Genomic DNA, 55,700 nt, shown 5'->3' with positions numbered 1-55,700 from the left:
CACATGCGGGAGGTGCTGCGGAACCTGGCCGAGGAGACCAGGGAGACCGCCGGCTTCGACGTGCTGCTGCCGCCGAAGGTGATGGTCGTCGCCCAGGTGCCGGGGCCGTCGCTGATTGGGCAGACGCTCAAGCCGGTACCCCGTACCCAGCCGGTCTGGGCGACCTCCACCGGGAAGGTGCTGCTGGCGGCACTGAGCGCCGACTCGGTACGGGCCGACTTCACCGAGGAGTTCGCCCTGCACGCTCCGTCGGAGGTGGGGGACCTGGAGTCCTTCATGAGCACGCTGGAGTCGGTGCGGAACCGGGGGTTCGCCTTCGTCTACGACGAGCTGGAGGTCGGCGCGGCGTCGGTCGCCGCGCCGGTGCGGATACGCGGGAACACGCCGTACGCGGTCTGGATCGGCGGGCCGACCTACCGGATCACCCGCGAGCGCATCGACAGCGTCGCGGAGTCGGTCATCAAGGCGGCCCGGCAACTCAGCGACGTGCTCAGCAACGCTGACATCGACATACCGAGTGCCTTCGCCAAACGCTAGGGCACCACCGACCGTACCGGCCCTTCCGTGGCGGGGCCTGCGGTGAAGGAGGAAGCAATGGCCGTACCCGACGAGCTGTTGGCGGCGGCGATGACCGTGGTCGACAAGACTCCCAAGGGCCTGTACGTCGACGGCGAGTGGCGCGCGGGCCGGGACGCTGCCGTCCTGGCCGTGGAGGATCCGGCGACCGGTGTGACGATCGCCGAGGTCGCGGACGCCTCGGTCGCCGACGGGCGCGACGCCCTGGCCGCCGCCGCCCGGGCCCAGGCCGGCTGGGCCGCCACCGCGCCTCGGGAGCGCGCTGAGGTGCTGCGTCGGGCGTTCGATCTGATCACCGAGCGCCGCGACGACCTGGCCCGGGTGATGACCCTGGAGATGGGCAAGGCGTTCGCCGAGTCCCAGGCCGAGGTGAGCTACGCCGCCGAGTTCTTCCGCTGGTTCGCCGAGGAGGCGGTCCGGATCGACGGTGGTTACCTGACTGCGCCGGCCGGCGGCTCGCGGGTCGTGGTGCTGCGGCAGCCGGTCGGGCCCTGCCTGCTCGTCACCCCGTGGAACTTCCCGATGGCGATGGGTACCCGAAAGATCGGTCCTGCCCTGGCGGCCGGCTGCACCGTCGTGGTCAAGCCGGCCAAGCAGACCCCGCTGTCGATGCTGGCGCTTGTGGAGATCCTGGAGCAGGCGGGTCTGCCGCGCGGCGTGGTGAACGTGCTCACCACCTCGCAGTCCGGCCGGGTCACCTCGGCGCTGCTCGCCGACGAACGGCTGCGCAAGCTGTCCTTCACCGGCTCGACCCCGGTCGGCCGGACGCTGCTCGCGCAGTCCGCCGAGCGGGTGCTGCGGACCTCGATGGAGCTGGGCGGGAACGCGCCGTTCGTCGTCTTCGCCGACGCGGACCTCGACCTCGCGGTCGAGGGGGCCGTGCAGGCGAAGATGCGCAACGTCGGTGAGGCGTGCACCGCCGCGAACCGCTTCTACGTGCAACGGTCGGTGGCGGGACGCTTCGTCGAGGCGTTGGCCGAACGCCTTTCCGGACTGCGGGTCGGGCACGGGCTGGACCCGTCGACCGACGTGGGGCCGCTTATCGACCGGGCCGCGGTGACGTCGGTCGCCGGGCTGGTCGCCGAGGCGAGGGAATCGGGGGCGGCGGTCGTCACAGGTGGCGGGCCGATCGACGGTGCCGGCCACTTCTTCGCGCCGACCGTGCTGTCCGGGGTACCCGACGGCGCCCGGTGCGTCCGGGAGGAGATCTTCGGCCCGGTCGCCCCGGTCGTGGCCTTCGACGACGAGGACGAGGCGGTGGCGATGGCCAACGCCTCGGAGTACGGCCTCGCCGCCTATGTCTTCACCGAGAACCTCGGCCGTGGCCTGCGGGTGACCGAGCGCTTGGAGAGCGGGATGGTGGGCCTCAACCAGGGAGTCATCTCGAACCCGGCGGCACCGTTCGGCGGTGTCAAGCAGTCAGGTCTCGGGCGCGAGGGCGGCAAGGTCGGCATCGACGAGTACCTCAACATCAAGTACGCCGCGGTGGGGGTGTCGTGGTGACCAGGTTCCTGCTCGCCGGGGTCCAGTTGGAGCCGGTCTTCGGTGACATCCCGGCGAACATCGCCAAGACGTCGTACTGGATCCGGGCGGCGGCGGAGCGCGGCGCCCGGCTCGTGGTGCTGCCCGAGGCGGCCTCGGCGGGTTACGTCTTCGCCGACCGGGCGGAGGCCGCGCGGCACGCCCAACCGGTGCCGGACGGTCCCACGGTGACCGCCTGGGCGGGGCTCGCCGCCGAGCTGGACGTGTGGATCGTGGCTGGGTTGACCGAGCGGGACGGCGACCGGATCTACAACGCGGCGGTCCTGATCGGCCCCACCGGCCATCTCGGCACCTTCCGCAAGGCCCATCTGTGGAACGACGAGAAGGAGATCTACGACCGTAACGAGGACGGGTTCCCGGTGTTCGGCACCCCGCTGGGGCGGATCGGGCTCGCCATCTGTTACGACGCGTGGTTTCCCGAGACGTTCCGCAGTGCGGCCGTGCAGGGCGCCGACCTGGTGGTGTTGCCGTCGAACTGGGTCCCCGTGCCGGGGCAGCCCGGCGCCGTACCGGCGATGGCGAATCTGATGTGTATGACCGGGGCGCACTCCAACCAGTGTTACGTCGCCGGGGTCAGCCGGGTCGGGGTCGAGAACGGGCAGCCCTTCATCGGCTGGTCCGTCCTGGTCGGACCCGATGGCTGGCCGGTCGCCGGCCCGGCGAGCCCGGATCGGGAGGAGCTCGTGATCGCCGAGGTGGACCTGATCGGCTCGCGGGCCGAGCGGTTGCACAACCCGTTCAACCAGCCGCTGGCCGACCGGCGGACCGACCTCTACGTGACCGGCGGGCCGGCCACACGGCAGGCGGTGTCCCCGCTGTCCTGACCCCGGGGCGGGCCCGGCGCGAGATCGGCCGGCGGCTGGCGCCACCTGGCCGTTGAGCAGCGGGATCCCTCTTCGGAGGCTATTGACTCGCCCCATCCACAACGCCAAGATATGAACCGATGGTTCATCCAATGAACCGCAAAAGGAGTGGTCGTGAGCATCCGGGTTCGTAAGCTGATCCGCCATCTCGAAGAGACCCGGCTGGAGAACGGCAGGACGGTGCAGCCGGTGCACCGGGTCGCCTTCGCCGGCGTGGTCATCGAGAATCCCTACCCCAGCGAGTACGTCCAGGATCTGGTCACCCTGGCCGACGAGATCGGCCAGGAGATCGGCGAGCTGATCGGGCCCGCCTGTGTGGAGCTGCTCGGCGAGGAGGTCGAGGCGTTCGGCAAGGCGGCGCTCGTCGGCATCGACGGCGAGGTCGAGCACGGCTCGGCGCTGATCCACAATCTCCGCTTCGGCAACGTCTTCCGCACCGCGGCCGGCGGCACCGAACTGCTGCCCGCCGCCGAGAAGGTCGGCCTGCCCGGCAGCCCCATCGACATCCCGCTCAAGCACAAGCTGGACGCCAAGACCCGGTCACACCACCAGACGGTGACCCTCCAGGTGGCCGACGTACCCCGGCCCCGGGAGATCCTGGTGGTCTGCGCCGCGTCGAACGCCGGACGCCCGCTGGCCCGCCTCGCCGCCTTCGGCGCCGAGCTGAAGAGCAACTGACCAGCTCTCGACGGGACGGAGCCAGCCGATGACCATCGCCGACACCACCACCTGGACCAGCCAGCGGCTCAAGGAGATCGACAAGGAGTACGTCATCCACTCCTGGTCGGTGCAGGGCGCGCTCGACCCCATCCCCGTGGCCGGCGGATCCGGCTCGTGGTTCTGGGACTACGACGGCCGCCGGTACCTCGACTTCCAGTCGCAACTGGTCAACCTGAACCTGGGCCACCAGCACCCCCGGCTGGTCGAGGCGATCCGCGCCCAGGCCGAGCAGCTCTGCTACATCGGACCCGGCTTCGCCGAGCGTTCCCGCGCGGAACTGGCCGAGTTGATGGCCGGACTCACTCCCGGTGACCTGAAGATGAGCTTCTTCACCACCGGCGGGGCGGCGGCAAACGAGAACGCCGTCCGGCTGGCCCGGCACGTCACCGGCCGGCAGAAGGTCGTCGCCCGGTACCGCTCGTACCACGGCGCCACGGCGGGGGCGATGTCGCTTACCGGTGACCCGCGCCGGTGGGCGGCCGAGCCGGGCATGACCGGCGTGGTACGGATGCTGGACCCCTACACCTACCGGTGTCCCGCCGGACATCCCGACCCGTGCCCGGTCTGCTCCGGCGGCCCGCACCTGGAGGAGATCCTCCAGTACGAGAACCCGGAGACCGTCGCCGCGGTGATCGTCGAGCCGGTCACCGGTACCAACGGCCTGCTCTACCCGCCGGACGGCTACCTGCGGTCACTGCGCGAGGTCTGCGACAGGTACGGCATCCTGCTCATCTTCGACGAGGTGATGTCCGGCTTCGGCCGTACCGGCGAATGGTTCGCCTGCGACCACTGGGGCGTCGTACCCGACATCCTCACCACCGCCAAGGGACTGAACTCCGGTTACGTCCCGCTCGGCGCCATGACGGTCTCCGCCCGGATCTCCGAGTGGCTGCGGGACCACATGTTCTGGGGTGGCCTGACCTATGCCGGGCACCCGCTCGCCTGCGCATCCGGGGTGGCCTCGCTGCGGATCATGCAGGACGAGGGCGTGGTGGAGAACGCGCGGGCGATGGGGGAGCGGCTCGGATCCGGCCTGGCCGAACTGGCCGAGCGCCACCCGAGCATCGGCGACATCCGTGGCCGGGGGCTGTTCTACGGCGTGGAACTGGTGCGCGACCGGCACACCCGGGAACCGCTCGTCCCGTTCAACGCGAAGGGTCCGGCGTCGGCCCCGGTCAGCCGGCTGCTCAAGGCCGCGCTGCGGCAGGGCCTCTACCTGACCGCCAACTTCAACGTCCTGCGGCTGACCCCGCCGCTGGTCGTCAACGCCGAGGAGATCGACATCGCGCTCGGCGTACTCGACGAGGTGCTCTCCCTCGCCGACGAGGGCTACCAGGGCTGACCAACGCCCGTGACCGGTGGGAACCCCGCCGGGAAGGAGGTACCGATGCCGACGACCCTGATCACCAACGGCACCGTCGTCAACGCCGACGCCGCGGTCCGTGCCGACGTGCTGGTGCGTGACGGCCGGATCGTCGCCCTCGGCGCCGGGACGGACTGGACCGCCGACCACGTCGTCGACGCGACCGGGAAGCTCGTCATGCCCGGCGGCATCGACGCGCACACCCACCTGGAGTACCCGGTCGACGGGTTCAGCACCCACACCGCCGACGACTTCCACACCGGGACCGTGGCGGCGGCGTACGGCGGCACCACCACCGTCATCGACTTCGTCAAGAAGGAGCCGGACCGGTCGCTGTACGACACCTACCTGCGGCGGCGTGACCTGGCCTCGGCCAAGGCCGTGGTCGACGTGGGACTGCACGCCATCGTGCCGCCCCGGGCCGCCCAGCCGGACGTCCTCGACGACCTGCGCAGGCTGGTCGCCGAGGGCGCCACCAGCTGGAAGTTCTTCATGGCGTACCCGGGTCAGATGGTCGGCGACGACGAACTGCTCGACGGCTTCGACCTGGCCCGGGAACTCGGCGTCCTGCCGATGGTGCACGCCGAGAACGGGCACATGGTGGCCCGGGAGGTACGCCGCCTGGTGGAGAGCGGTCGCACCGCCGAGAGCTTCCACCTGCGGGCGCACGGGCACGACTCCGAGGCCGAGGCGGTGCACCGGGCGGTGGTGCTCGCCGACACCATCGGCACCCCGCTGTACGTGGTGCACGTCTCCAGCGCGGCGGCGGCCGACGAGATCAGCCGGGCCCGGGCCGCCGGGTCACCGGTCTGGGGCGAGACCTGCCCGCAGTACCTGGTGGTGGCCTACGAGGACTACGCCGACCTCGGCGAGCGGGCCGCCGCGTACGTCTGCTCGCCGCCGATCCGGGAACGCCGCAACCAGGACGGCCTGTGGCGGTCGCTCGCCACCGGCGCCCTCTCCGTCGTCGCCACCGACCACGCCGGATTCTGTCTGCACCAGCCCGACGACCTGCCGCCGCAGAAGATGCGCAGCCCCGGCTACTTCCCGAAGGTGCCCAACGGGGTGCCGGGCATCGAGGACCGGTTGATGGTCCTCTGGCAGGCCGGGGTGGTGGGCGGGGTGCTCGACCCGTGTCGCTTCGTGGAACTGGTCGCCGCCCGGCCGGCGAAGCTGTTCGGCCTCTTCCCGCGCAAGGGAGTCGTCGCCGTCGGGGCGGACGCCGACCTGGTGGTCTGGGATCCGGCGGCCGACCACGTCATCACGGCGGCGGGCTCGCACACGCGCACCGACTACAACGTCTACGAGGGCATGCGGGTGACCGGCAGGCCGGTGCACGTCTTCTCCCGGGGCGAGCAGCTGGTCGACCCGGACGGCCTGCGCGCCGACACCCCCGGCCGGGGCACCTTCCTGACCCGCGCCGCCCCGCGCCAACCCTGACCCATTTCCACCCTGCACCACGCACCGAGCGGAGCCATAGATGAAACTTCCCCTGGGTATCCACGTCGGCGAGCGACTGAGCCTGGAACAGACCTACTGGCAGGCCGAGTTCGCCGACCAGAACGGGTTCGAGTCCGTGTGGGTCGCCGAGGGGCGACTCGCCCGCGACGGCATCGTCCCGGCCGCGATCATCGCGAGCAGGACGAGGAACGTGAAGATCGGCACCGGGGTCGTCAACAACAAGAGCCGCAACGCGGCCCTGATGGCGGTGACCTTCAAGACCCTCGACGAGGTCGCGCCGGGTCGGGCGATCCTGGGCATCGGCGCCTGGTGGGAACCGCTGGCGAGCAAGGTCGGCCAGCCGCTGTCCAAGCCGGTCAAGTCGATGCGCGAGTACATCACCGTGTTGCAGGCGTTCTTCCGCAACGAGGTCGTCACCTTCGACGGCGAGTTCGTGCAGATGAAGGACGTGCGCTTCGACAGCATGTACCGGGAGAACAAGCCGGTCGACATCCCGATCTACATCGGCGCGGTCGGTCCCCGGATGCTCGAACTCGCCGGCGAGATCAGCGACGGCGTGCACATGGACTTCCTGCTCCCGCCGTCGTACCTGGTCGGTGCCCGGGCGGCGATCGAGCGGGGGGTCGCCAAGCGCACCGACGGCCGGGACGGCATCGACCTGACCCAGATCGTCTCGTGCAGCGTCAACGACGACGACCCGCAGGAGGCCATCGACGCCTGCAAGGCGTTCCTCACCCTCTATCTCTGCCAGCAGCCGCACATCGCCGAGCACTGCGGCGTGGAGCGCGAACTCGTCGACCGGCTCCAGGAGATCGCCGGCTGGCCCGCCACCCCGGAGGACATCAAGCGGGCGATGCAACTGGTCCCCAACAGCCTGGTGCAGAACGTCACCGCCTGTGGCTCCACCGACGACGCCTTCCAGAAGCTCCAGGCGTACCAGGAGGCCGGGGTGCGTTGCCCGATCATCTCCACCCTCGGGGACAAGGAGCAGACCCTCACCCGGCTCGCCCAGGCCGCGAAGGGGTGACCTCGATGACCGAGCGACTTCCCCGGCGGATCGCCGTGATCGGGGGCACCGGCCCGCAGGGCCGCGGCCTGGGCTACCGCCTGGCCCGCGCCGGACACGAGATCGTCCTCGGTTCCCGGGACGCCAGGCGGGCCACCGCCGCGGCCGAGGAACTGTCCCAGCAGGTCGGCGGTGCCCGGATCACCGGTACGGCGAACCTGGCGGCGGCGCAGAGTGCCGACGTCGTACTGCTCGCCGTGCCGTACGACGGACACGCCCAACTGGTGACGAGCCTGGCACCGGCGTTGGCCGGCAAGCTCGTGGTCAGCTGCGTCAACCCGCTCAGCTTCGACAGGTACGGGCCGTACGGCCGTGCCGTGCCGGCCGGCAGTGCCGCCGAGGAGGCGGCCGAACTCGTCACCTCGGCCACCGTGGTCGGCGCGTTCCACCACCTGTCCGCGCCGCTGCTGCTCGATCCGGAGGCGGACCTGAGTCACGAGGACGTGCTGGTCTGCGGTGACGACCCCGCCGCCAAGGAGCAGGTGCTCAGCCTCGCCGTCGACGTGACCGGCGGTCGCGCCGTCGACGCCGGCCGGCTGCGGCTGGCCCGCCAACTGGAACCCATGACAGCCGTCCTGATCAGCGTCAACAAGCGGTACAAGACCCGTTCCGGACTGGCCCTGACCGGTCTGGCCCGGACGGTCGGAAAGGTCCCCGCGTGAAACTCGCCGCCGTGCAACTCCGCGCCACCGACGACCGGGCCGAGACGATCGGCCGGGCTGCCGACCTGATCGACGAGGCAGCCACCCAGGGCACCCGGATCCTGCTGCTGCCGGAGCTGTTCGCGGTGCCGTTCGTCCAGCCCGAGCCCGACCTCGAGTACTTCCGGTACGCCGAGCCGCTCGACGGCCCGTCGAACCGGATGGCGGCACAGCGGTCGAAGCAGCACCGGATGACAGTCGTATCCTCGATCTTCGAGGCGGGGCAGGTGCCGGGGGTGTACCACAACACCGCCTGCACCTATGTCGACGGCGAACTCAGGTCGGTGTACCGCAAGTCGCACCTGCCGTTCTCCAACGGCTTCCCGGAGAAGTTCTACTTCCGACCGGGCGGCGTCGAGCCGGAGGTGGTCCAGACCGGGGAGACCGGGGTGGGCACCATCATCTGTTACGAGCGGCACTTCCCCGAGCTCAGCCGGATCGTCGCGCTGCGCGGCGGATCGGTGCTCTGCGTTCCCGTCGCCTCGGCGAGCGCACCGATGCGCGAGGTGTTCCAACTGGAGTTGCGGGCCCACGCCGTGTTCAACGGGCTCTTCGTGATCTGCGCCAACCGGGTCGGCACCGAGGGGGTTAAGGACTACTTCGGGCTCAGCGCGGTCTACGGCCCCGACGGTGACGTACTCGCCCAGGCCGCCGACGACCGTGACGACGTGGCGGTCGCCGAGGTGGACCTCGACCTGGTGGACCTTTCCCGCCGGCGTCGCCCGTTCCTGCGCGACAGGCGTCCCGAGCTCTACGGGCGGCTGACCAGGATGGAACCCGACGCGTGACCGACGGCTCGTGGGTGGTGGTCGTACCCGCCAAGTCCTTCGCGGCGGCCAAGACCAGGTGCGCCGGCCTCGATCCGGCCGACCGGGGCGCGTTGGCCCGGGCGATGCTGCTCGACGTCGTCGGCGGGCTGACCCGGGCCCGTCAGGTGCGTGCCGTGATCGTCGCCACGACCGATCCGGCGGTGGCCGCCGCAGCGTTGTCCGGCGGCGCCGCGGTGGCCGGCAGTTCGCGCGGGCCGGACCTGAACCGGGAGGTCCTCGACGCGCTCACCGGCGCCGGTGAGGCGTTTCCGCAGGCGCGGCTGGCGGTCGCGATGGCGGACCTGGCCGGTGCGCGGCCGGAGCACTTCGACGCGGTACTGGCGGCGGCCGGATCCCACCCACGAGCCATCGTCTCGGACTCCGACGGCACCGGGACCACGATGCTGACGCTCACCGTGCCGGACGAGTTCCGGCCCTTCCTCGGCCCCGACTCGCGCCGCCGGTTCCTCGCCGCCGGATATCAGGATCTGCCGGCCGTCGCCCCGCAGTTGCGGCGGGACGTGGACACCGTTGCCCACCTGCGCACGCTCGGGCTCGGTCGGCTCGGCCCGGCGACCCGCTCGTGGGCCGGATCACCCATGGCGGAACCGGACCCGCCGACCCTGATCCTCGCCCGATACTGATCAGCGCGACCTCGCAGAGGTCGGCACCCACCGCACCGTCTCGGGGAAGGACAGGACCATTCCTCTCGCCAGCCGTGGGGCCGGCGACCGCACCTGGCTGGTCGCCGTCGCCGCCAGCCTCTGGGGTTTCTCCGGCCTGCTGCGGGAGCCGCTCACCCGGCAGCTTCCGGCACTGACCGTCGTGCTGGCCGAACACGCCGTGCTGGTGCTGCTGGTGGCGCCCTGGCTGGTTCCGGCCGTCCGGTCCCTCGCCCGCTGCTCCGCCCGGACGAAACTGGCCGTACTGATGATCGGGGCCGGCTCGTCGGCGCTGGCCACGACGCTGTTCACCGCCGCGTTCCGGCTCGGTGACCCGATCACGCCGCAGGTGTTGCAGAAGCTGCAACCGGCGCTGGCGATCGTCCTGGCGGCCGTGGTGCTCGGCGAACGGGTGACCCGGCGGTTTCCCCTCTTCGCGGTGCCGGCGGTGGGCGGTGCCTGGCTGCTGGCCTTCCCCGATCCGCTGGGGGTGCAACCCGGCAACCTGGCGGCGGCCGGGCTGGCCACCGGTGCCGCGGCGCTCTGGGCGGCCGGCACGGTCCTCGGCCGCGTGGTCAGCGGCGAACTGTCGTTCCTGCACCTGACCACGCTGCGCTTCACAGTCGGCCTGGTCACCCTCGCCACCTTCGCCGCGGCGACCCGGACACCGGTCGCGGTACCCGTCGAGCTGATCCCCCGGCTGGTGCTGCTCGCGGCCGTACCCGGGCTGCTCGCGCTCTCGCTGTACTACCACGCTCTTCGGCGTACGCCCGCGTCGAACGCGACCCTGGCGGAACTGGCCTTCCCGTTGACCGCCGCCGTCGTCGGACTCGCCCTGCTCGACGGGCGCCTCGACCGGAGCCAGTGGATCGGGCTGGTGCTGGTCCTGGCCTCGGTGGTTCTGCTCGCCCTGCACGAGAACCGCAGTTCGCGCCCGGCCGTGGGGCAGCGCCCCGACAACCGCGACGGTGCCGGACCCGGTCCCCGACGACGGCAACCCCCGTATCCTCCCGGGCCCGGCCTGGCGGTCGGCGGGTCGACGGGCCGGCGCGCCGACGGTTAGCGGTCCCGCGGGTCCTCGGAGTACCGCTCACCGCTGGACGGCATGCCCACCGCGTCACGCGGCGGCGACCGGCGCGGGTCGTCGAGCGACCTCGCCTTGGCCGCCTCGTCCGCCCATTCGCTCCGGTCGGGATTCTGCTGCCCTGACTCGTCTGTACGGGCCGGGCCGGACTTCGCCTTGTTGGACTTATGGCGGGCCATGACGTCCCCCACGATCGTCTGCCGAGCGACGCGACGGCCGTCCCGGTACCTGGTCGGACGTTCCGGCCTACCCCGGCGCCGCACCGGCAAACCCGGCGACCGCGGCGGGAGCGAACGGTTGGCTCCGGCGGTGCCGGGTAACACCGACACAAAGGCGGCGTCGCGGCACGACCGGGCGAAGTCGACGGGCACCGGACCGCCGCGTTGGAAAGAAGCATGGGAGGCGGTCGGATGGACGCCCGGACCACTGATACCACGATTCCGGTCGGAGACGTACGACTCACCGGCGACCTGGTCGTTCCGGCCGACGCGCGCGGGATCGTGCTGTTCGCGCACGGCAGCGGCAGTTCCCGGCACAGCCCGCGCAACCGGATGGTGGCCGGGACGCTCAACCGGTACGCCCTGGCCACCGTGCTTGTCGACCTGCTGACCCGGGACGAGGAGGCGGTCGACGACCGTACCGGCGCGCTGCGCTTCGACATCGGTCTGCTCACCGGCCGGCTCGTCGGCATCGTCGACTGGCTGGCGACCGGTGAACCGGCAGGGCGGCTGCCGATCGGCCTCTTCGGGGCGAGCACCGGCGCCGCCGCCGCGCTCTCCGCCGCCGCGCAGCGCCCCGATTGGGTGTACGCGGTCGTCTCCCGGGGTGGCCGCCCCGACCTGGCCGGAGCCGACCTGCCACGGGTACGCGCCGACACCCTGCTGCTGGTCGGCGGGCTCGACGACGAGGTACTCCGGCTCAACAACCTGGCGCTCACCGGACTCGACGCCTCGGAACTGCGGGTGGTGCCCGGTGCCAGCCACCTCTTCGAGGAGCCCGGCACGCTGGACCAGGTGGCCCGGGAGGCGGCGGAGTGGTTCGTCGGCCACCTGCCGCCCGACTGACCGACTGACCGACCGAGCCGACTGACCGGCCGGGCCAACCACCGTCCGGGGTGGCCCGGAACGGGCGTGCGCGGGTTTTCCATACTCGAGGGATGACGGCGGTACCCCGCGACCTGAGTACGACGGATCTCGGCTACCTCAACGGTGGTGCCTGGGGTGCCGTCCGGGCCGGACTGGTGATGCTGCACGCCCGGGGCGGCGTGACGGCTGCCCGACCTGGCGGGCTCAGCCGGACCGGCACGGTGCCGCCGCACGCGGAGCCGTTGGAACGGGCCATCTTCGCCGCGCTGTACGGCTCGATGTCACCCCGCGAGGTGGCCAGCCGGCGGCGGGTCCGGCAGGCCCTGGCCGAGCAGCGGGAGGGCCTGATCGGGTTGGGACTGCTCCGCCCGGCGTGGCGCCGGATGCTGTTGCCGGCCACCCTGGTGCTCGTGCTGCCGATGCTTGTCGCCCGGCTGGTCGCGGCCGACCTGCTCGGCGTCGGCGCCGGCCTGCTGGTGGTGGTGGCGCTCGTCGGGGTGGCCGGCTGGTTCCTGCCCCGGCGCACCCTCACCGGCGGACGCACGCTGCGCGACGCCCGGCGCCGGCATCCGATGCCGACCGACCCCGACGGCGTACCGGCCGGGCTCGACCCGGGGCTGGCCGTGGCGTTGTACGGCAGCGCCGGGGTGCTGCCGGAGGTGCGGCAGTTCGTCAGGGACGCCGGGCTGCTCGACGGCGGCAGATGGTCCCGGTTCCTCGGCGACTCCACACTGGACGGCTCGATGCCGGCCGACGGGGCGACCGGGCCCGCCTGAGCCCCGACCGGTCAGCCGAGCCGGGGCGCGGGCTGACTCGACAGTTCGGAACGGGTCGAGGCGGGCCGCTGTGCCGGCTCGGTTGGCAGCACCGGGAAACCGTCGGTGCGGTAGCACAGCTCGTCGGAGGTGATGATGCCTACCTCGTGCTCCGGCAACTCGGCGAGCCAGCGCAGCCCGGCCTGCCCCATCGCCACCCCGGCGGTCGCGTACGCGTCGGTGCGGCCGAGGTCGGTGCCGACCACCGTGACCGAGGTCAGCGCGGTGGCCGGGGCACCCCGGTACGGGTCGATCACGTGGAAACCGCGCTCGTACGTACCCGAGGTGGCGATCGCGAAGTCGTTCCCGCCGAGCACCCAGCAGATCTTGTCCTCCTGCCACGGGTGCCGGATGCCGATCCGCCACGGCTCACCGGGTCGGGGGCCGCCCCGGGCCCGGATGTCCCCACCCGCGTTGATCCAGTGCGAGTGGCAGCCGGCCGCCAGCAGCCGGTCCGAGGCCACCTGCACCGACCAGCCCTTGACGTAGCCGGACGGATCGAACCGGCCGGTCGCGTACGCGTCGAAGTAGCCGTCGGTTTCCCGCCACAGGTCGGCGCAGGTCTCGACCACCAACCGCAGGTCGGCGGAACACTCCGCTATGGAGAGTTCGCCCCGGTCGAAGCGGTTGACCTCGCTGTGCTCCTTGTAGGTGCTGAACCGCTCGTCCACCTCCCGGAACCAGTCGAAGGTCTGCTCGGCGAGCGCCTCCAGGCGTCGGGAAGGCAGCGGATCGGTGAGCTGCACGCTGATCGGCGTACCCATGATCTGCTCGACCCGGCGCAGCCCGGTGGTGCCCATGCTCAGGCCTTCGCCTTGTCGAGCGCCGACTGGAGGGACGCCTTGTAGGCCGCGCTGGTCAGACTCGCCCCGGAGACCGTGTTCACCTTGCTGGCGCTGGTGGCGGCGAGCGACTGCTGGCGCAGCTTCGGGATCGCGCCCTCGTTGATGCTGGCGCTGGTCGGGTCCTCGTCGGGGTAGGTCGCGTCGGCGGCGGTGACCTTGCCACCGGCGACCTTGATGGTCACCTTGATCGCCCCGTAGTCGTAGTTGGCTGTCGCACCGACGAAGGTGCCGTCCTTCAACCCGCCGGCCGGTGGTTTGGCGGCCGGCTTCTTGGCCGGCGGTGCGGTGGTCTTCTTCCCGGCCGGAGCCTTGACGCTCGGCGTCGGGCTGGCCGTGGCGCCGCCGGTCTCCTCCTCCAGCGCCACCTGGGCGGGGTCGTCGGTCGAGGTGCCGAGCTTGGCGCCGATCAGCAGGGTGGCGCCGATGGCGGTGCCGAGGACGGCGAAAGCGGCGCGACGCACGGGATGTACCTCCGTAGGGGATGGATGCTCCGGGGGATCGGAAGTCGTCCGGGGGATCAGAATTCGAACGGGTCGAGGTGGATCTGCCGGCGCGGTACCCGGAGCTTGCGCATCGTCCGCATCGACACGTCGACCAGCCCGGGTGGCCCGCAGAGGTAGACGTCCCGGCGGCGTACGTCCGGTACCAGCTCGCGCATGCCCTTGGCGGTGAACAGGTGTCGGGGCGCCGGGTCCTCGCGGGAACCGATTACGTACCAGACCTGGGCGTTGCGGGACCGGGCCAGGAAGTCCAGCTCGTCGCGGAAGAGCAACTCCTCCTCGCTGCGCGAGCGGTAGATCACCACCGTCTGCTCGGGCAGGTCCTCCAGCAGCGCCCGGATCGGCGCGATGCCACTGCCACCGGCGATGAGCAGCGCCCGGGGCCGGATCGCCCGGTCGGCGGTGAAGACCCCGGACGGCCCCTCGGCGAAGATCCGGGTACCCGGTTCCAGGTACTGCAACGACTCGGTGTGGTCGCCGACCACCTTGACGGTCAGCCGCAGCCACTGCTCGTTCGGCGCCGCCGAGAGCGAGAACGGGTGCGCCTGCCACCAGCAGCCCTTGGTGAGGAACCGCCACCGGAAGTACTGGCCGGCCCGGGCGTCCAGCTCGTCGAGCCGGTTGCCGGAGATGTAGATGGAGACCATCTCGAACGCCTCCGGCACCACGTCCTCGACCCGCAGCCGGTGCCGCAGGTTGAACGCGATCGGCGAGATGATCCGTCCCCAGAGGACACAGGCGATGACGAAGACGTAGAGCCCGGCCCAGAAGTACTGCCCGAAGCCGGGCTTGGACAGCTCCTGCCCGGCGGCGAACTGGTGGCCGTAGCTGAACAGCAGCACCAGATAGGTGCTCAGGTGCAGGTAGTACCAGAGTTCGTAGTTCATCATCCGGCGGATCGCTCGGATGGCCAGCAGCGCGATCCCGACCAGGATTCCGGTGGCCACCGTCGCGCTGATCATGTCCTCGTACGTGCTCAGCAGCGACCAGGTGCCCTCGACGATCGGGGTGTTGGTGAGCTTGCTGTAGCCGACCGCGATCAGCCCGGCGTGCGCCAGGATGGCGAGCAGCAGGAAGGCGCCCAGCTCCCGGTGCCAGATCAGCAGCGAGTGCGCCCCGATCCAGCGTTCCAGCCAGCGCACCCGGCTCATCAGCAGCACCTGGGCGAGCAGCAGGAACCCGCCGACCATGCCGGTGAGCCGGCCACCGGCGATCAGGATGTCGGCGGTGGTCCGGATCGACCCGGCCGGGGTGTTCAGCCACCACAACTCGACGCTGGTGGCCAGTGCCGACCAGAAGACGATGTGGAAGAAGAGCCGGCCACTGCGGTCGTAGGGCTCGACCTCGGCGGTCTCCCGGTGCCGGGCCGCCTCCGGTGCCCCGCTGATCGGGCTGGGCCGGTACGCCGGTGCCTCCTCGGCGTACGACCAGGGCTCCCGGCCACGGGAAGCGGCCGGTTCCCGGCCACGGGCCGGAGCGGGTTCCCGGCCACGGGTCGGCGCTGCCCAACCGCCCTCGGAACGCGTCGGCTCCGCCGGGGCGTACCGCTCGAACTCGTCGTACGGTTCGGGGTCGCGCCCCCGGGGTGGCCGGTCGTAGGGGTCCTCGGACGGCACCCGGGGCAGCAGGCCGGTCACCCATTCGGTGAGCGGCTCGGCCGTTTCGACATCCCGACGACGAGTCACGAAGAATATGTACCGGTTGACAGTGTCGGAAACCAGTCCGAGCGGCCCGCTTAGTCCAGTCTTAAGAATCGCTTGGCTGGCGGCTAAGGAAGTGGCCGTGCGGTGGCCCGGACGCTCCCCGCCCCGGACCACCGCACCCCCCGTTGGTCGACTTCCGTCGATCCACCGCGTATGGGCGAACGCCCCCTGCCCGATCAGCCCTGCCGGCCCGCCCCCTCCCGGGCGGCGTCAGGGGCCGATCACCCGACGGTCACCGTCAGCGGGCCGGGGCGACGCACAGGATGAAGTCTTCGAGCGTGCCGATCGCGCCGTCCTGGTAGAGGTACTGCGTGTAGTCGGTGGACTCGCAGGCGGATTCCTTGATGGTGCCGTCCTTGCGCAGCAGCACCTTGAGGGCGTCCTTGGCGGAGCAGCTCGCCTCGTCGACCTTGTCCGTCGCCTCGTCGATGGTGAGGCAGTCGCCCTTCTTGAACTGGTCGAGGTTGCCCTCGATCGACTCCTCGTCCGGGGTCGGCGAGGGCTTGCCCTTCGGCGGGGTCGTCTTGCCGCTCGCCGCCGGGGTCGGGGTCTCGTCGCTGGTGGCCACGTTGGACGGTTCGTCGTCACCGGCCCAGAGGAACGCCGCCGTGCCCCCGCCGCAGCAGAGCAGCACGACGCCGAGGACGATGCCGATGACGAGCGGCGCCTTGCTCTTCTTCGGCGGAACCGGTGCGTCGAACTGTGCCGGCCCGGCCGGTGACGAGGGCGCCGACGGGTAACCGCCCGACTGCGGGTAGCCACCGGACTGCGGGTAGGACTCCGACGACTGCTGGTACGGGTTGCCGGACGACGGGGACTGCGGGTAGCCGCCCGGGGAGGGTGGCGGGTAGCCGGAGCCTCCGCCCGCCGGAGCGCCGTACCCACCGGGCTGGCCGGTCTGGCGCGGGTCGTGGGGCGGCTCTCCGGGCCCGTAGCCCGGAGGTGGATATGTGGACATCATTGCCTTTCGCGATGAACTGGAAGGTCGCGCCCCTGCGAGACCCGTTGGCCGGGCCGCCGAGGAACAGCGTTCGGAGCAGCATTATGTGCCCACCCGGTTCGCCCGGCGCGCCCGGACCGGGGCCGGACGGTGGCGGTACTTCGGAAGGTCGGGTGCCCGGCGCTCGATCCGGTGTCAGGGACATCCCCCGCACCCGAGTCCCCCCGAACGCCGACCCCCGTGACCGGCCCGCCCCCCGCGGGCCTCTAGCAGCTTGAAGATGCCCGCCACACAACTGCCACACGATTGGCACACGCCACGCGGCCGCAGCCCCGGCACACCACCCCGGGCTGGGCAGACACCGTAGTACGGTTTCATGTCCGTGATTTGCCTGCGGCTCAGGGAGACGGCGCGTGAAGTTCGGGGTGCTCGGGCCGCTGCGGGTCTGCACCGACTCCGGAGCCGAGCTGGTGCTGCGCAGCCGGCACCAGCGCACCGTGCTCGGCGCACTGCTGGTCGGCGCCGGCCAACTCGTCACCGTCGACCGGCTGGTGGAGACGCTCTGGGGTGACAACCCGCCGGCCTCGTACGCCTCCAACCTCCAGACCTACGTCTCCCGGCTGCGCGAGCGGCTGCCCGGCCTGAGCATCGCGCACCGCAGCGACGGCTACCTGCTGCGGGTACCGACCGACGACCTCGACGTACTGGTGTTCCGGCGGGAGGTCGCCACCGGCCGGGCCGCGCTGGCCGCGGGTGATCCGGCGCTGGCCGCCGACCGGTTCCGGCGTGGACTGCGCCAGTGGCGGGGACGGCCGCTGGCCGACCTGACGGTGCCGACGCTGGAACCCGAACTGGCGCAGTGGGAACTCGAACGGGTCGGCGCGCAGGAGGACTGTGTCGACGCCGACCTGCGCGCCGACGGCGACCTCGCGACCGTCCTGTCCGAACTGCACCAACTGGTGACCGAGCACCCGATGCGGGAGCGGCCGTACGGCCAGCTGATGGTGGCGCTGTACCGGGCCGGGCGGCGGGCCGACGCGCTCGCCGCGTACCAGCGGGCCCGGGAGATCTTCGTCACCGAACTGGGTGTCGAGCCCGGACCCGAACTGCGCCGGTTGCACCAGGCGATCCTGCGTGGCGAGGAGCCGTCGGTCGGCCGGACCGGTAACCGGCCCGAGGCGGCGCCCCGGTCGCCGTTTCCGGTCTGCCAGTTGCCGCCGGCCCTGTCCGGCTTCGTCGGCCGGGCCGGCAGCATCGAGCGGATCGAGCGGCTGCTCACCTCGGCGGAGGGCGCGGTGCCGGTGGTGGCGGTCTCCGGGCAGCCCGGCGTCGGCAAGAGCGCCCTGGCGGTGACGGTGGCGCACCGGATCCGGGACCGGTTCCCGGACGGGCAGCTCTTCGTACACCTGGCCGGGGCCTCGGCCGCTCCCCGGGATCCGGCCGCGGTCCTGGCCGACCTGCTCCGGGTGCTGGGCGTGCCCGGTTCGGCGTTGCCGCAGAACCTCTCCGCGCTGGCCGCCGCCTACCGGGCGCGGCTCGCGGACCGCCGGGTCCTGGTCGTCCTCGACGACGCCGCCACCGCCGCGCAGGTCCGGCCGCTGCTTCCGGGTACCCCCGGCAGCGCCGTGCTGACCACCAGCCGGCGCCGGCTCAGCGGGCTGATCGACGCCCGGCACCTGCCGGTCGGCCCGCTGACCGACGACGAGGCCCGGGCGCTGCTGGCCGACGTGGTGGGCCCGGAGCGGGTCGCCGAGGAGCCTGGCCAGGCGGCCCGGATCGCCGCCGCCTGCGGCAACCTGCCGCTGGCGGTCCGGATCGCGGGTACCCGGCTCGCCACCCGGTCGTGGCCGCTGGCGATCCTCGCCGACCGGCTCGACGACGAGCGGCAGCGCCTCGACGAACTGGCCGCCGGAGACCTCCAGGTCCGGGCCAGCCTGGCGCTGAGCGTGCAGGCCCTCTCCGCGGCGACCCGGGAGGCCTTCGGCCTGCTCGGCTCGCTCGGCCCGGTCAGCTTCGCGGCCTGGGCGGTCGCCGAGCTGCTGGAGCGCGCCGACGCCGACCGGGTGCTCGACGAACTGGTCGAGGCGAGCCTGCTGGAGGTGACCCGGCCGGCGGACGGTGGCGAGCCGCGCTACCGCCTGCACGACCTGCTCCGGGTCTACGCCGAGGAACTCGCCGCCACCGACGACGGTCCCGCACCGGCGCCAGGCCAGAGTGATTCCACTGTGGAGGCGCCGGGGCGGCGGGCCGGAGCGCAGCGCCGGCTGGTGACCGCCGCCGCCGCGATCGCCGACAGCGCCGCTCGCCGACTGCCCCGGACCCTGACCTGGGCCCGCCTCGCGGAGCCGCCCGCAGGGGTACGCCCGCCGCGCGCCGCCGAACGAGCCGCCGCCGATCCGCTGGGCTGGTTCGGTGCCGAACTCGACCTCCTCACCGGCCTGCTCGGACTCGCGCCGGAGTGCGGTGCCGAACGGGCCGCGATCGACCTCGCGGAGCGGCTCGCCCCGTACTGCTGGGTGCACGGACACTGGACGGCGCTCCAGACGGTGCAGCGGCTGGCCCGGCAGGCCGCCGAGCGGATCGGCGACGACCGGACGATCGCCCGCGCCGACTTCGTCACCGGCCTGCTGCAATTGGCCCGGGGCGACCTGGCGGGCGCGGCCGAGCGGCTGCGCGACGGTCGGGACCGGTACGAGCGGCTCGCCGACCGGCACGGCCTGGCCTGCCTGCTCAGCGACGAGGCGGTGCTCTACGACTACCAGAACCGCGCCGAGGACGCCGCGTCGACGGCCGAGCGGGCGGTGGCACTGTTCCGGGCCGAGGGGGACCCGCTCGGCGCCCTGCTTGCCGCGCCGGTGCTCTCGGCCGCGTACCGGGGGCTGGGGCGGCTGGACGAGGCGCTGGCCGTGGACGAGGCGGCGGTGGTCGAAGCAGGTGAACTGGACGCGGCCGAGATCGTCACCGCCCGCTGCCTGAACGCGCTCGCGGTGACCCGGCTGCTCCGCGACGAGCCCGCGCTGGCGTACGCCGCAGCGGAGCGGGCCGTGGCGCTGCTGCGTACGGTGAACGACCGGTACGTGCTGCTGGCCGCCCTGCGTCACCTCGCCTCGGCGGCGATCTGTCTGGGCCGGCGTGCCGAGGCGGTGCACCGGCTCCAGCAGAGTCACGACCTGGCGGTGCGGTTGGGTGACCGCCCCTGGGCCACCGGCCTGGAACGGGACCTGGCGGTGAGCTGGATCGGCGACGGGCGGGCGACGGCGGCGGTCGGCGTACTGCGCCGGTGTGCGCGCACCTTCGAGGAGATGAGCATGCCGTCGGCTCAGGCGGCCACGCTGAACATGTTGGCCAGGGCGTACGACGAGACCGGTGACCGGGAGGCGGCCCGCGACGCCCGGTTCTGGGCCGGAATCCTCAGCGATCCCCGGGACACCCGAACCCCGGCGCTGGCCGGCATCGTGCTGCGCCTGGCCGACGCACTTCCGGTGTAAGGAGGGGCCCCCGCTTATCGTTTTCTGTTGTAGCGGGGGCCCTTCCTTACACCCGGGAACGTCGTACCCGATGGGTAGTTTTGGCAGGTGAACCGTACCGATCGGCTTTATGCCCTGGTGGAGGAGTTGCGCGCGGTCGCACCCCGACCGCGCAGCGCACGCTGGCTCGCCGACCGATTCGAGGTCGACGCGCGCACGATCAGGCGGGACATCGGCGCTCTACAGGAGTCCGGCGTGCCCATCTACCCCGAGCTGGGCCGGGGTGGCGGCTACGTGCTGGACCGGGCCTACACGCTGCCGCCGGTGAACATCACCCCACGCGAGGCGATCGCCGCCGCCGTCGCGCTGGAGACGATGGCCGACACCCCGTTCCTCGACGCGGCACGGTCGGTGCTGCACAAGATCCTGGCGGTGATGCCACCGTCCGACGTGGAGGCGGTGGCCGAGCTGGCCGGCCGGATCAGGTTGACAGGGCCGGGGCCGGAGCCGGCGGCGGCGCCCGCCCGGCAGGTGCTCCGGACCGCCGGTGACGCGCTGCTCAGCCGTACCGTGCTGGCGATCGAGTACGTCGACCGCAACGGCGCCGCCTCACAGCGGCTGATCGAGCCGGTGGAACTGCTCGGTGCCGGCCGGCTCTGGTATCTGGTCGGCTGGTGCCGGCTCCGGCAGGAGGTACGCGGCTTCCGGCTCGACCGGATGCGCCGCGCCGCGCCGACGAGCGAGACCGCTCCGCCCCGGTCGATCGAGCCCGCCTGGCGGGGTGGGCTGGAGGTGCCGGCGACCCCGCTGCAACTGCCCGGACGAGCGGATTCGTCGAGAAAAGCGGACAGGATGCTGTCCTGACCGGCATCGAGAATGGTGGGTGACGAGACCGGCGCGGTGCCGCCGACGCGATCGGCGGACCGGGCCGGATCACCGCCCACGGGAGGACTCTCGCGATGACCATCAACACCAACCACAGCTCGGTCGTGGCCCCCGTCGACTCCCGGCCGATGCTCTGGCAGAACTGGATGGCGCTGCGCAACGGCGACCGCTCGCTCGTCGAGGAGATCCTCGCGCCCACGGTTCTCGCCCACCTGCCGGTGCCGGGTGGGTCGCCGGAGCGGGTCCGGGGCCGCCAGGCGCTGGTCGCCTGGGTCGCCGCGCGGCACGCCGGCTGCCCGGACGCGCAACTCGACGTCGAGGTCGGCCCGATCATCGGGCCCGATCTGATCGCCGGTCGGTGGAAACTCACCCGGGCCGGCGACGACCCGGGCAGCCTTTGTCCACACAGGATCGTGGTGGCCTGCTCCGGGGTCGACATCCTGCGGGTCGACGGCGACCGGATCGTCGAGTACTGGAGCCACGACGACAGCGTCCGACTGGACCGCTGCCTGACCTACAGCGCCGCCTGACAACGGCCCGGGTGCGGGGCGGGACGAGTCGACCGCCGCCCCGCACCCGGCCCTCCCACCGGCCGGGCCGGAGCCCCGCCACCCGTCACGGGTGCGGGGTCCGGCCCGCCTCCGTGCCGGTCAGGAGGGCCGGCGGCTCAGGAGGGCCCGGCCGCTGCACGGTGTCGATCGACTCGGCGAACGCTCAGGAGGCCCGGCCGATCAGGAGGCCCGGCCGATCAGGAGGGCCCGGCCGCTCAGGAGGGGCCGGCCTCGCCCCGGTAACTGCCGAACGACCAGTGGTTGCCCTCCGGGTCACGGAGCAGGATCTCGCGGCCGCCGTAACCCGTGTCCCTTCGGTCCTGGAGCACCTCGGCACCGGCGGCGACCGCCCGGTCATAGAGCGCGTCCACGTCGTCGGTCACCGCGTACGCCCCGAAGGTGCCCGGACGCAGCGGCCACGGGTCGGTCGAGTCGTCCCGGACCGAGCCGAGCATGATGCCGCCGCCGGGCGGCCAGCGCAACTGGGCGTGATGCACCATGTCACCGTCGGCGCTGACCATGACCTCCTCGAACCCGAACGCGTCGACCAGGAACCGGATCAGCCCCCGGGCGTCCCGGGCCCGCAACGTGGGCCAGACCTGCGGCGGCGGAAGCGAGTTGTCTGTCATGCCGCCGAGTCTGCCGGCACCGACCCCGCCCCTGCTTGGACGTTTCGGAACCCGTCGCCGGCCTCGTCGGCCAGCCATCGGCTCGGCGGGCAGCCGGCGAAGGCCCGGAAGTCCCGGTCCAGGTGTGCCTGGTCGTAGTAGCCCGCCGCCACGGCCACCTCGGCCAGTGCACCGGACCAGCCCGGCGAGGGTGGGCGCTGGAGCAGCCGGCGAGCCCGGTCGAACCGCACCACCCGGGCGGCCCGCTTCGGGCTCAGGCCGATCTCGACCCCGAACGCCCGGCTCAGATAGCGGGTACTCCAGCCGGTCTCCCGGGCCAGTTCGGCCACCGGCACGGTGCCACCGCTGGAGAGCAGGCGCCGCCAGGCGTGCACGAGTTCGGCCGGGGGTCGGGTGTCCGGGGCGAGCCGGTCGAGCAGCAGCCGGTCGAGCAGCGCGAACCGCTCGGCCCAGCCGTCGGCGCTGTGCAGCCGCTCCCGGAGTTCGGCGGCGAAGGGCCCGAGCACGGCACCGGCGTCGAGATCGGCGTGCGCGAGTTCTCCGGCCGGCAGACCGAGCAGCGCCCGGGCACCGAGCGGGCTGAGCGCCAGTTGGATCCCGGACTGCCGACCCGGGTGCACGATCAACGCGGGCGAGGTGTGCAGGCCGCCGAGCAGCGTGTCGTACCGGCCCGGCGGGGTGGCCGGGTCCGGGTGGACGGCTACCACCAGCGGATCGTCGAAGGTGACGATAAGTGTCAGGTACGGCGACGGCAGTCCCCGGTGCCGCCCCGGCGGATGGCCGCTCGCCCGGTAGCCGACGTACCCGGAAAGGTACGGCCGCAGGGCCGGCGCCGGATGCCGCTCGACGAACTCCGACCTCGGCTCGATCGTCACCGTCACCCTGACACCTCCTTCCCGGCTGACCTACCGGCTCTGACCAGCCTATGTCCGCCGGCCGGGGCATGCCGGCGGGGGCGTTGCCGGGTGGCCGGCCGGGGTGCGGCGGCGGGCGTTTGCCGTAGGGCGGGCCGGGTAGCCCCGCCCAGGCGGTGGAGGGGGAGGATCATGCGGATCGGCATTGTCGGCACCGGGCACGTCGGTGGCACGCTGGCCCGGTTGTTCAACAAGGCGGGCCACGAACTGGCGGTGGCCAACTCGCGCGGGCCGGAGACACTCCGTGGGCTCGCCGACGAACTGGGCGAACGGGTACGGCCGGCGACCGTCGAGGAGGCGGCCCGGTTCGGCGAGGTGGTGGTGGTCTCGGTACCGGTCGGCCGGTACGCCGAACTGCCCGCCGAGCCGATGCGGGGCAAGACGGTGATCGACACCGGGAACTACTACCCGGAGCGGGACGGCCACGATCCAGCGCTTGACCAGGATCGCACCACCTCCAGCGAGCTGCTCCAACGGCATCTGCCGGAGGCACACGTGGTGAAGGCGTTCAACGCGATGCGCTGGGACCACCTGCGGGAGTACGGCCGCCAGTCCTCGGCGCAGCGCCGTTACGGCATCCCGGTCTCCGGCGACGACGCCCGCGCGAAACGGCAGGTCGCCGACCTGATCGAGCAGATCGGGTACGAGCCGGTCGACGCCGGTCCGCTGACGCAGGGGCGCCGGCACCAGCCCGGTACCCCGGTCTATCTCGCCGACCTGGACGGCGCCGAACTGCACAGCGTGCTCGGCGCGCCGTAACCGCCCGTCCGGGCGCGCCCGGGTCTCCGGTCTCCCCGGCCGACCTCGCGGTTCATCCGCCGACTTCGGGGTTCACCCCCCGGACGGTTCCCGGCCTGCCGCGCCCGGCCCCCGATCCGCCCGTCCCTCGCCGGCCGGCCCCTCCCGGTCGACCGGTCCCTCCTGTTCGACCGGTCCCTCCTGTTCGACCGGTCCCTCCTGTTCGACCGGTCCCTCCTGATCGGCCGGTCCCTCCTGATCGGCGCCGCTCCGGCTGCCGTCACCGAGTCGGGCGCCGCCCCCAGGTTGGCCGCCGTCACCGAGTTGGCCGCCGCCACCGAGTTGAGCGCCACCGTCGAGTTGGGCGCGCCGGTCGGCCGCCACCGTGTCGAGCACCCGGTAGAGGACCGCGGCGATCGGCACCGCGACGAAGGCGCCGACGATCCCGCCGAGCAGGGTGCCGGCGGTGACCACCAGCAACACCACCACCGGATGCAGCCGGACCTGGCGTTTCATGATCAGCGGTTCGAGCAGGTTCCCCTCGGTCTGCTGCACCGCGATCACCGCCGCCAGCACCAGCAGCGCCGTGGTCGGCCCGTTCGCGGCCAGCGCGACGAGTACCGCGATGCTCCCGGCGACGGTGGCCCCAATGATCGGCACGAACCCGCCGAGGAACGTGATCACCGCCAGCGGCAACGCCAGCGGGACCCGGAGCAGCAGCAGGGCGGTACCGATGCCTACCGCGTCGATCGCGGCGATCATCATCGTGCCTCGGGTGTACGCGCCCAAGGTGCGCCAGCCGGCCCGACCGGCCGCCGCCGCCCGCGACCGGGAGCGCTGCGGGACCCGCTCCAGCACCCACCGCCACATCGGGCGCCCGTCCTTCAACAGGAAGAACAGCAGCACCAGGATCAGCAGCAGGGCGCCGGCCGCCTCCGCCGCCGTTGCCGCGCCACTGACCGGGTCCGGAGCCGACTTCTGCACCCCGGTCACGGCCTGCTGGGTCAACTTGTCGAGCTGCGCCTCGCTGATCGGCAGCGCGCCGATCAGGAAGTCCCGGGTACGCTCCAACCCCTGGTCCAGCTGTTCGACCAGTTCGGAGAACTGGTCGGCGGTAAGCCGCCAGACCAGCAGTACGGCGCCGCCGAGCAGCGCCAGCAGCAGCAGTACGGTGGTCAGCGCGGCGAGCGCGGGCGGGAAGCGCCACCGGCGCAGCCGACTGGCCACCGGATCGAGCAGCCCGGCCAGGAACAGGGTGGCCGCGAGCGCGATGCTCAGCGGGGCGAGCCGGGTGGCGATCTGCGCCAGCACGTACGCCCCGGCCGTGATGACGAGCAGACAGGCACTGGCCAGCACCGCCCAGCGCACCAACCAGGGGAGACGGTCCAGTAACTGGGTGGAGCGCCCGCCGTACCCGTCCGACCGGTCGGCCGCGTTGCCCATGTCCGCCTCCTGTCGACTCCGGCGTCACGGGTACCCGCCCGACGCCCGGGCGACACCTGCCGCTGTCGGCCGATCTGTGCGGTTCCGCCCGTGGCGGGCAACCCGCGCGACCCGACCCGGGTCAGGAGGCGGAGCCGGGCTGCCGCTCCGGCCAGCGGACAGGCGTCCCGCCCGGCGTCCGGCCCGGTGCCGACGAGTTGTGCCCCGACGGCGACAGGTTCCGGCCGGACGACTGCGAGCCACCGCCCGGCACCGTCGAGTTGCCGGTCGCCGGGGCGGAACTCCGGCTCGGCGTCGGCGCGTTCCGGCGGCGCAGCGCGCGACGGTAGTAGTCGTCCCGGTGCGCGAACTCGACCGGCAGCGAGCCGGGCAGGTCGACACCGCGCCGGGGATCGGCGAGAGCGTCGGCGTGCAGGGCCAGGCCGGCACGGCTGAGCAGCGCGTCCCACTCCGGCGGGGCCAGCTCCACCATGGCCGGATTGGCCAACCGGAAGCCGGCGACGGCCCGCCGGATCACCGTGGCCAACCGGCGTACGCTCTGCGGCGAGTCGAGCGCGCCACCGGAGAGCGCGAGCGCCGGCCGGCCGATGGCGCGTACCGCGTCGCAGACCACGAGCAGGCGTTCACCCGTCGCCGCCGTACCGGTGTCCGGGCCGGTGCCGGGGGCGAGGATGCGCAACCCGGCCGGCCACTGCCAGCGGATCTGCCCGGTCACCACCCGGGTGGCGGCCGGCCCGGTGCGGCGCCGGTGCCGTGGATCGGCCCGGAGCCCGGGCGCCGGTCCGATGTGGCAGTCCACACAGACGTACGTCAGCCGTCGGTCGGTGACGATCACCTCGGCCGGGCGCGGCAGCGACCAGGACAACTCGTCCGAGCCGGCGTGCGGGGCGAGCAGGTATCCGGCGACCATGACCCGGTCACGCCACAGCACCCGTTCGTCGGCGTCCAGCACGAGCCGGCGGTGCCAGTCGAGCCGGGGGAAGTAGGTGTCGTCCTGGTCCGGGTCGTCGAAACGGTGGGGCCGGATGAAGAACGGGGACGCGTTCTCGGTCATGGGGGAGGGCCTCCCGGGTACGGGACGTCGTACCTTCTAGGCTGGCGGACTTCTGATCCGCTGTCACGACGGTTGTTGGGGGGTCGGACGCTCGGCTGACCCGCCCACGGCCGTTGGGTGACGGATACTGGATCTACGGCCGCGTCGACGCGTCACCGGGCGTCCCGGAAGGCGATGCCGGCGCTTCGGCTCGCCGGGGCGGCTCCGCGCCGGCCGGTGCCCTAGTTGCCGATCTCGTCGGCCCGGACGAGCCCGTCCTCGATGGCCCGGGCCAGCAGCGCGGCCTTGGTGGCGGCGGGCCGGCCGGCTCGGGCGTACTTGATCCGGGCCCGGTCGATGTACTGCTTGACGGTGTGCTCGCTGATGTTCATCCGGCGCGCCACCGAGGCCTTCGACATCGACTGGAACCAGAGCAGCAGCGCCTCGCGTTCCTTGTCGGAGAGGACGGGCCGGCCGGTACGCCGGTCACCGACGATCGCACCCGCCAGCGCCGGTGGCACGTACGGCCGGTCGCTCGCCGCCGCCAGTACGGTGTCCACGCAGTGCTCCCGTCCCTCCTGCTTGGCCAGGAAGGCGACCGCGCCCGCGTCCAGTACTGCCAGGATGGTGTCCGGGTCGCTGTGTTCGGAGTAGACCACCACCCGCCGGCCGGCACTGCTCAGCTCGGTCACCTTGTCGATCACCATCCGGCCGTGCAGTCGCAGGTCGAGCAGGATCACGTCGGCCGGTGGCTGGCCGGCGGCGAGTACCGTGTCCGGGTTCTCGCCGGTGGCCACCACCGCCAGCCGAGGCTCGGCGGCCAGCCACGAGCGGATCCCCTCGATGACCACCGGGTGGTCGTCGACGATCGCGACCGTGATCCGCGATCCTTCCGGGGTCATGCCGCCCGCCACCGGGTCTGCACCCATACCAGTTCCTCGTTCTCCTCGTAGACGTACTCCACCTCGCCGCCGGTCGCGCCGAGGTGGTCGTCGCCGGCCCCTCCGATGGTGTCACCGGGGGTGGCCGGCTCGGACGTGATGATCGACGTGCCGGGTGTGGTCAGACTCACCACGACCTCGTCGGGTTGGCCGACCACGGTCAGCCGGGCCCACCGGGTTGCGGCGGCCAGGGTCGTGGTCAGCGGTTCGGCGAGCTGGCGACGGATCTCCACCGGCAGTGGTGGCAGCGTGCCGACGGCCACGAAGTCGATCGGCAGGCCGTTGCGTTCCACCACGTCGACGCAGGCGCGCAGCTCGTGCAGCAGCGGATCCGGCACGTCGTCCGACTCGGCGATCAGGCGGCGCAGCCGGGACGCCTCCAGGGCGCAGCGGCGCTGCACCGCCGGGTCCGCCGGGTCGGCCCGGCCCTGTGCGAGTTCGGTCAGGATGGCCCCGGCGGTCCGGTCCAGCGCGGCGAGCCGGTCCCGGCGGGTCTGGTGGGTCCGGCCGGCGGCGGCCCGCTCGGTCTCGATCGCCGTGCGGGCCGCCGCCGCCTGGGCCGTGGTGCCGGCGAGAGTGATGAGCAGGTTGATCGCGATCATCATCGCGATGGGCAGGGTCGCGTTGCCGTAGACGGCCATCCCGTACCGGCTCAGGTCCGCGGCGCCCGCGCCGCGTAGTGCCAGTACCCCGACCAGGGCGATCACCGCGCCGACCGCCAGCACCGCGACCAGGGCCGGGATCCGGCGACCCCAGAGCAGGAGTACGACGAACCAGCCGAGGGTCGGCCAGCCGAAGTTGGCGAAGTCGAAGACGAGCGACCCGGGTACGCAGGCGAAGACCACCACGTCGACCAGGAGCAGTACCCCGACGAGTGGCCAGGTCGGCGAGGGGGTGCCCCGCAGCAGGTGGACCGCGGCGACCACGCCGACAGCGGCGAAGACCAGCCAGCCGGTGCCGACGAGCCAGGGCAGCCGGTACTGCTGCCAGTGGCCGACCATCGCCGGCAGGTTGATGGCGAAGTGCCAGCCGAAGGCGATCAGCACGGCCGCGATCCGGGGACCCCGCTCGACGGTGGCGGTGACGGTGCCCGCCGCACCGCCGGCCAGATCAGTGGACATCCGGCCACTCCAGCCGGATCCGGGTGCCCTGCCCGGGGGCGGAGGTCACCTCGGCCCGGCCGCCGACGGTCGCCATCCGGCCGTGTACGGACTCCCGCAGGCCGTACCGGTGCCTGGGGACCGTGGTCGGGTCGAAGCCGGGACCGTCGTCGAGCACCTCGACCGCGACGGTGTCGCCGCTGCGGTGCAGTCGCACCGAGGCGGTGGCTCCCGGCGCGTGCCGGAGCACGTTGGACAGTGCCTCGCCGGTGCTGTGGGTGACCGCCTCGGCGACCCGGGCCGGCACCGCGCACGGTTCCAGCGCGGCGCTGGCCCGCAACTCCGGCAGCCGGCCGAGCAGGGTGCGCAGCCGTTCGTCGAGCGCGACGAGCTGGACCTCGCCCTCCGGTTCGACGCCGGAGGACGACCGGTTGGCGGCCAGATCGGCCAGGGTACGCAGGTCGGCGGCGGCCCGTTCGCGCAGCAGTGACGAGGGCCCGGCGACCGCGCCGAGACCGACCACGGTGAGGGTGGAGAGGACGGTGTCGTGCAGGTCGCGGTTCTGCTGCCACTCGGCGGCCCGAGCGGCCCGGGCGGTCACGGCGGCCCGGGCGGTCTCCTGGTAGGCCGCGAAGGCGGCGTCGGCGAGCCGGCTGCTGCGCCGGGCCACCCCGGCGAGTGCGGCGGCGCTGCCGGTCTGCACGACGAGGGTGACGGCGTGCCCGATCGCCTCGGTGTCGTCGCCGGCCAGGTGCGCGCCGAACCCGTACGCGGCGGCCACCAGCAGCCCGGCAGGCACCGAGCGGGCGGGCGAGAGGATGAACTGGGCGACGATCACCGAGGTGCTGGACTGGATCGCCACCCAACTCACCTCGCCGGGCAGTACCTCGGCGGCGACCACGTCCCGGATCAGCAGGCAGGTGCCGACGGTGAGCAGGATGTCGACGGCGATCGCGGGCATCGGCCGCCGCCACCGGACCACCAGGGTGGCGAAGAGCACCGACCAGGCGGTCAGCAGGCTCACCACGACGACGAGCAGCGGGGTGGAGACCGGCGGGGTACGCACCGCGAGCGCCGCCGCCGCACAGGCGAGCCCGCAGGTGAGCCGGAGCAGAGCCGGAAAGATCGTGTAGACCCAGCCGAGCGCGCTCGCGGCCGGCGACTCGCTGATGACCGGCGACGACCCGGTGATGACGGGCGGCGTCGACTCGCTGATGACCGGTGGCGACCCGGTGGTGACCGGCGGCGTCGACCCGGGGGTGACCGGTGGCTTGTCGCCCTCTCCGGGGTGCCCGTCCCCAGCGGAGCGGGCGGCGGTGCGGGAGACAGTCACGTGCCAGACCCTCCCGTCGCTGCGGCATCGCGTTTTGGCGTCGCCGAAGTGGCCCGCCGAGGCGGGCATGCGCCGCACCGGCGGCGCATCCTTACGTATCGACGCCGAACAATAACAGAGGCATAACGGCTGTTTTGCCCCAGATGACACCCGTTACTTATCGCTCCCACGTACCGAAAGGTCGGTCCGACCGGCACGGTCCGACCGCCGGACGGGGTCACGGTGACGGCCGTACGGGGGTCAGTGTGACAGCCGTACGGGGGTCAGCGCGACCCGTACCCCTGGCGGAGCGGGTGTGTCGGGGTCCGGCGTCGACCGATCAGGCGTGGTCGTTGGCGGGTGGCACCGCGTCGACGGACATCCGGTAGATCCACACCGGATAGTCGACGTCGGAGGCGCCACCGGCGAGTCCCGGGGTCCGGTTGAGCTGGGCCGCCGGAATCCAGAGCTGGCCGGTGCCGTCGAGCCACAGCGCGTCACCCCAGACCAGCCGGGGATCGGCGACCAGTGTCTCGATCCGGCGGTCCAGGCCGATCGCCAGGATGCGCCGCCGGTCCACGTCACTCAGATAGATCACCCCGGCCGCGTCGATCGCCGTGCCGCCGGTGGTCGGGGTGTCCACCCACGGCTCTACCTGCCCGGCCACGATCTCGGGCGGGATCTCCGGATCGTCGAGGCAGCGCGTCTCGATCCGGTGCAGCGGCCCGGAGGCAGGCTGGTAGTAGAGATACCGCCCGTCCGGCGAGACCTCCAACTGGTCGGCGTGGATCCGCAACTCCCGGCCGTGCGCGTCGCGGAGCATCTCGCCGTCCGCCCGCAGCGGCCGGCGGGCGACGGTGCTGGCGTGCCCGTCGAGTACCCGCCGGCACGCCCCGGTCGCCAGGTCCAGCACGATCAGCCCCGGTGCGCCCGCGTCGGTCAGGTAGCCCATCCGGCCGTTGAACCGGACGTCGTCGACATAGCTGTTCGGCCGTAGCGCCGGCCCGAGGTCGTAACTGCGCAGCACCGTCGCCGACTCCGGGTCCACGACGATCAGCCGAGGACCACCGGGTACGACGGGCAGCCCGATCCCCGGACTGCCCGCGTCGACGATCCACAGGTTGCCGTCCGGCCCGATCCGCAATCCGTTGACGTGCACGAAGGCGCCCTCGGGATCGAGGTCGTCGCGTACCTCGTTCCAGGCCGCGTCGGGATAGGGCAGGATCCGGCCGTCCGAGACCACCTCCCCGACCTGGATCCCGGGGCCGTCGGCGGAGGGGAAGCTCACGAAGACCCGGCCGTCGCCGGTGGTGGTCACGCCGGTCCAGACCCGGTCGGCGGCGGTCATCGGGCGCAGCCGCGGGTTCTCCTGGATGGTGGGGCGCACGCCGCCGAGCCTATCGCCGGAGAGATACCGGAAAGTCCCTTTCCTTGCAGCTCGCGGTTCCTACCGTGGCGTACATGCCGATTCCGCCGTACGTCGCCCGGCTGCGTGCCGCAGTCGGATCCGCCGAGCTGCTGTTGCTGCCCTCCACCTCGGTACTGCCGGTCGACCCGGCCGGCCGGCTGCTGCTGGTACGCCACCGGGGGCACACCGAGGGGTGGGGCCTGGTCGGCGGCATCGTCGAGCCCGGCGAGTCCCCGGCCGAGGCCGCCGTACGGGAGGCGGAGGAGGAGATCGGGGTACGGGTACGGCTGCTCCGGCTGCTCGACGTACTCGGTGGACCGGAGTTCGAGGTGACCTATCCGCACGGCGACCGGGCCGCGTACGTCACCGCCGTCTACCAGGCCGAGATCGTCAGCGGAACCCCGGTGCCGGACGGTGACGAGATCGGCGAGGTCGGCTGGTTCGATCCGGCGGAACTCGCCGCGCTGCCGGTCAGCCGGTTCGCCCGGGCGGTGCTCCGGACCACCGGCCAGCTCTGACGGGCCGTTCCGGGCATCGGGTGCCCCGTCGGCGGTACCGGTCGGGTAATTACGGCCTATCGGGTCATATCCTCGGGCACGATAGGCGAGTGGAGTTCGCCCCGGCCGAAACGCCCGTCCGCTGCCGGCCCGCCGGTGCCGGCTGACGGGCGGCCCGGGTGGACGGCATCATCGACACCCTCACCGCACGCTCCGGCTGGGCGGCCCTGCTGGTGGTCGGCGGGCTCGCCTTCGGTGAGTCCGCCGCGTTCATCGGGCTGTTCCTGCCCGGCGAGACCGCCCTGCTGATCGGTGGCGCGCTCGCCGCGACCGGCCGGGTGAGCCTGCCGGCGATGGTCGCCGTCTCCACCGTCGGGGCGATCGCCGGAGACAGCGTCGGATACGAGATCGGTCGCTGGACCGGCCAGCCACTGCGGCGCAGCCGCGCCGGGCGCTGGGTCGGCGAGGAGCGCTGGTGCCGGGCCGAGCGGTTCGTGGCCCGGCACGGCCCCGTGGCGGTACTGCTCGGTCGGTGGGTCGGGGTACTCCGGACCCTGGTACCGGCGCTTGCCGGGATGAACCGGATGCCGTACCGCCGGTTCCTGCTCTACAACGCCATCGGCGGCGCGGCTTGGGCGACCGCAGTGGTAATGGTCGGCTACCTGGCCGGCGCCTCCTGGCGGCGCATCGAGAACCACCTCGGCGAGGGCGGCGCCGCCCTCGCCGCACTGGTGCTGCTCTGCCTGGCGGCGTGGTGGCTGATCCGGCGACGGCGCCGCGCCCGACGCGGCGCCCAGCCCTGACCTCGCGACGCGGCGCCCCGGCCCGTCCTCGCGTCGCGGCGTCCCGTCCTCGCGTCGCCAGCCAGCCGGCCAGCGGCGGGTACCTCGATGCTGCTTAGGTGCGGTCAGTCGGCGTTCGGCCAGGGGGAGGCGGCCACCACGACGCCGTACAGCAGGTGGTCGGCGAGCAGGGCGAGGCGTTCCCCGGTGCCGTGGCTGCGGCGCTCGTCGATGCCGAGCAGCGGGGCGATGCCCGCCTCGAAGACCGCCCAGAAGGCGAAGCCGTACGCCGGACCGGTCCAGGCCTGCCGGCGCAGCGACCGGGGCAGCAGGCCGAAGAGCATCCCGCCACCGGCACCGTACGCCCAGTGGACCATCTCGACCAGCGCCTGCCGGCGGTCCACCGGAATCCGCCGGAACAGGCTCGGCGCGGTCTGCCGCAGTACCTCCTCGGGCGGGGTGCGTTGGACCAGCCCGAGGCCGGTGGTCGCCTGCCGGAAGCCGGACATCGCCATCGCGGCGAAGGCGCCTCGGGTGGTGCCTCGCAGCGCCGCCGAGGCCGCCCGCCTGGGGTGTCGATCCGTCACCTGGGGCTCCTCTCCGTGCCGGCCACGGGCTCCTTTCCGTGCCAGCCACCCCGGCACCTACCGGGCGGGCGAGCCGCGCGCCGCCCTCGCTGCTACCCGGGTACGGCGTCGGGAAACCGGAACCACCGCCGGAACTTCCGCCGGTTCGCCGGCACGTCGACCGGTCCGGCCGGCGTTCAGCGCTCCACGGCGAGGCGTACGCCGAGACCGATGAAGATCCCACCGGTCACCGCGTCGATCCGGCGGCGTACGGCGGACCGGCGGCGCAGCCAGCCGCCGATCCGTCCGGCGAACACCCCGACGGCGCCGTCCACCAGGAACTCCAGCCCGATCAGGATGGCGCCGAGGATCGCGAACTGCAACCAGACCTGCCCCAACGCCGGATCGACGAACTGGGGCAGGAACGCGATCGTGAAGGTGACCATCTTCGGGTTGAGCAGGTTCGTCAGCAGCCCACTCAGGTATGCCTTCCGGCCCGACAGCCCACCCCCGGTCGGCAACTCGGTCCGGGCGTCCCGGCGGTGCCGGATCAACTGCACGCCGAGATAGATCAGGTAGGCGGCGCCGACGATCCGGACCACCGCGAACGCGGTCGGCGCCGCCGCGAAGAGCGCGGCCAGTCCGGCCGCCGCCACGGCCACGTGTACCGCCTCGCTCGTCGCCACCCCGGCGGTGGCGAGCAGGCCGGCGCGGGAGCCGCCGCGCATCCCGCAGCCGAGCACGAACAGCATGTCGGGGCCGGGCGTGATCATGGCGACGATTGTGGTCAGGGTGAACGCCAGCAGCAGCTGTTGATCGATCGGCATACGGTGATCCTTTCACCCGGATCCCGCGCCCCCGCCCACCGGCCGTTGTCACCGCCCGCGGCGCGGCGCCCGCCCGCCCGCGCGCGGCGCGGTGCCCGCCGTTGTCCGGTCACGCAACGGTGCGGAGGACCACTGTGGTCCTCCGCACCGTTGCGTGTCGTCGTCGGTCGGTCAGCTGGCGCTACAGGTGGGTGACATTCCGGTACCGCTGCCGGTGCCCTGGAAGCCGAACTCGGTCGACTGCCCGGCGGCTATCCGGCCGTTGTAGCTGACGTTGGTGAAGGTGACCGCGCCGCTGTTGCCGCTGCGGTTGGCGTTCCAGGCGTTCGTGACGCTCGCGCCGGATGGCAGGTTCATTCCGACCGACCAGCCGTTGGTGCCGGACGAGCCGGCGGTGACCCGTACCGTGGCGACAAATCCGCCGGTCCAGGAGTTCAGCGAGACCGTGGCGGTGCAGCCGCCCGGCCCCTGCGTCGGCGGGTTCGTCGGCGGGTTGGTGGGCGGGTTCGTCGGGTTGCCGGTCGGCGGCGTGGTGGGCGGGTTGGTCGGGGTGACGCCGTTGTTCAGCGCACTGAGCGTCGCGTCGTACGCCGGCTTCTTGTTGCCGTTGCAGTCGAAGAGCAGTGGGGTACCGCTGCTGCGCCAGGAGTCGCAGTCCCGTACGCCCCAGACGGTGATCCCGGTGCAGCGGGCGACGGCGAGGCAGTCGTTCACCACGTTGCGGTAGGTGTTCGCCTGGGTGGTGCCGGAGCCTTCGATGTCCAGTTCGGTGATCTGGACGTCGACCCCGAGGGCGGCGAAGCTGGACAGCGTGGTGCGGTAGTTGCTCGGGTACGGCGAGCCGCTGTTGAAGTGGGACTGGAAGCCGACGCAGTCGATCGGTACGCCGCGCTGCTTGAAGTCGCGCACCATGTTGTAGACCGCCTGGGTCTTGGCCCAGGTCCAGTTGTCGGTGTTGTAGTCGTTGTAGCAGAGCTTGGCGTTCGGGTCCGCCGCGTCCGCGGCCCGGAACGCCGCCTCGATCCAGTCGTTACCGGTCCGCTGGAGGTTCGAGTCGCGCCGCGCGCCGCTGTTGCCGTCGTCGAACGCCTCGTTCACCACGTCCCAGGAGTCGATCTTGCCCGCGTAGTAGCCGGCGACCCGGGTGACGTGGTTGAGCATCGCGGAGCGCAGCGCGGAGCCGCTCATACTCTGCATCCAGCCGGGCTGCTGCTGGTGCCAGGCCAGGGTGTGGCCCCGGACCTTCCAGCCCCGGCTGATCGCGTGGTTGACGATCCGGTCCGCGTTGGTGAAGGTGAACTGGTTCTGCTGCGGCTCGGTCGCGTCGATCTTCATCTCGTTCTCGGGCGTGGCCTGGTTGAACTCGCGGTTCAGCACCGTGGTGTAGGTGCTGTCGCTGAGCTTGTTCGCCGCCACGGCCGCGCCGAAGTATCGCCCGCCCCGCTCCGCCGCCGACGCGCCGAGCGTCGTGGCGGCGTTGGCGGAGCCGGCGAAGGTGAGGGCCGCACCGGCGGCGAGTACGCCGACGGCGAGCGAGACCAGCATGGCCCGCGGGCCGGGTCTCGCCATCAGGCGTCTGGGGTCAGGGACGGTTCTGCTGCTCATGTCCTGTTGCCTCTCGGGTCCGGGAAGGGATGGTGTGCTGGTGTGTCGTCGATGCACCTGCCGCTGTGCCGCCGGCTCGGTGGACGGTGTCGCGTGGATGAGTGGCCCGGGACGACCCGACCCCGGACGACCTCGGCCAGCCCGGACGACCTCGGCCAGCCGGACGCAGAGGTCGTCGTGGCGACCCGTGTCGTGGTCTGAGCGACGACCACGGCACTCGGCGCCGGTGGGGCGTAGGCCCGTTGTCACGGGCCTGGGACTGGGGTTCAGGGCCACTCGACCTACCGTTTTATCGACAGAACTCGATTGCAGGAGGCTAACGGAAAGATTCCGAAACTTCAATCGGATCCACTCTTGCCGCATCGACGCGAGTAAGGATATGCATGGCTTTCGCCGGTTGTCGGAAGGTCGTTCGAGTCAGGAATAACCCCTGTTCAGGAGAGATTCGGCGAAACGGCGTCGGGTGGGCCGGGCCAGAGCTGGGACAACCGAAACGTTTCGGTTCCGATGCCGAGTGCGTGTCCCGTCGCCGGCATCGTCCGTCCTGAGTGGGATTCGTCGACAACGATGGGTGGGGCCGGGATCGCGGTGATCTCACAGATCCGGATCGTCCGGCTTCTCCCGGTCGGTCGACGACGACCCGGGCGTACCGGCTGCGGCGACGACCTCCGCGAGCCGCCGCCGCAGGAACGCCCGTTCCGGCTCGTTGCCGGCCAGGTCGAGGGCCCGACGGTACGCCGCCGCGGCCTCCTCTACCCGACCCAGTCGACGCAGCAGATCCGCCCGGGCTGCCGGCAGCAGGTGGTACCCGGCCAGCCGGCCCGCCTCGTCGAGCGTGTCGAGCAGCCGCAACCCGGCGGCCGGCCCGTCCCGCAGCGCCACCGCCACCGCCCGGTTCAGTTCCACCAGCGGTGATGGCGCCAGCCGGGCCAGTACGTCGTAGAGCGCGACCACCTGCGGCCAGTCCGTACCGGCCACGTCGGCGGCCTCGCTGTGCAGCGCGGCGATCGCGGCCTGCACCGCGTACGGGCCGGGGCCGTTGACCAGCGCGTCGGGTACGAGTCGACGACCCTCCTCGATCTGGTCGCGGTCCCAGAGTGTGCGGTCCTGCTGGTCGAGGAGTACGAGGTCGCCCTCGGCGGTGCACCTGGCGGCCCGGCGGGCGTCGACCAGCAGCAGCAGGGCGAGCAGTCCGGTCACCTCCGGTTGCCGGGGCAGCAGCCGGTGCAGGAGCCGGGCCAGCCGGATCGCCTCGTCCGCCAGGTCGGTCCGGACGAGTTGCGGACCGCTGCTCGCCGCGTACCCCTCGGTGAAGATCAGATAGATCACCCGCAGCACCCTGGGGAGCCGGGCCGGCAGCTCGGTGGCGTCCGGAACCCGGAACGGGATCCGGGCGGCCCGGATCTTCTGCTTCGCCCGGCCGATCCGCTGGGCCATCGTCGGCACCGGAACCAGGAACGCCCGGGCCACCTCGGCGGTGGTGAGTCCGGCCAGGTAGCGCAGGGTCAACGCGATCTGCGTCTCGCCGGGCAGCGCCGGATGGCAGCAGGTGAAGAAGAGCGCCAGCCGCTCGTCCGGCAGGTCGTCGCCGTCGCCCGGCTGGGGCGCGGTCGGCTCTTGCCGGACGGCCTCGGCCTGGAGTACGGCCAGCCGGGCCGCGTAGGCGCGGTCCCGGCGGAGCCGGTCGACGGCCCGCCGCCGGGCGGTGGTGAGCAGCCAGGCCGCCGGACGGCTCGGCACGCCCCGCACCGGCCAGTGCAGCAGGGCCGCCTCGACCGCGTCCGAGGCGACCTCCTCGGCGAGGTCGAGGTCGCCGAAGTGCCGGACCAGGGTGGCGAGCAGCCGCCCGCGCTCCTCCCGGAACACCCGCTCCAGGACGTCGAGGGTCGGCAACTCGCTATCGGACACGTCTATCCGCCTCGCCATCGGACACGTCTATCCGCCCTGACCGTCTATCCGCCCTGACCGTCTATCCGCCCAGACCGTCGTCGACAGTGCCGGTCACGGCTGCTCGAACTCCAGGACGGGTCGAATCTCGACCTTGCCGCGCTTCGCGGCCGGGCAGCGGGTGGCCCAGCCGATGGCGGCGTCCAGGTCCGGCACGTCGACCAGGTAGTAGCCGCCGAGGATCTCCCGGGTCTCCGCGAACGGCCCGTCGGTGATGGTCGGCTCGCCCTGCTCGGGGGCCTGCACCGTCGTGGCGGTCTCGGTGCCCTGCAACGCGTGGCTGTCGAGCATCACACCCGCGTCGGCGAGCAGTTTGTCGTACGCCCAGTACGTGTCGATCTCCGCCTGGACCGCGTCCGGGTCGGTCGGGTCCTGAGCCGGGTCGCCGTAGAGCAGGAACAGGTATTTCACGAGAACTCCTCCGTCTTCGTTCCGCCCGGATCCGGAGGCCGGCGTCACCGGCTCGCTCCGGATCGACAGCGCAGCGACTGCTGCACAGCATGACGACGAACGGGCCTGGTCGGGAACGACAGCCCCGCTCAACTTTTTGCCGGCCAGCCTCGAACGTACCCAGGGCGGAGAATGGTGGGATGCGCATCGCGGTGACCGGCGGGGCCGGGACGGTCGGACGGTCCGTGCTCGACCACGCGCTGGCCGGGGGGCACACCGTGGTGGAGATCGACCGGCCGTCGGCCCGGCCCGGTGACCTCGGCGGGCCGGCCGAGCTGGTACGCCGGCCAGCCGACGTGACCGACTATCCGGCGCTGCTGCGGGCGCTGGACGGCTGCGATGCGCTGGTGCACCTGGCGGCGTACCCGAAGCCGTGGGACGAGCCGGACCACGTGGTGCACAACGTCAACGTCACGGCCAGTTACAACGCGCTGCGGGCCGCCGCCGAACTCGGGATCGTCCGGGTCTGCCTGGCCTCCAGCGTCAACGCCGTCGGTGGCGGATACAGCCGGAAGCCGCGCTTCGACTACTTCCCGCTGGACGAGCGGCACCCCAGCTACAACGAGGACCCGTACAGCCTGTCGAAGTGGCTCGGCGAGGCGCAGGCGGACAGCTTCGCCCGCCGGTACGCGAATCTGACCATCGCCAGCCTGCGGCTGCACGCGGTGGTACCGGACCGGCCGAGCAGCGGGCCCGGGTCGGGAAACTGGGCTCTCGCCGTCCGCGACCTGTGGGGGTACACCCTGGCCCGGTCGGCGGCCCGGGCCTGCCTGCTGGCGCTGACCGCCGACTTCACCGGTCACCAGGTCTGCTACGTGGTCGCCCCGGGCACCACGTCGAGCATCCCCAGCGAGGAACTGCGCCGGGAGCACTACCCGGACGTGCCGGTCCGCGGCGATCTCCGGGGCGAACTCCGGGGCAACCAGGGCTTCTTCGACTGTACGAAGGCGGAGCGGCTGCTCGGCTGGCGCCACGACGAGTAGCCGACGGTGGGGCGTAATCCGACAGCTTGGCTTTCCTTGACAGGAAGAGTTGTCGGTGAAAGGGTTGGTACATGTTCGACATCGCAGTGATCGAGGATCCGGCGGCGGCCGAGGCGTCGCTCGACCCGATCCGGGCGCGACTACTGGCCGAACTGGCCGAGCCGGCGTCGGCCACGATGCTCGCCGCCCGGGTCGGCCTGGCCCGGCAGAAGGTCAACTACCACCTCCGGGCACTCGAACAACACGGGCTGATCGAGCTGGTCGAGGAGCGCCGCAAGGGCAACGTCACCGAGCGGGTGATGCGGGCGACCGCCGCCTCCTACGTGATCTCCCCGGTGGCGCTCTCCGCCGTACGGCCGAATCCGAGCCAGTCCCCGGACCGGCTGTCGGCGCGGTGGCTGCTGGCGGTCGCGGCCCGGCTCGTCCAGGACGTGGGCGCGCTGATCACCGGCGCGGACCGGGCCAGGAAGCGGGTCGCGACGTTCGCGGTCGACGCCCAGGTGCGGTTCGCCTCGGCAGCCGACCGGGCCGCCTTCGCCGAAGAGTTGGCGGAGACGATCACCCGCCTGGTCGCTAGGTACCACGACGAGTCCGCGCCCGGCGGCCGCGACCACCGCGTCGTGATCGCGCTGCACCCGCACGTCCCACCGGACCAGGAGAGCGCCGACCAGACCGGTTGACCGCGACCGCCGGACCGGGCGATCGTGGCCGCCGGAGCGGTTGGCCGTGGCCGCCGGGACGGACACCGATGCGTGGCCGGCCTGGTCGTCATCCGTTTCCGCACGTCAGTGAAGTGGGGAGTTTCACCGTGGGGCACGAATTCGAGCTGCGCAAGGAGATCGAGCTGGCCGGGACCCCGGACGAGGTCTGGGCGGCGATCGCCACCGGTCCCGGCATCGACTCCTGGTTCATGGGTCACACGGAGGTGGACCCGCGCGAGGGCGGGCGGAACACGTTCGACATGGCCGGGCACACCGAGGAGTCCACGGTCACCGCCTGGGAACCCGGCAGGCGGTTCGGCTACGCCACCGATCCCGGGCCGGACGGCACGTTCATGGCGATCGAATACCTGATCGAGGGGCGTGACCGGGGCAGTACGGTCCTGCGCCTCGTGCAGAGCGGCGTGCTCGGCGACAACTGGGAGAGCGAGTACGAGGCGATGCGCGCCGGCTGGGACATGTACCTGGGCACCCTGGCCGCGTACGTGCGGCACTTCCCGGGCCGGCACGGCACCCCGGTCGCCGCGTTCCGGCCCGGTGCAGGCGAGCCGGACCAGGTCTGGGCGGCCGTGGCGGGGGCGTTCGGCATCACCGGTGCGATCACCGAGGGCGCCCCGGCCCGACTCACCCTCGACGGACTGCCGGCGATCGAGGGAGTCGTCGACATCGCCGGTCTGCCTACCTACCTCGGGGTACGCACCGACGACGCGCTCTACCGGTTCCTGCACTCCGGCACCGACCGGGGCAACGTGCTGGTCCTCGGCCACCACATCTTCGCCGACGACGTGGACCAGGCCCACGCGCAGCGGATCTGGCAGGACTGGGCCGCCCAGCTACCGATCCGCTGACCTGATCCCCGCACCGCCTGCGGTGTACGACCCCGGAGACCGGCTCGGGGTCGTACACCGGGTGGAGTAGCGATTTCGACTCCGATCGGCAGACGTGTCACGGCACCCCGGCCACCTAGCGTCGGGACATGGCAAGACGTCTGCTCTGGGTCGGGCTGGTCATGGCACTGGTCGGGATCACCTTCAACCTCGGCTGGTTCTTCGTCCCGCCGCACGTCTGGCTCGACGACCCCGGTCTGGTACCGATGCCCGAGGCGCTGCTCGGCTGGTGGGTGGTCGCCATCGGCGTCGTACTCGCGCTCTGGAGCCTGCGGCCGCGGAGCCGGCGGTGACGGCCACCCGGCGGAAGGTGCTCGGCTGGCTCGGCGCCGGCACCGGCCTGCTCCTCGCACCGGCCGTCGGATTCGCCGGCTATCTCTGGGTGGAGTCCGGGCGGAGCAACGTCGGCACGCTCTCGTTCCGCAACCGGCTGCCGATCCCGCCGCTGCTGCCGCCGACAGTCGACACCGACGGGCGGAAACGGTTCCGGCTCACCCTGGCGGCGGGCCGCACCGAACTGCTCCCCGGCACCAGCACCACCACCTGGGGCGCGAACGGGCCGATCCTCGGGCCCACGCTACGGGCCCGGCGCGGTGACCGGGTCGCGGTCGACGTCACCAACAACCTGCCCGAGACCAGCTCGGTGCACTGGCACGGCATGCACCTGCCGGCGATCATGGACGGCGGGCCGCACCAGCCGATCGAACCCGGCCGGACCTGGCAGCCGTACTGGACGGTCGAGCAGCGGGCGGCGACCCTCTGGTACCACCCGCACCTGCACCGCCACACGGCGGCGCACGTCTACCGGGGGATCGCCGGCCTGTTCCTGATCGACGACGACGAGGCCGACGCGCTGCCGCTGCCCCGCCGGTACGGCGTCGACGACATCCCGCTGGTCCTGCAGGACCGCAAACTGCACGACGACGGCACACTCGACGAGTCCGGCCTGGAGTTCGGCGGCTTCTCCATCACCGGCCTGCTCGGCGACCGGATCCTGGTCAACGGCGGCTACGACCCGTACCTGGAGGTCGACGCCGAACTGGTCCGGTTCCGGCTGCTCAACGGCGCCAACGCCCGGGTCTTCTCCGTCGGGTTCGCCGACGACCGGGAATTCTCCCTGGTGGCCACCGACGCCGGGCTGCGGGAGACGCCGCTGGCGCTGCGCCGGCTGATGCTCTCGCCGGGCGAACGCGCCGAGATCGTCGTCCGGTTCGGGCCCGGCGAGGAGGTGCTGCTGCGCGGCTTCCCGGCACCGATGGGCGGCAACGTGCTGATCCGGCGACTGGCCGGCGGTGCGGACACCCTCGACCTGCTGAAGATCGTCACCGCGTCCACACTGCGGCCGTCGCCCGCGTTGCCGCCCCGGCTGGCCGCCGCACCGCCGGTGCCCGAGCCGACCCGGGCCGAGCCGTACCGGATGACGATGGGGGACTTCCGGTTCGACGAGCGGGTGATGGATCCGACCCGGATCGACCGGGTGGTCCGGGCCGGCTCGGTGGAGGTCTGGGAGATCGGCAACCCCGGCGGGATCCCGCACAACTTCCACGTGCACGGCGCGGCGTTCCACCTCGTCGACGTGGACGGCCGGCCGCCGGCACCGCACCTGGTCGGGGAGAAGGACACCGTGTACGTACCGCCGGGTGGCCGGGTCCGGCTCGCCGTACGCTTCCTGACACACTCGGACGTACGGGCGCCGTACATGTTCCACTGCCATCTGCTCGCCCACGAGGACGCCGGGATGATGGGACAGTTCATCACCGTCTCGGCCCGGGACGAGGCACGGGTGCCAGCCGACCTCGCCGACGCACACCCGGAGCACGGGAGGTGAGGTCCGATGCGCCGGCTCGACGTACTGCTCGCCCTGATCAGCGCCGTCGCCATCACGGTGGCCACCGAGGTGGCCGGCGAGCCGTCGGGCCGGGACTCCACGGTCGCCGCCGTCCCCCTCGGTGCCGCGACCGGCGCCCTGCTGCTGTTCCGCCGCCGGTACCCGGTGCTGGTAATCGTGCTCTCGCTGGTCGCCGTGATGGGCTACAACCTGACCGACCTGCCCAGCGTCTCGCCGATCTGGCCGCTGCTGGTGCCGCTCTACACGGTCGGCCGGGCGGGGCAGCCGCTGATCGGAGCGGCGGTCGGTGTCTCGACGCTGCTGGTCTCCACCGGCTGGGTGTTGAACGCCGGCGTCGAACCGCTCCGGCTGCTCGACGGGGCGCTCCGGGAGGGCGCGATGCTCGCCCTGGCCCTGGTGGCCGGCACCGCGTTCCGCACCGCCGAGCTGTACGCCCGGGAGGCCGAGGCCCGGCTCGCCGCCGAGCAGGCGGAGCGGGCCCGGGAGTCGGCCCGGCTGGTGCTCGCCGAACGGATCCGGATCGCCCGCGAACTGCACGACGTCACCGCACACACCGTCGCGGTGGTCGGGATCCAGCTCAACCTGGCCCGGGAACTCGTCGGGCGGGATCCGGACGCCGCACGAGACCTGCTCGACGGCGCGCGTCAGATCAACGTGGACGCGATCGACGAACTGCGCCGGGCGGTACGCCTGTTGCGCGAGCCCGGCGCCGCGTCCGCACCGGAGCTGCGCTCCCCGCCGGACGAGACGCAGCTCGGCGCGCTGCTCGACCGGGCGGCCGAGGCCGGCCTGACGACGACGTTCGACCGCGAGGGCGAACCCCGGCCACTGCCGCCGACGGTCGGGCTGACCCTGTACCGGATCGCCCAGGAGTCCGTCACCAACGTGCTGCGGCACGCGGATGCCCGCTCGGTGACGCTGACCCTCCGGTACACCCCGGACGGCGTCGGCCTGGACATCCGCGACGACGGCTCCGGCGGCGGTTCCGATTGTGTCGGCGGCGGTTCGGGCGGCTCTGGCGGTTCCGGCGGTTTCGGGGCGGTGTCCACCGTCGGGCATGGGCTGACCGGGATGCGGGAACGGGCGACCGGGCTGGGCGGCACCCTGCACGCCGGTCCGCTGCCCGACGGCGGGTACGCGGTCAGCGCCTGGTTGCCCCGGACGGTCGACCCGGACCGGGTGACGGAGATCGAGCCGGAGCGGGTCGGGAAGGTCGAGCCGGACCGGGTCGGGAAGGCCGAGCCCGAGCAGTTGGCGGAGGCGACCGGCGAGCCGGACGGGATGCGCCGATGACGATCCGGGTACTGCTCGCCGACGACCAGCCACTGGTCCGGGCCGGACTGCGTGGCCTGCTCGGACTCGACGGTGACATCGAGGTGGTGGCCGAAGCGGCCGACGGCGCCGAGGCGCTGCGGCTGGTCCGGCAGACGAGACCGGACGTCGCACTGCTGGACATCCGCATGCCAATACTGGACGGACTGACCGCCACCGGGCGGATCACCGCGGATCCGGCCACCGCCGGGGTACGGATCATCGTGCTGACCACGTACGAGATCGACGAGTACATCTTCTCGGCGTTGCAGGCCGGGGCGAGCGGCTTCCTGGCCAAGACCGTCAACCGGGAGGAGCTGTGTCACGCCGTCCGGGTCGTCGCGGCCGGCGAGGCGCTGCTAAGCCCGAGCGTGACCCGGCGGGTGATCGAGGAGTTCGGCCGGCGACCGGGACCGCCATCGGGCGCGGCGGAGCGGCTCGCCGGGTTGACCGACCGGGAACGCGAGGTGCTGGTACTGGTGGCGGGCGGACTGAGCAACGCCGAGATCGGCCGGGCGTTGCGGATGAGCCCGCTGACCGCGAAGACCCACGTCAGCCGGAGCATCGCGAAACTCGGTGTCCGGCACCGCGCCCAGTTGGTGATGCTGGCGTACGAGTCGGGGCTGGTCAGGCCCGGCGGGGCCGATGGTTGAGTCGCGTCGGTGTGGGTTGGCGGGTTCCCCGGGCCGGCGGGGTCACCGGCGTCCGGCGGTGTCGGTGTCGGTGTCGGTGTCGGTCGGCGGAGTGTCCCAGAGCTGGTCGGCGTTGCCCTGCCGGACGGCCTCCTCGTAGGCGTCGACCTTGTTGCTGATCAGGCCGAGGCAGTCGTGGAGTTCGGCGATCCGGTCCAGTACCCGCTGCCGGTGCGCCCTGAGCAGTTCGAGACGCTCTGCCTCGTTGCCCGGACCCTCGGCGACCAGTTCGGCGAGCCGGCGGATCGTGGAGAGCGGCATTCCGGAGGCCCGGAACTTCGTACAGTTGTCGAGCCACTGCACATCCCACTCGCTGTAGACGCGACGGCCACCGCTGTTGCGGCGTGGCCGGGAGGTCAGCAGCCCTTCCCGCTCGTACAGCCGGAGGGTGTGCACGCTCAGACCGGTGCGTTCGGCCACCTGCCCGATGCTGAATTCCACAGAGGTGTCGAGCATGAGCCGGAGCATACGCGCGTTGACCTAGACCACGGTCTAGCCAATAGCTTCGGCCGCATGGCAGTGACAGCAGGTGGCCCGGATACGGGATACGACGTCCAGAGCGCAGTCAGGTCAGCCGCCGGAGGCACGGCTGAGTTCGGTGCCCGGAGCACCGCCGAGGAGGTGTTGCGGGGGATCGACCTCTCCGGCCGGCTTGCCCTCGTCACCGGCGGGTACTCCGGACTCGGCCGGGAGGCGACGGTGGCGCTCGCCCGCGCCGGCGCCCGGGTGGTCGTACCCGCGCGGCGGCCGGCGGTGGCCCGCGCCGCGCTGGACGGGATCGACGGGGTGGAGGTCGACGAACTCGACCTGGCCGACCTGGCCAGCGTACGGGCCTTCGCCGACCGGTTCCTGGCCTCGGGCAGGACCATCGACATCATGATGAACAACGCCGGCATCATGGCCTGCCCCGAGACCCGGATCGGCCCGGGCTGGGAGGCGCAGTTCGGCATCAACCACCTCGGGCACTACGCGCTGGTCAACCTTCTGTGGCCGGCGATCAGGCGGAGCGGCGCAGCCCGGGTCGTGGTGCTCACCTCCCGAGCCCAGCACGGCGCGGCGATCCGCTGGTCCGATCCGCAGTTCACCCAGGGCGGTTACGACAAGTGGCAGGCGTACGCCCAGGCGAAGCGGGCGAACGTGCTCTTCGCGGAGCGGCTGGACACGCTCGGCCGGGAGGTGGGGGTACGGGCTTTCTCGGTGCACCCCGGTCACATCCTCACCCCGCTCCAGCGGCACCTGAGCCGCGAGGAGATGGTCGCCGCCGGGTGGGTGGACATGGACGGCAACCTGGTGGACGCCACGTTCAAGACGCCGGAGCAGGGGGCGGCGACCCAGGTCTGGGCAGCCACCTCGCCCCAGCTCGCCGAAGTCGGCGGCCGGTACTGCGAGGACTGTTCCGTCGTCGACCAGGCGACGGACCCGGACGGGGCGACGCGACTGTGGGCGCTGTCGGCCGAGTTGACCGGCATCGACGCGTTCAGTACCCAGTCCTGACCTTGGTGCATCTCGGGGGCCTGCTCCCAGTGGGTGAGCAGACCCGTCCGGTGTCGGGTACACCACGCGAGGCGTACCCGATGCGGGGCGGGTGGCCGGCGACACGGCCAGTGTTGATCGGGTACGAGCATCCTGCGGTACGCTGACAGCCGCCGTCAGGTCACCTGGCGTCGCGCGCCCTCGTAGCTCAGGGGATAGAGCATCGGTTTCCTAACCCGACGCTCCGCCGGTGTCCGCTGGCCGATGACCTGCGGCTTTCTGTTCTCTGCCTGTGCGTGCCGATCGCTTCGCGGGCTCGCTGCGATCTTCTGCCGAAGATCTTGTTCGCGACCGCGTCGTCCGGGTGTAGTACGGGTCCGATCGCCATGAGGATCGGTTCGTTGGCACGCCAGTCCACGCCGAGCTCGATCTTGGAAACCCGCACGCCGTCGGTAACGGCCAGCCGGGCGAACGTGTCGTACTGCCGCTCGGTCTCGACGGTCAGGCCGTCGTCTCGGTAGGCGTGCACGACGGCGGTGACCGCGGCGGTGAACTCGTCGCGGCGGTCCCCGGCGGTGAACAGGTCGACGGGCGGCGAGGATGGGGGTGGCCGGCTCGTGTTGGTAGATCAGCCACCACGACCCCACCGCCACCTCGGGAGGATCACGGCAAAGTCGAGACGGGCGGTGTTTCGCCCGATGACTGAAGGGCATCTCTGTATCAGGGTCATCGACTTCAACGTTGCGCCGGCAACGCGGTGCCTTCTGCCGCACAAAGCCAGCGGACGGCTGCCCAGACCTCGCTGGCGGTCCTGTCATTCGGGGAGAGCTGGCACAACTCCCACCACGCCGACCCCACCGGCGCCCGCCACGGCGTGCTGCGCGGTCAGATCGATCCCGCCGCCCGGCTGATCTGGCTCTTCGAGAAGCTCGGCTGGGCCCACGACGTGCGCTGGCCCGACGCGGCACGCCTCGCCGCCCGCCGCACCAACCCGAGAGCGTCGCCAACCCGGCCCGAGAGATACCTCGTACCAAGATGCCCGCCGGAACCGGTGGCAGCCGTCATCCGGGCGGGCGGCGAGCATCCAGGACAACGACGCCTGCCTGTGGCAGGGCGCATCCCACGTCCTGCCTAACTTCACCGGAGGAAACCGTGGACGAGCGTCACACAGTCATCCGCAGCCTGCACGACGTCGGAGCCGCCCTGTGGCTCGGCGGATCCCTGATGAGCGCAGTCGGCCTCAACGGGGCGTCCCGGGCGGTCAGCAACCCCGACGAACGCGCTCACATCGCCTCGGTGGGGTGGACGAAATGGGCACCGGTCTCCGCCGCCGCGATCGGCGCGCACCTGATCGGCGGCACTGGTCTGCTGATCACCAACCGGCGCCGTGCCAGGACCCAGGCTGGTGTCACCGCGAACACCGCCGTCAAGACGGCGCTGACCCTCGCCGCGGTCGCCACCACCGCCTACAGCGGCCTGCTCGGCAACCAGATCGCCCGCAACGGGACGGTGCCCACCGACGGCACCACCGATCCGTCATCAGCCACCCCGCAGAACGTCGCCACCGCCCAGCGGCAGCAGCGGATCCTGCAGTGGGTCACCCCGGCGCTGACCGCGGTGATCGTGGCCCTCGGTGCCCAGCAGGGCGAGCAGCAACGGCCCAGCCAGATGCTCGGCGGTATCAGAGCCCGGCTGCCTCGCGTGAGCCACAGGTCGTACCGACAGGCGCTGCGGCGCCTGCACACGGTCGGCGCGCCTCTCCGCGAGTGCCGCTGAGGCGGCACCGCGGATCGCCGCCGGCCGGACAGGTGGCCGCTACGCGTCGAGGATGTGGGCGAGCATCGCGGGGTCGCTGAGGACGCCGTGGGCCACCTCGGTCAGCTTGCGGTGGTGACGGCGGGCGTAGCCGCGGATGGCGGCGAACGCCTCGTCGACACCGAGGCCGGTCGCCTGCGCGACCGCGCCCTTGGCCTGCTCGATGACGATGCGGCTGTTCAACGCGCCCTGCAGTTGCTCGGTCAGGAGTTCACCCCGGCGGATGGCGCGCTCCTGCAGCAGTCCGATCGCGGCGACATCCGCCAGGGCCTGCATGACCGGCACATCGGTCTCCGCGAAATCGCCGCCCTTGGTGTCACCGAAGACGTTCAAGGCCCCGATCACCTGCGTGCGCAGCCGTAGCGGGAACGCGTGCACCGATTGGAAACCCGCTGCGGTGGCCCGGGGCGCGAACCGGGGCCACCGGCCGCTAGCCTTGCTCAGATCGACGTTGATGACGGGCACACCGGTCCGGAAGGCTTCCTGGCACGGACCCTCGTGGGTCTGCAGCTGGAACAGTTCCACGAGTTTGACGTTCTCGTTCGAGCCCGCCATGAACTCGAGCCGGCCGTCCCGGCCGGCGAGGACGAGCCCCACCGCCGCCGCGCTGACCAGGTCGGCCGCCCGATCGGTGAGCATGTGCAGGAAGTCCATCAGGTCGAAGTCGTCCACCAGGGTGTCGGCGACCTCGACGAAGATCGTCGCCATCCGTTCGGCTGAGACGAGGGTCATGCTTGCCTCCCGGCTTGTCCAGCTGTGGGGTCATGGGGATCCTCCGGGTTACGAGTCGTCGCGGTCGAGCCGCAGCCGGCGCGCGACGATGTCTCGGGCCACGTCGCTGAGGCGGCGGTTCTCCGCGTAGGCGTGGGCACGGATCCGCGCCATCGCCTGACCGAGGGGGATCCCGAGCTGCACCATGACCATGCCCTGAGCTTGGAACAACTCCGCACGGTACTCGGCCGCGTCGTCGTCGATGTCGGCGGTGCCGCTGCTCCCTGCCTCTTCCTGCCGGTCGAGCAGGGCGGTCATCGTGATGTCGGCGAAGGTGAGGGCGTCGGCGAACTCCGTGGCGGTCAACCGCCCCGCGCGGTCCCGGAACACGTCCAGGACGCCGAGGTGGGCGGCGCCGATCTGTAGCGGGAACGCGAACACCGCGCGAAGACCGTCGGCGTGGGCCGCGGGAGCGTAGAACGGCCAGCGACCGCCCTCCTTGGCCATGAGGTCTCCGAGATCGGAGATCAACACCGGACGGCGGCTGGTGTAGGCGTCCACGCAGGGCCCCTCACCGAACATGGACTGCAACTCCTCAAGGCGTTCGCTGGCCGGGTCGGATGCGGCGCTCACCGCCCGGATCCCGCCCTCCGTCATCACGCTGATTCCGACCCCGGACGCCGACAGTTCCCGCGCGGCGAAATCGCACACCCGCCGCAGCAGGTCGTCCCTGCCGTCGGGCCCGGGGGCCCGCCGCAGGATGAGGTTCCTGAGGTACGAGACGCGGTCATCCACGGCTCGCACCGACGGCGCGGTTGGCTGGCGCGTCCAGGGTGGGCGTTGACAGTGGGCAGGAATCTACGAAATCTGAATCGAGCACAGCGGCACCTTCCAGGTGCGGTGCCGCCGGGGGCTGGGGCAGCAGAACTCGCGGAGTGTTTCGGCCAGCCTAGCCCCGAACCTACGCCAACGCATGGACACCTCGGTTGCCCCGATCGTCCGGGCGTTCGCGCATCGGGCCCTACGGCGGTAGTGTCGAGCTGCGGCCTTTCGCGGTCGCTGCCCAAGCCCCCGGCATCAGGTGACTCATGCCGAGGTGAGGCTGATGGCCCAGGTGTCCGGCGACCATTTCGTCATCACCGTGCTGACCGCCCCGCGACCTCCCGCCGCCCTGGTGTGCTTGGCGGGTGAGATCGACATGGACGCCCATCCGGCATTGTCGGGCGTGGTCGACCGTCTGTCCGCCGTGGCTCCGACCGAGGTCGTCGTGGATCTGGCCGACGTCACCTTCGCCTCTTCGACGCTGCTCAACTTCCTCGCCCGGGCGCACGTCACCCTCACGGCCGACACGGCCCTGGTCGTGTGCCGTCCCAGGCACCACATCCGGCGGTTGCTGGAGATGACGAACGTGGGGAAGTTGGTGACGATGCGCGGCGACCTGCCGCCGTCCGGCTACTGGATGCCGCACGGCGCCGCACGATCGGATGACCTGCCCGTCCTGGGCGGAATCGACTGACCCCACCTTCGGCGACACCCGACTCCGGCAGCGTTCCCGACCGGCCCCACCGCGCAAACGCGCTGAGTCGATGCGCTTAACATCGAGGAGCCCCGATGAAAAGAACATCTTCCCCCGTCCCGGAACCTGGTGCCACCTGGGTCGACACCGCCCGGCGGCGGGTACGAAGTCGTCTCGCCCCGGTGCGGCGGGGATGGCAACCGCCGGCATTCACCGGCGGTCCGCCGATCGGCGGCACGACCGCGCCGGTCCCGGCCGAGCAGCGGACACCCGCCGTTGACGACGGGCTCCCCCCAGGGGTACGCACGGCGGGTGCGTGGGCGTGGCGGATCATCCTGTTCGTCGCGGCGGCGTACCTGCTCGTGCGGGTCGTCGAACTGCTGCGGGTGGTGGTGATCCCGGTCGCGGTCGCCCTGCTCCTGGCGGCCCTCTTCGAGCCGCTGGCCGCGGCCCTGCGCCGACGGGGCATGAACCGTTCCCTGGCCGCCGTCCTGGTCCTCGTCACCGGGCTGACGGTCGTCTTCGGTGGCCTGACGCTGATCGTCCGGACCTTCATCTCCCAACTGGACGATCTCAGCACCCAGGTCGGGGAAGGGCTCGACCAGGTCCAGGGATGGTTGGCGCAGGGGCCCCTGCACCTGTCCCAGACGCAACTCGACGGTGCCGTCGACCGCCTCCAGACGTCGATCACCGACAATCAGGCGGCCCTCACCTCCGGCGCACTGAGCACCGCGGCCACCCTCGGCGAACTCGCCGCCGGGTTCTTCCTCGTCCTGTTCACCCTGTTCTTCTACCTCCGCGACGGCGGCCAGATCTGGGCCTTCATCTGCCGCCTGCTTCCCCGCCCGGCGCGGGTCCCGGCCGCTCGGGCCGGGCACTACTCCTGGCACACCCTGGTGTCCTACGTGCGCGCCACCGTCCTGGTGGCCCTCGTCGACGCCGTCGGCATCGGCATCGGCCTGGCGGTGCTGCGCGTACCCCTCGCACTTCCGCTGGCCGCGCTGGTCTTCCTCGGCGCCTTCATTCCGGTCGTCGGCGCCACCGTCACCGGCGTGGTCGCCGTCCTCGTCGCGCTGGTCACCCAGGGACCGCTCAGCGCGCTGATCATCCTCGGCGTCGTCATCGCCGTCCAACAGGTCGAGGGACACCTCCTCCAGCCGCTGATCATGGGCCGTGCGGTGGCCCTGCACCCGCTCGCCGTGATCCTCGCGATCGCCACCGGCGTCGTCGTCGCGGGCATCGTCGGCGGCCTGGTCGCCGTTCCGCTGCTCGCCGTACTCAACACCGCCGTTCGCTACCTGGTCCACCACCCCGGCGGCGAACCCACCCCCGATCGAACGCCTCCCGGTACCACCTCCACCGACGACGAGCGGGCCCAGGACGAGCGGGCGGCCGATCAGGCCGGGCGGCACGCCGACCCGGCCGCGCCGCCGCCGGCCGCCTCCTCGGTCGAACCGACCGACGAGGCGCCGGCCCGGAGTGCGGACCAGCAACTGCTCACCTTAGTGAGAGGCACCCCGTCATGACGCGTGTCGTGACACCCGTGACGGTCGGCGATCGGCCGGCGAAGCGGAGCCGCCATGGTGCGGCCGACGGCGACGACCTGCTGCGGCAGCTGGCCGCGACGCCGATCGGTGACCCCGGCCGGGCGGCGCTGCGGGAACGTGCGGTCGAGGCATGGCTGTCGTTGGCCAACCACCTGGCCAAGCGCTACGCCGGCCGCGGCGAGGACGCCGACGACCTGACCCAGACCGCCATGGTCGGCCTGGTCAAGGCGGTCGACCACTTCGACCCCACCCGGGGCGTCCCCTTCACGGCGTACGCCATTCCGACCATCATCGGGGAGCTCAAGCGTCACTTCCGGGACCGCACCTGGGCGGTCCGGGTGCCGCGTCGTCTCCAGGAACTCCGGCTGGCGATCAGCGCGGCGAACAGCACCCTGACCCACACCCTGGGACGTTCCCCCAGGGTCGCCGACGTGGCCGCGTATCTGGGTGTCACCGAGGAGGACGTCCTGGAGGGTTTGGAGGGTGCCCGCGCGTACCGGAGCACCTCGTTGTTTACCCCGCTCGGCCCCGACTCCACCAGCGAACTCGGTGACACCCTCGGGGTCGACGAGGACGACTACGAACTGGTCGACCTGCGTGTCTCCCTCACCCCCGCGATGGCCGCCCTTCCCGACCGTGAACGCAAGATCCTGATAATGCGCTTCTACGGCAGCCTGACCCAGGCCCAGATCGCCGAACAGGTCGGCCTCTCCCAGATGCACGTCTCCCGGCTGATCGCCAAGTCCCTGGCCAGCCTGCACCGTCGCCTCGCCGACGAGGTTCGCTGAGCCGGGTGTCCCGCCGGCGGTTCGGCGATCCCCGGTCATGAGGTTTCGACAAAGGGAAGACGATGGCCTTCTTGCGAAGAGCGCTGATGAGCCCGGCAGAGCGGCGGTTGGTGCACGCCGCTCCGGAGCCGGCACGGGGATTCGTCAGCCACCGGGCCCGGGCCGGTCGGTCGTGGCTGCACGTCCGGGTCCGGGCAGGTGCGGACGAGGGTGGTCCGCCGTGGGTGCTGGTGCACGGCTTGGCGGTGTCGCACCGCTACCTGATGCCCACCGCTGTCGCGTTGACCGGCGGCCCGGTCCACGTACCGGACCTGACCGGCTTCGGGCTGTCACCGAAGCCTCCGCAGGTCCTGGACGCGACAGAGCACGCGACGGTGCTCGCCACCTGGATGGATGCCGAAGGTCTCGCCGGCGCCCGTCTGCTCGCGAACTCGTTCGGCTGCCAGGTCGCGGTCGAGCTGGCCATTCGGCGACCGGATCTGACCGCGACCCTCGTCCTGGTCGGCCCCACCGCGGACCCCGCGGCGGCGACCGCCGGCGGGCAGGTCCGACGCCTGCTGCGCGACCTGACCGCCGAGGATCCACGCCAGCTCTCCACCCTCGTCGCCGACATCCGGGATGCCGGACCCCGACGGGTGCTGGGCACACTGCGGCACTGCGTACGCCACCGGATGGAGCAGCGGTTGCCGCTGGTGGGGGCACCCGCCCTGTTCCTCCGCGGAGAGTACGACTCGATCGTGCCGCGGACCTGGCTGCGTCAAGCCGCGGCGCTGGTGCCCGACGGCTCCTACGGCGAGGTCCCCCGCGCGGCACACAACGCCGTCACGACAGCCGGCGGCGACGTCGCCGCCTGCGCCTCCGCCTTCTGCCGGCCGCACGGTACGAGCACCGGACCGGACGCGGTCCGACGCCGACGCCGACGCGAAACGCCACCCGGGCCGCTTGCAGGGTGACCGGGTGGCGGCGTGGTGCGAGGGATCAGCCGCGGCGCGCGGCGCGACTTCCGGCGCTTGCGCCCTCGTCGTGCCCTCAACATGCCGCACCTCAAGAAGAAACGCGCCGAAGTCAGGAACCGTCGGTAGGCGATGCTCGCCCTCGCTCGACGACGCGAGACTCCTAACCCGACGCTCCGCGCGTGTCCGCAGGCTGATGAACTGCGGCTTTCCGTTCTCTGCCTGTGTGTGCAGGTCGCTGCGGGGTGTTGCTGTGATCGCATGCTGGCGCTGCTGAGGTGGCTGACGGCGGGCAGGTCGACACGTGCATCGGGACACGTCGACCTGCTCGGCGATCTCGCTCTGGGTGAGGTTTTCGTAGAAGCGCAGGGTCAGGCTGGTGGGTTCGCGCTGGTCGAGGGTCGCTGGCGCGGGCCCGCGGGCGATGCGTAGCTCAGCAAGGACGAGTTCGTTGTCCTCGCCGCCGAGGGGTGTCGCTCAATTCGGTGCTGCCGGTGTCGTCGCCGATGGGGGTGGACAGCGACACCGCGTTGTAGGCACGGGCGCTTCCGGCCCTTCCCGGGCCTCTTCCTCGGTGACCTGAGGCGGGCGGCGATGTCCGCGCTCTCCGGGGCGAGGCATCGGCAGCGGCGAGGTCTGCCCTGCAGCCACGCACGCACGTCACCGCCCGGTCACCGTGGTGACCGGGCGGCGGGGTCGTGCGGAGGGTCAGGCGTTGTGGGAGGAGCGGCTGCCGGCCTTGGCCAGGCCGCGGCTGATCATGTATCCGATGGTCAGCATGGTGATGTAGAGCCAGGCGCGGTCGGCGCGGAAGAAGTCGCCGCCGGCGCCGTTATCGCCGTTGCCGTTGCCGTCGACCACGATGGAGGCGATCAGTACGCCGAGGACCATCGCCACGTAGGCGATGAACTCGGTGGTCTTGAAGGCCGGCTTCGTCTCATCGTGGCCGCGACGCAGCTCGGCGGCGTTGGTGTCGCGTCGGGTGGTGCCGGTGGGGGACGTGGTCATGTACAGCTCCTGGTTATCGGGGTGCGCGCAGGGTGGGGGACCCTCAGGTCTGCTTCTGCTGGCGCTGATGCCTCGGGCATCGAGGAAGTCGGGTCACGGAGTTCCGGGTGACCACCGGAGTGCGCGATCGTTGCGGTGCGCGCGGCGTTGTCGGTCAAGTACCCCACCGCAGTCGTCGCAAACACGCGGTGCTGCAAGCTGCTTGTTCCGCGTGGGCGGTGCTTGCGCGTAATCCGCGTGATCGGCCCTGGCCGGCTGGGCGATCGGGCGAGACTGAAGGTCAAGGGGCCCGGGAATCGGCCGGGTCGGCCGGACAGGAGGGAGTGCATCGTGACGTCAGGTTCGGTCAGTGAACGGATCAAGGGTCTGCTCACCAGCCCACGGGGCCGTGACCTGGTGCGGCGTGCCCGTGGTCGAGCGGCCACACCGGGTACGCAGCACAAACTTCAGCAGCTGGCGGCCCGTCTGACCGGTAGGTCTGGCCGACGTCACTGAGACAGCCTGCGGACTATGCAGTGCGGATCGGCCTCATCGCCGGTTCCTTCGGCGGACTGTGGATCCTGTTCGCCCGATTGGGCGAGTCGTGGTGGCAGCTCGGCGTCGTGGCCGCCCTCGCGTTGGTCTTCGCGCAGGCCGGATTCATCGGCCACGACGCCGGCCACCGGCAGATCGCCCGTTGGCGCTGCGCGAACGACCTGATCGGCATCATCCACGGCAACCTCGTGACCGGGCTCAGCTACGGCTGGTGGGTGAACAAGCACAACCGGCACCACGCCCACCCGAACACCGAGGGCAGGGACTCCGACATCCCGTGGCGCCCCTGTCCTTCACCACCGGCCAGGCGCGCAGCCGGCGTGGCGTCGGCGCGCTCGTGGCGCGCCACCAGGCGTACCTGTTCTTCCCGCTGCTCCTGCTGGAGGCCCTGCACCTGTACGCCAACAGCGTGCGGGCTGTCCTCGGCCCGCGCCCGATGGTGCGTCGGCCCGCCGAGGCCGTACTGCTGGCCCTGCACATCGGCGGCTACCTCACCGCCGTGATCCTGGTCCTCACCCCCGCGCAGGCGGTCGCCTTCATCCTCGTCAATCAGGGCGTGCTCGGCCTGTACCTCGGCTTTTCCTTCGGGCGTGCTCCTGGGCTGGGGAAACGGGGTGTGGAGAACGTGGGTGAACGTGGGCCACTCCCTGCCACCCCAGGTGAACCCCCAGGTCGCTAGACTGGCCCTCGCGCCCTCGTAGCTCAGGGGATAGAGCATCGGTTTCCTAAACCGTGTGTCGCAGGTTCGAATCCTGCCGGGGGCACCTCGAAGATCAGCAATGCCCGTTGCCTGCCCGATCGAGTCCGGTTCACCTCGTCCAGGTGCCGGGCCACCTCGTCATCCCGCTGGTCTATGGCACGGGCGTAGTGCCGGGTTGTGACGCTGGCGTTGGCGTGCCCGAGCCGACGCGCGGCGACCAGGACGGCGAGTCGTCGGCCCAACTCGCGTCGGCCCGCAGATCATGTGGTGTCACGTCCTTCAGCCCGGCGGCGGCGATAGGCGACAGCACGGAGCAACCGGCGGCGGAAGCCCTGGCAACCCTGCTGCCGACCCCTACTTCACGCCGACCTACGAGTCCTGGGC

56 protein-coding genes, 1 tRNA gene and 3 pseudogenes (1 of these 60 only partly in view) are annotated in these 55,700 nt (G+C 72.0%); 35 read left to right on the top strand and 25 right to left on the bottom strand.

The annotated features are described in order from the left end of the window. The 11 genes from CLT71_RS19310 to CLT71_RS19260 all read left to right on the top strand — a co-directional run. A protein-coding gene (locus CLT71_RS19310) for an IclR family transcriptional regulator (protein ID WP_158242261.1) crosses the window boundary here: on the top strand, nt 1-537 show its 3' portion. 255 nt of this gene lie to the left of the window's left edge; 537 of the gene's 792 nt are visible here — the last part of the coding sequence; its start codon lies off the left edge, out of view; it ends in the stop codon at nt 535-537. A gap of 57 nt (nt 538-594) precedes the next feature. Then, complete coding sequence (locus CLT71_RS19305; RefSeq protein WP_101368335.1) at nt 595-2,079, top strand: NAD-dependent succinate-semialdehyde dehydrogenase; 1,485 nt, start codon at nt 595-597, stop codon at nt 2,077-2,079. Further along, nucleotides 2,076-2,942, top strand: a complete 867-nt coding sequence (locus CLT71_RS19300) for a nitrilase family protein (RefSeq protein WP_199187649.1) — start codon at nt 2,076-2,078, stop codon at nt 2,940-2,942. Before CLT71_RS19305 ends, CLT71_RS19300 begins: the two co-directional genes overlap by 4 nt. Before the next feature lie 153 nt (nt 2,943-3,095). After that, nucleotides 3,096-3,659: an amino acid synthesis family protein gene (locus CLT71_RS19295; RefSeq protein ID WP_199187648.1), complete on the top strand. Its 564-nt coding sequence runs from the start codon at nt 3,096-3,098 to the stop codon at nt 3,657-3,659. A 28-nt stretch (nt 3,660-3,687) separates the two neighbouring features. Further along, nucleotides 3,688-5,043 (top strand): aminotransferase class III-fold pyridoxal phosphate-dependent enzyme, encoded by a 1,356-nt coding sequence (locus CLT71_RS19290; protein ID WP_101368333.1) that lies wholly within the window; start codon nt 3,688-3,690, stop codon nt 5,041-5,043. A 45-nt stretch (nt 5,044-5,088) separates the two neighbouring features. Beyond that, complete coding sequence (gene hydA, locus CLT71_RS19285) at nt 5,089-6,504, top strand: dihydropyrimidinase (RefSeq protein ID WP_101371593.1); 1,416 nt, start codon at nt 5,089-5,091, stop codon at nt 6,502-6,504. A 40-nt stretch (nt 6,505-6,544) separates the two neighbouring features. Beyond that, the gene (locus tag CLT71_RS19280; protein WP_101368332.1) at nt 6,545-7,552 is read left to right on the top strand and encodes an LLM class flavin-dependent oxidoreductase; all 1,008 of its coding nucleotides are present in this window, start codon (nt 6,545-6,547) and stop codon (nt 7,550-7,552) included. A gap of 5 nt (nt 7,553-7,557) precedes the next feature. Then, nucleotides 7,558-8,253 (top strand): NADPH-dependent F420 reductase, encoded by a 696-nt coding sequence (gene npdG / locus CLT71_RS19275; RefSeq protein ID WP_101371592.1) that lies wholly within the window; start codon nt 7,558-7,560, stop codon nt 8,251-8,253. Continuing rightward, entirely contained in the window at nt 8,250-9,080 is an 831-nt protein-coding gene (locus tag CLT71_RS19270; RefSeq protein ID WP_101368331.1) for a nitrilase-related carbon-nitrogen hydrolase, read from the top strand. The genes npdG and CLT71_RS19270 overlap by 4 nt, the downstream gene beginning before the upstream one ends. Continuing rightward, on the top strand, nt 9,077-9,745 hold the full coding sequence (cofC, locus tag CLT71_RS19265; protein ID WP_101368330.1) for a 2-phospho-L-lactate guanylyltransferase: 669 nt from the start codon (nt 9,077-9,079) through the stop codon (nt 9,743-9,745). Before CLT71_RS19270 ends, cofC begins: the two co-directional genes overlap by 4 nt. A 58-nt stretch (nt 9,746-9,803) precedes the next feature. After that, nucleotides 9,804-10,826 (top strand): DMT family transporter, encoded by a 1,023-nt coding sequence (locus tag CLT71_RS19260; RefSeq protein ID WP_101368329.1) that lies wholly within the window; start codon nt 9,804-9,806, stop codon nt 10,824-10,826. On the opposite strand, the gene CLT71_RS19255 is transcribed toward CLT71_RS19260, so the two are convergent. Next, a complete protein-coding gene (locus CLT71_RS19255) occupies nt 10,823-11,026 on the bottom strand; it encodes a hypothetical protein (protein WP_101368328.1) in 204 nt (67 codons plus the stop codon). The two genes, CLT71_RS19260 and CLT71_RS19255, sit on opposite strands and share 4 nt — an antisense overlap. Nucleotides 11,027-11,257: 231 nt before the next feature. On the opposite strand from CLT71_RS19255, the gene CLT71_RS19250 reads away from it, so the two are divergent. Further along, nucleotides 11,258-11,911: a hydrolase gene (locus CLT71_RS19250; RefSeq protein WP_101368327.1), complete on the top strand. Its 654-nt coding sequence runs from the start codon at nt 11,258-11,260 to the stop codon at nt 11,909-11,911. A gap of 50 nt (nt 11,912-11,961) precedes the next feature. After that, nucleotides 11,962-12,708, top strand: coding sequence for a TIGR04222 domain-containing membrane protein (locus CLT71_RS19245; RefSeq protein WP_486483351.1), 747 nt, complete (start codon nt 11,962-11,964; stop codon nt 12,706-12,708). An 11-nt stretch (nt 12,709-12,719) separates the two neighbouring features. Here CLT71_RS19245 and CLT71_RS19240 read toward each other — a convergent pair whose 3' ends face one another. The 4 genes from CLT71_RS19240 to CLT71_RS19225 form a co-directional block, all read right to left on the bottom strand. Continuing rightward, complete coding sequence (locus CLT71_RS19240; RefSeq protein ID WP_486483350.1) at nt 12,720-13,547, bottom strand: FAD:protein FMN transferase; 828 nt, start codon at nt 13,545-13,547, stop codon at nt 12,720-12,722. A 2-nt stretch (nt 13,548-13,549) separates the two neighbouring features. Further along, a complete protein-coding gene (locus CLT71_RS19235; protein WP_101368325.1) occupies nt 13,550-14,053 on the bottom strand; it encodes an FMN-binding protein in 504 nt (167 codons plus the stop codon). Nucleotides 14,054-14,109: 56 nt separating this feature from the next. Further along, nucleotides 14,110-15,777 carry a ferredoxin reductase family protein gene (locus tag CLT71_RS19230; protein ID WP_486483349.1) on the bottom strand — a complete coding sequence of 556 codons (1,668 nt, stop codon included), beginning with the start codon at nt 15,775-15,777 and terminating at the stop codon, nt 14,110-14,112. Between the two features lie 256 nt (nt 15,778-16,033). Further along, nucleotides 16,034-16,753 carry a flagellar basal body-associated FliL family protein gene (locus CLT71_RS19225; protein WP_486483348.1) on the bottom strand — a complete coding sequence of 240 codons (720 nt, stop codon included), beginning with the start codon at nt 16,751-16,753 and terminating at the stop codon, nt 16,034-16,036. 395 nt (nt 16,754-17,148) lie between these two features. Between CLT71_RS19225 and CLT71_RS19220 the strand changes: the two genes are divergently transcribed. The 3 genes from CLT71_RS19220 to CLT71_RS19210 all read left to right on the top strand — a co-directional run bounded on the left by CLT71_RS19220 (nt 17,149) and on the right by CLT71_RS19210 (nt 21,617). Beyond that, nucleotides 17,149-20,223: an AfsR/SARP family transcriptional regulator gene (locus CLT71_RS19220; protein ID WP_101368323.1), complete on the top strand. Its 3,075-nt coding sequence runs from the start codon at nt 17,149-17,151 to the stop codon at nt 20,221-20,223. 87 nt (nt 20,224-20,310) lie between these two features. Next, complete coding sequence (locus CLT71_RS19215; protein ID WP_101368322.1) at nt 20,311-21,066, top strand: helix-turn-helix transcriptional regulator; 756 nt, start codon at nt 20,311-20,313, stop codon at nt 21,064-21,066. Between the two features lie 95 nt (nt 21,067-21,161). Next, on the top strand, nt 21,162-21,617 hold the full coding sequence (locus CLT71_RS19210; protein ID WP_101368321.1) for a nuclear transport factor 2 family protein: 456 nt from the start codon (nt 21,162-21,164) through the stop codon (nt 21,615-21,617). Nucleotides 21,618-21,853: 236 nt separating this feature from the next. Here the strand turns inward: CLT71_RS19210 and CLT71_RS19205 are convergent, their stop codons facing one another. Both CLT71_RS19205 and CLT71_RS19200 read right to left on the bottom strand, forming a co-directional pair. After that, nucleotides 21,854-22,267, bottom strand: a complete 414-nt coding sequence (locus tag CLT71_RS19205) for a VOC family protein (protein WP_101368320.1) — start codon at nt 22,265-22,267, stop codon at nt 21,854-21,856. Continuing rightward, complete coding sequence (locus tag CLT71_RS19200) at nt 22,264-23,148, bottom strand: helix-turn-helix domain-containing protein (RefSeq protein WP_486483347.1); 885 nt, start codon at nt 23,146-23,148, stop codon at nt 22,264-22,266. The genes CLT71_RS19205 and CLT71_RS19200 overlap by 4 nt, the downstream gene beginning before the upstream one ends. A gap of 165 nt (nt 23,149-23,313) precedes the next feature. Here CLT71_RS19200 and CLT71_RS19195 point away from each other — a divergent pair, with 165 nt between their 5' ends. Continuing rightward, complete coding sequence (locus CLT71_RS19195; RefSeq protein ID WP_101368319.1) at nt 23,314-23,940, top strand: NADPH-dependent F420 reductase; 627 nt, start codon at nt 23,314-23,316, stop codon at nt 23,938-23,940. A 72-nt stretch (nt 23,941-24,012) separates the two neighbouring features. Here CLT71_RS19195 and CLT71_RS19190 read toward each other — a convergent pair whose 3' ends face one another. From CLT71_RS19190 to CLT71_RS19165, 6 genes are all read right to left on the bottom strand, one after another. Continuing rightward, the gene (locus CLT71_RS19190) at nt 24,013-25,362 is read right to left on the bottom strand and encodes an AI-2E family transporter (RefSeq protein ID WP_199187646.1); all 1,350 of its coding nucleotides are present in this window, start codon (nt 25,360-25,362) and stop codon (nt 24,013-24,015) included. Nucleotides 25,363-25,483: 121 nt separating this feature from the next. Next, nucleotides 25,484-26,416: a hypothetical protein gene (locus tag CLT71_RS19185; protein WP_486483346.1), complete on the bottom strand. Its 933-nt coding sequence runs from the start codon at nt 26,414-26,416 to the stop codon at nt 25,484-25,486. Nucleotides 26,417-26,637: 221 nt separating this feature from the next. Further along, complete coding sequence (locus CLT71_RS19180) at nt 26,638-27,324, bottom strand: response regulator transcription factor (protein WP_101368318.1); 687 nt, start codon at nt 27,322-27,324, stop codon at nt 26,638-26,640. Beyond that, nucleotides 27,294-28,457 carry a hypothetical protein gene (locus tag CLT71_RS19175; protein WP_101368317.1) on the bottom strand — a complete coding sequence of 388 codons (1,164 nt, stop codon included), beginning with the start codon at nt 28,455-28,457 and terminating at the stop codon, nt 27,294-27,296. Before CLT71_RS19175 ends, CLT71_RS19180 begins: the two co-directional genes overlap by 31 nt. Beyond that, nucleotides 28,447-29,652 (bottom strand): sensor histidine kinase, encoded by a 1,206-nt coding sequence (locus CLT71_RS19170; protein ID WP_486483697.1) that lies wholly within the window; start codon nt 29,650-29,652, stop codon nt 28,447-28,449. Before CLT71_RS19170 ends, CLT71_RS19175 begins: the two co-directional genes overlap by 11 nt. A 436-nt stretch (nt 29,653-30,088) precedes the next feature. Then, nucleotides 30,089-31,135, bottom strand: a complete 1,047-nt coding sequence (locus CLT71_RS19165; protein WP_486483345.1) for an SMP-30/gluconolactonase/LRE family protein — start codon at nt 31,133-31,135, stop codon at nt 30,089-30,091. A gap of 74 nt (nt 31,136-31,209) precedes the next feature. On the opposite strand from CLT71_RS19165, the gene CLT71_RS19160 reads away from it, so the two are divergent. Then, nucleotides 31,210-31,674 (top strand): NUDIX domain-containing protein, encoded by a 465-nt coding sequence (locus CLT71_RS19160; protein WP_101371587.1) that lies wholly within the window; start codon nt 31,210-31,212, stop codon nt 31,672-31,674. A gap of 158 nt (nt 31,675-31,832) precedes the next feature. Further along, on the top strand, nt 31,833-32,456 hold the full coding sequence (locus CLT71_RS19155; protein ID WP_101368315.1) for a DedA family protein: 624 nt from the start codon (nt 31,833-31,835) through the stop codon (nt 32,454-32,456). A 104-nt stretch (nt 32,457-32,560) separates the two neighbouring features. Here the strand turns inward: CLT71_RS19155 and CLT71_RS19150 are convergent, their stop codons facing one another. The 5 genes from CLT71_RS19150 to CLT71_RS19130 form a co-directional block, all read right to left on the bottom strand. After that, nucleotides 32,561-33,022: a hypothetical protein gene (locus CLT71_RS19150; protein WP_199187645.1), complete on the bottom strand. Its 462-nt coding sequence runs from the start codon at nt 33,020-33,022 to the stop codon at nt 32,561-32,563. Between the two features lie 176 nt (nt 33,023-33,198). Beyond that, complete coding sequence (locus CLT71_RS19145; protein ID WP_101368313.1) at nt 33,199-33,828, bottom strand: LysE family translocator; 630 nt, start codon at nt 33,826-33,828, stop codon at nt 33,199-33,201. A gap of 171 nt (nt 33,829-33,999) precedes the next feature. Next, a complete protein-coding gene (locus CLT71_RS19140; protein WP_486483344.1) occupies nt 34,000-35,433 on the bottom strand; it encodes a glycoside hydrolase family 10 protein in 1,434 nt (477 codons plus the stop codon). Nucleotides 35,434-36,027: 594 nt separating this feature from the next. Then, on the bottom strand, nt 36,028-37,341 hold the full coding sequence (locus CLT71_RS19135) for a DUF6596 domain-containing protein (RefSeq protein ID WP_101368311.1): 1,314 nt from the start codon (nt 37,339-37,341) through the stop codon (nt 36,028-36,030). 93 nt (nt 37,342-37,434) lie between these two features. After that, on the bottom strand, nt 37,435-37,791 hold the full coding sequence (locus CLT71_RS19130) for a YciI family protein (RefSeq protein WP_101368310.1): 357 nt from the start codon (nt 37,789-37,791) through the stop codon (nt 37,435-37,437). A gap of 179 nt (nt 37,792-37,970) precedes the next feature. Here CLT71_RS19130 and CLT71_RS19125 point away from each other — a divergent pair, with 179 nt between their 5' ends. From CLT71_RS19125 to CLT71_RS19095, 7 genes are all read left to right on the top strand, one after another. Then, entirely contained in the window at nt 37,971-38,813 is an 843-nt protein-coding gene (locus CLT71_RS19125) for an NAD-dependent epimerase/dehydratase family protein (RefSeq protein ID WP_199187644.1), read from the top strand. A gap of 71 nt (nt 38,814-38,884) precedes the next feature. Beyond that, nucleotides 38,885-39,493 carry a winged helix-turn-helix domain-containing protein gene (locus CLT71_RS19120; RefSeq protein WP_101368309.1) on the top strand — a complete coding sequence of 203 codons (609 nt, stop codon included), beginning with the start codon at nt 38,885-38,887 and terminating at the stop codon, nt 39,491-39,493. 128 nt (nt 39,494-39,621) lie between these two features. Next, complete coding sequence (locus CLT71_RS19115) at nt 39,622-40,380, top strand: SRPBCC family protein (RefSeq protein WP_199187643.1); 759 nt, start codon at nt 39,622-39,624, stop codon at nt 40,378-40,380. 128 nt (nt 40,381-40,508) lie between these two features. Beyond that, nucleotides 40,509-40,712, top strand: coding sequence for a hypothetical protein (locus tag CLT71_RS19110; RefSeq protein WP_101368307.1), 204 nt, complete (start codon nt 40,509-40,511; stop codon nt 40,710-40,712). Further along, nucleotides 40,709-42,247 carry a multicopper oxidase domain-containing protein gene (locus tag CLT71_RS19105; protein WP_101368306.1) on the top strand — a complete coding sequence of 513 codons (1,539 nt, stop codon included), beginning with the start codon at nt 40,709-40,711 and terminating at the stop codon, nt 42,245-42,247. Before CLT71_RS19110 ends, CLT71_RS19105 begins: the two co-directional genes overlap by 4 nt. Nucleotides 42,248-42,253: 6 nt before the next feature. Next, entirely contained in the window at nt 42,254-43,561 is a 1,308-nt protein-coding gene (locus CLT71_RS19100; protein ID WP_101368305.1) for a histidine kinase, read from the top strand. Then, nucleotides 43,558-44,232 carry a response regulator transcription factor gene (locus tag CLT71_RS19095; RefSeq protein ID WP_101368304.1) on the top strand — a complete coding sequence of 225 codons (675 nt, stop codon included), beginning with the start codon at nt 43,558-43,560 and terminating at the stop codon, nt 44,230-44,232. Before CLT71_RS19100 ends, CLT71_RS19095 begins: the two co-directional genes overlap by 4 nt. A gap of 42 nt (nt 44,233-44,274) precedes the next feature. Here CLT71_RS19095 and CLT71_RS19090 read toward each other — a convergent pair whose 3' ends face one another. After that, nucleotides 44,275-44,727: a MerR family transcriptional regulator gene (locus CLT71_RS19090; protein ID WP_101371585.1), complete on the bottom strand. Its 453-nt coding sequence runs from the start codon at nt 44,725-44,727 to the stop codon at nt 44,275-44,277. A 57-nt stretch (nt 44,728-44,784) separates the two neighbouring features. Between CLT71_RS19090 and CLT71_RS19085 the strand changes: the two genes are divergently transcribed. Further along, complete coding sequence (locus tag CLT71_RS19085) at nt 44,785-45,765, top strand: oxidoreductase (protein ID WP_101368303.1); 981 nt, start codon at nt 44,785-44,787, stop codon at nt 45,763-45,765. Between the two features lie 295 nt (nt 45,766-46,060). On the opposite strand, the pseudogene CLT71_RS19080 reads toward CLT71_RS19085, so the two are convergent. Next, nucleotides 46,061-46,342 (bottom strand): annotated as a pseudogene (locus CLT71_RS19080) (nucleotidyl transferase AbiEii/AbiGii toxin family protein); the annotation flags it as partial. Between the two features lie 204 nt (nt 46,343-46,546). Here CLT71_RS19080 and CLT71_RS38115 point away from each other — a divergent pair. Both CLT71_RS38115 and CLT71_RS19065 read left to right on the top strand, forming a co-directional pair. After that, nucleotides 46,547-46,729, top strand: a pseudogene (locus CLT71_RS38115) (acyl-CoA desaturase); the annotation flags it as partial. Between the two features lie 167 nt (nt 46,730-46,896). Next, nucleotides 46,897-47,520 carry a hypothetical protein gene (locus tag CLT71_RS19065; protein ID WP_199187642.1) on the top strand — a complete coding sequence of 208 codons (624 nt, stop codon included), beginning with the start codon at nt 46,897-46,899 and terminating at the stop codon, nt 47,518-47,520. 39 nt (nt 47,521-47,559) lie between these two features. On the opposite strand, the gene CLT71_RS19060 is transcribed toward CLT71_RS19065, so the two are convergent. Together CLT71_RS19060 and CLT71_RS19055 are read right to left on the bottom strand one after the other, a co-directional pair. Then, the gene (locus CLT71_RS19060) at nt 47,560-48,267 is read right to left on the bottom strand and encodes an ANTAR domain-containing protein (protein WP_486483343.1); all 708 of its coding nucleotides are present in this window, start codon (nt 48,265-48,267) and stop codon (nt 47,560-47,562) included. A 72-nt stretch (nt 48,268-48,339) separates the two neighbouring features. Then, nucleotides 48,340-49,065: a GAF and ANTAR domain-containing protein gene (locus CLT71_RS19055; protein WP_486483342.1), complete on the bottom strand. Its 726-nt coding sequence runs from the start codon at nt 49,063-49,065 to the stop codon at nt 48,340-48,342. A 310-nt stretch (nt 49,066-49,375) separates the two neighbouring features. Here CLT71_RS19055 and CLT71_RS19050 point away from each other — a divergent pair, with 310 nt between their 5' ends. The 4 genes from CLT71_RS19050 (at nt 49,376) to CLT71_RS38110 (ending at nt 53,074) form a co-directional block, all read left to right on the top strand. Continuing rightward, nucleotides 49,376-49,786: an STAS domain-containing protein gene (locus CLT71_RS19050; protein ID WP_101368299.1), complete on the top strand. Its 411-nt coding sequence runs from the start codon at nt 49,376-49,378 to the stop codon at nt 49,784-49,786. Nucleotides 49,787-49,881: 95 nt separating this feature from the next. Continuing rightward, nucleotides 49,882-51,312 carry an AI-2E family transporter gene (locus CLT71_RS19045; protein ID WP_101368298.1) on the top strand — a complete coding sequence of 477 codons (1,431 nt, stop codon included), beginning with the start codon at nt 49,882-49,884 and terminating at the stop codon, nt 51,310-51,312. Beyond that, nucleotides 51,309-52,121, top strand: coding sequence for a SigB/SigF/SigG family RNA polymerase sigma factor (locus tag CLT71_RS19040; RefSeq protein ID WP_101368297.1), 813 nt, complete (start codon nt 51,309-51,311; stop codon nt 52,119-52,121). Before CLT71_RS19045 ends, CLT71_RS19040 begins: the two co-directional genes overlap by 4 nt. Before the next feature lie 86 nt (nt 52,122-52,207). After that, nucleotides 52,208-53,074 carry an alpha/beta fold hydrolase gene (locus CLT71_RS38110; protein ID WP_486483341.1) on the top strand — a complete coding sequence of 289 codons (867 nt, stop codon included), beginning with the start codon at nt 52,208-52,210 and terminating at the stop codon, nt 53,072-53,074. 309 nt (nt 53,075-53,383) lie between these two features. Here CLT71_RS38110 and CLT71_RS38105 read toward each other — a convergent pair. The 3 genes and pseudogenes from CLT71_RS38105 to CLT71_RS38100 all read right to left on the bottom strand — a co-directional run. Continuing rightward, nucleotides 53,384-53,688 (bottom strand): annotated as a pseudogene (locus tag CLT71_RS38105) (sigma factor-like helix-turn-helix DNA-binding protein); the annotation flags it as partial. A gap of 94 nt (nt 53,689-53,782) precedes the next feature. Next, nucleotides 53,783-54,082: a hypothetical protein gene (locus CLT71_RS19030; RefSeq protein WP_101368296.1), complete on the bottom strand. Its 300-nt coding sequence runs from the start codon at nt 54,080-54,082 to the stop codon at nt 53,783-53,785. 488 nt (nt 54,083-54,570) lie between these two features. Continuing rightward, nucleotides 54,571-54,795: a hypothetical protein gene (locus tag CLT71_RS38100; RefSeq protein ID WP_486483760.1), complete on the bottom strand. Its 225-nt coding sequence runs from the start codon at nt 54,793-54,795 to the stop codon at nt 54,571-54,573. Between CLT71_RS38100 and CLT71_RS19025 the strand changes: the two genes are divergently transcribed. Next, nucleotides 54,700-55,119, top strand: coding sequence for a fatty acid desaturase (locus CLT71_RS19025; RefSeq protein WP_486483696.1), 420 nt, complete (start codon nt 54,700-54,702; stop codon nt 55,117-55,119). The genes CLT71_RS38100 and CLT71_RS19025 overlap by 96 nt on opposite strands. 188 nt (nt 55,120-55,307) lie before the next feature. After that, nucleotides 55,308-55,380: transfer RNA gene (locus CLT71_RS19020), tRNA-Arg, on the top strand. Nucleotides 55,381-55,700: the final 320 nt, after the last annotated feature.

The sequence above is a fragment of the Plantactinospora sp. CNZ320 genome (assembly GCF_002846275.1).
The sequence above is the reverse complement of the archived record's forward strand: the minus strand, read 5'-3'. Positions and strand labels throughout refer to the sequence as shown.

What these genes read in the sequence shown, in the direction of transcription:
- CLT71_RS19305 (WP_101368335.1), top strand. Translation starts at nt 595, where the DNA reads ATGGCCGTACCCGACGAGCTGTTGGCGGCGGCGATGACCGTGGTCGAC.
- CLT71_RS19290 (WP_101368333.1), top strand. Translation starts at nt 3,688, where the DNA reads ATGACCATCGCCGACACCACCACCTGGACCAGCCAGCGGCTCAAGGAG.
- hydA (WP_101371593.1), top strand. Translation starts at nt 5,089, where the DNA reads ATGCCGACGACCCTGATCACCAACGGCACCGTCGTCAACGCCGACGCC.
- CLT71_RS19280 (WP_101368332.1), top strand. Translation starts at nt 6,545, where the DNA reads ATGAAACTTCCCCTGGGTATCCACGTCGGCGAGCGACTGAGCCTGGAA.
- npdG (WP_101371592.1), top strand. Translation starts at nt 7,558, where the DNA reads ATGACCGAGCGACTTCCCCGGCGGATCGCCGTGATCGGGGGCACCGGC.
- CLT71_RS19255 (WP_101368328.1), bottom strand. Translation starts at nt 11,026, where the DNA reads ATGGCCCGCCATAAGTCCAACAAGGCGAAGTCCGGCCCGGCCCGTACA.
- CLT71_RS19250 (WP_101368327.1), top strand. Translation starts at nt 11,258, where the DNA reads ATGGACGCCCGGACCACTGATACCACGATTCCGGTCGGAGACGTACGA.
- CLT71_RS19240 (WP_486483350.1), bottom strand. Translation starts at nt 13,547, where the DNA reads ATGGGCACCACCGGGCTGCGCCGGGTCGAGCAGATCATGGGTACGCCG.
- CLT71_RS19225 (WP_486483348.1), bottom strand. Translation starts at nt 16,753, where the DNA reads ATGTCCACATATCCACCTCCGGGCTACGGGCCCGGAGAGCCGCCCCAC.
- CLT71_RS19210 (WP_101368321.1), top strand. Translation starts at nt 21,162, where the DNA reads ATGACCATCAACACCAACCACAGCTCGGTCGTGGCCCCCGTCGACTCC.
- CLT71_RS19205 (WP_101368320.1), bottom strand. Translation starts at nt 22,267, where the DNA reads ATGACAGACAACTCGCTTCCGCCGCCGCAGGTCTGGCCCACGTTGCGG.
- CLT71_RS19195 (WP_101368319.1), top strand. Translation starts at nt 23,314, where the DNA reads ATGCGGATCGGCATTGTCGGCACCGGGCACGTCGGTGGCACGCTGGCC.
- CLT71_RS19190 (WP_199187646.1), bottom strand. Translation starts at nt 25,362, where the DNA reads ATGGGCAACGCGGCCGACCGGTCGGACGGGTACGGCGGGCGCTCCACC.
- CLT71_RS19185 (WP_486483346.1), bottom strand. Translation starts at nt 26,416, where the DNA reads ATGACCGAGAACGCGTCCCCGTTCTTCATCCGGCCCCACCGTTTCGAC.
- CLT71_RS19180 (WP_101368318.1), bottom strand. Translation starts at nt 27,324, where the DNA reads ATGGGTGCAGACCCGGTGGCGGGCGGCATGACCCCGGAAGGATCGCGG.
- CLT71_RS19175 (WP_101368317.1), bottom strand. Translation starts at nt 28,457, where the DNA reads ATGTCCACTGATCTGGCCGGCGGTGCGGCGGGCACCGTCACCGCCACC.
- CLT71_RS19160 (WP_101371587.1), top strand. Translation starts at nt 31,210, where the DNA reads ATGCCGATTCCGCCGTACGTCGCCCGGCTGCGTGCCGCAGTCGGATCC.
- CLT71_RS19145 (WP_101368313.1), bottom strand. Translation starts at nt 33,828, where the DNA reads ATGCCGATCGATCAACAGCTGCTGCTGGCGTTCACCCTGACCACAATC.
- CLT71_RS19140 (WP_486483344.1), bottom strand. Translation starts at nt 35,433, where the DNA reads ATGAGCAGCAGAACCGTCCCTGACCCCAGACGCCTGATGGCGAGACCC.
- CLT71_RS19125 (WP_199187644.1), top strand. Translation starts at nt 37,971, where the DNA reads ATGCGCATCGCGGTGACCGGCGGGGCCGGGACGGTCGGACGGTCCGTG.
- CLT71_RS19120 (WP_101368309.1), top strand. Translation starts at nt 38,885, where the DNA reads ATGTTCGACATCGCAGTGATCGAGGATCCGGCGGCGGCCGAGGCGTCG.
- CLT71_RS19110 (WP_101368307.1), top strand. Translation starts at nt 40,509, where the DNA reads ATGGCAAGACGTCTGCTCTGGGTCGGGCTGGTCATGGCACTGGTCGGG.
- CLT71_RS19100 (WP_101368305.1), top strand. Translation starts at nt 42,254, where the DNA reads ATGCGCCGGCTCGACGTACTGCTCGCCCTGATCAGCGCCGTCGCCATC.
- CLT71_RS19095 (WP_101368304.1), top strand. Translation starts at nt 43,558, where the DNA reads ATGACGATCCGGGTACTGCTCGCCGACGACCAGCCACTGGTCCGGGCC.
- CLT71_RS19090 (WP_101371585.1), bottom strand. Translation starts at nt 44,727, where the DNA reads ATGCTCGACACCTCTGTGGAATTCAGCATCGGGCAGGTGGCCGAACGC.
- CLT71_RS19085 (WP_101368303.1), top strand. Translation starts at nt 44,785, where the DNA reads ATGGCAGTGACAGCAGGTGGCCCGGATACGGGATACGACGTCCAGAGC.
- CLT71_RS19060 (WP_486483343.1), bottom strand. Translation starts at nt 48,267, where the DNA reads ATGGCGACGATCTTCGTCGAGGTCGCCGACACCCTGGTGGACGACTTC.
- CLT71_RS19050 (WP_101368299.1), top strand. Translation starts at nt 49,376, where the DNA reads ATGGCCCAGGTGTCCGGCGACCATTTCGTCATCACCGTGCTGACCGCC.
- CLT71_RS19045 (WP_101368298.1), top strand. Translation starts at nt 49,882, where the DNA reads ATGAAAAGAACATCTTCCCCCGTCCCGGAACCTGGTGCCACCTGGGTC.
- CLT71_RS19040 (WP_101368297.1), top strand. Translation starts at nt 51,309, where the DNA reads ATGACGCGTGTCGTGACACCCGTGACGGTCGGCGATCGGCCGGCGAAG.
- CLT71_RS38110 (WP_486483341.1), top strand. Translation starts at nt 52,208, where the DNA reads ATGAGCCCGGCAGAGCGGCGGTTGGTGCACGCCGCTCCGGAGCCGGCA.
- CLT71_RS19030 (WP_101368296.1), bottom strand. Translation starts at nt 54,082, where the DNA reads ATGACCACGTCCCCCACCGGCACCACCCGACGCGACACCAACGCCGCC.